This is a genomic window from Stenotrophomonas sp. BIO128-Bstrain, assembly GCF_030128875.1.
Lineage (GTDB): Bacteria > Pseudomonadota > Gammaproteobacteria > Xanthomonadales > Xanthomonadaceae > Stenotrophomonas > Stenotrophomonas bentonitica_A.
This window is the reverse complement of the sequence record NZ_CP124620.1, coordinates 3,545,001-3,602,671: the sequence shown is the minus strand read 5'-3', so window position 1 is coordinate 3,602,671 and position 57,671 is coordinate 3,545,001. Positions and strand designations below refer to the sequence as shown.

Genomic DNA, 57,671 nt, shown 5'->3' with positions numbered 1-57,671 from the left:
GGCAAGAAGGTCGCCACCGCCAAGAAGGCCGTTGCCAAGAAGTCGGCGACCGCCAAGAAGGCCGTGACCCGGAAGACCGCGACCGCCAAGAAGGTGGCCGGCAAGAAGACCGCCGTCGCCCGCAAGTCGGTCGGCAAGAAGGTCGCCACCGCCAAGAAGGCCGTGACCAAGAAGACCGCAGCGGCCAGGAAGACCGTCGGCAAGAAGGTCGCAACCGCCAAGAAGGCGGTGGCCAAGAAGGCCCCGGCCCGCAAGGCCGCCCCGGCCAAGCGTGCTGCGGCCAAGCCGGTTGCCCGCAAGGCACCGGCCAAGCGCGCGCGCAAGTAAGTCGTCGTAACGTGCTGCTCCTGCCTGAGGGCGGGAGCGGCATGGTGGGAGCCATGCACTGGGCTCATCCCCAACCCGGACACGTGGGCGGGGTAATCGTCCCCTCATGGGGAGACAGGGCGCCCCGAAGGGCACCCCGGTAACATCAGCGCGCCGCGATCGCGGCGAACTCGCGCATCAGGTGCTCGCCGTCATAGACCACCTGGATCTGGTTGCTGCCCTTGTCCAACCGCTCGCCATTGACGAATACGTCGGTCTGGATGCTATAGCGCCCCTGCGGCATGTTGGACGGGAAGGTCACGGTGAAGGTGTTCTCGTACGCACCGCTGCCTGCACTCTCGCTGGCGACTTTCTCGGCGGTTTTGAAGGGTTCGGACTGGCCGGGTTCGTAAATCCGGATCTGTTCCTTGACCTCGCGGATCGGCTGCTGGCGGCCGCTGACCGCTTCGATGTTGGAGACGATCTTCAGCGGTTCACCACGCCGTACGCTGTTGCCGGGGAGGCTGGTCTGGTAATGCACGACCTCGGCAGACTCCGGCAGCTGCGAGTATCGCGACCGGTAGTCCGACTCCACCTGGGCCGCGCTACGGGTGCGGCGGCTTTGTGCGTTGATCACGAAGCAGGCGGCGATGCCGGCCGCAGCGCCGACGTAGGCACCTTTCTCACCATTGACCAGCGCGCCGGCGCCGGTGCCCAGCGCGATCGCGCCCAGGCACTTGCCCCAGTCCGATCGGGTCATCTGATTGCCCGTGGTGCAGCCGGTAAGCGTGCCGGCGGTAGCGAGGCCGATCAACAGCACCTTGCCGAGCGAGGCGGGGGCGAAATAGTCCTTTTTCATGGTCAACACCTGGTGTGAAGTGGGGCGGGCATCATTCGATGGTGGTTTCGCGCATGACACGGTCGCGCTCCGCCTTTGCTTGGCGGATGAGCGACCGGGCAGCCGCTGAGTCGGGATTGACCTGCAGGGCCGATTCGCCCAGGGCTACGGCGACGTCGTAGCGGCCTTGCTGCAGTTCAACCCGCGCCTTGCTCAGCAGGCCTGCTTCCGGCGCCGCTGCCGGTGGCAGCGAGATCGTCGGCGCTTTGGGCGGGTAGCTGTTGTCAGGTTGGCGCAGGTCGGCCATGTCTGAGGCGTTGCCCGCGTCTGGGCTGAAGCTCACCTCCAGCTGCATCGTGCTTGCACTCGCCTGTCCGTCCCGGATGGCCGGTAGGTAACGCCAGCGACGCGCTGCTTCCAGCGCAGCACGGTCCAGCGACCGCACCCGACTGGCGCGCATCACCGAAATGGCCGTCGCAGTGCCATCTTCGGCAACATCGATGCTGAGCAGAACGGTTCCGCGTGCCCCGGTACGCACTGCATCCGGCGGATAGCGCACGGGAGCGCGCTCGCGCGATGCGGCATCCACCTGTGCAGACCGGTCCGGGATCGACGCAGGTAGGGGGGGCGCCTGGGCAACCTCAGTGTGGAGGGGTACTTGTGCGGCGGTTGGCGCTGGAGCCGGTGCCGGTGTCGCTGCGCGGGTCGGGCGCGCGGGCTCGGCCTGCTTGGCAAGGTCGGCTTCCAATGCAGTCACCCGGACCTGCAGATCGCGCCAGTTCTCTTCACCCGGCAGATCGCGCTGTATGCCCAGCAAGGCGACGCGTGCACAGGCCAGGTCCGCCCGCGCGAGGCATGACTCCACAGCCGCACGATGCGCTTCGATGCGCCCGGCAGACACCGTTGGCGACGTACCTCGATCGCGCAGGAAGATCGCCCAGAACAGCCCACCCAGAACCAGGCAGACCAGGACCAGCGGCACGCGTGAGCGTGGTCGTGGGCTCGGCCCGGGAGCAATCGGCGCAGGCGCGATCGGCGCGGGAGGCGCAGGTGGCCTGGTCGAGCGCTTGGGTCCCGGCGCGGATGCCGGTTGCACAGCGGAAGGCGGAGGCGCTGCAGGGGCCGGTGGAGGCACGGATTCCACCACTGTCGGCGCCGCTGGCGAGGGTGTCGCAGGAATCGGGGGCGGCGGCATGACCGCCGCCGGGGCTATGACCGGCGGCGCCACAACCGCAGGCGCGGATACCCCACAGAACGGGCAGAAGCGTACCTGCCCGGGCAGGGGCTTCATGCACTGGTCGTTGACACAGATCGAGGCGGTGGCGCTGGCGTCAGTCATTACGGCGATACAGCCTCAGTACCCGGTGGGCGGCGGCGGGGGAGCCGGCGGTTGCGGGGCCGATGGGGCGGTGAACAGATGGCCCAGTTCCGGCAGTGCACCGGCCGCGCTCCACTCGATGCCTTCGCGCCAGAGCAGGCTGTTGCGGTTGATGTTGCCGGTGCCCACGAACTGCTGCAGCTGCTGGACCGTATACGGTCCCAGCGACTGGTTGTTGTAGCCGACGTAGTAGCTGTAATCGACCATCGGCGGCGGTGGCGGGGGTGCCCCGGGCAGGCTGCCCTGCGGTGGAGGCGGTGGTACCGCGCCCGGGGCAAGCCTCGCCGCGCTCGCGCCCGCAATGGACGTAACGCCAAGCATCTGGGCGAAGGCATCATTTACCTGTCGCTTGTCGCCCCGGTCGGTGGCGACCTCGTCAGCATAGACATCGGCCGAAGAGCCGGAAACCGGCTGCGTCCAGGCGTCGAACAATGCACGGGCGCGCTCTTCGATCCGGTCGGCTTCGTCACCGGCGGCCTGCACCAGCTTCTGCCGATAGTCGGTGGCCAACATCTCACTCAGCTTGTAGGGGAAGCGCTTCTTCAAGCTTTCGCGACCCTGCTGGTCCTCCTGCTTGATCGGCTTGTATGCCACGGTGGCGTAATGCCGGAACAGCTGGGCCAGCACAGCCAGCTGCAGCGGGTCGCGCACGTTGGCCGAGCGCTGGCGAAGCTGTTCTTCGATGTTGCGTTTGTCATTCCCGTCCAGGCCACTCTGCCGCACGGAGAATTCATCGCCGATGCTGAACCCGTCGCCTTCCAGCGTGATCTCATACTTGCCATCGGCACGGCGCTTGAGCACCCCCAGGCCGAGGGCATGCAGGTATATCCTGAAATCCTCAGCGAACTGCCGGTACTGGCCCTGAGTGAACTGGATGGGCTGCACGAACTGGCTGACCCGCTTGTGGATGTGCAGCGGAATACGGGCCGCCTCTTTCCGGTAAGCCGCCTGATAGGTCGGCAGTGGCGTGAGTGCCGGAACCGGGAAGCCAGACAACTCGGTGAAGCAGATCAGCTTGCCCGGAATGCCGGATTCGACGAAGTCGATCTGGCTGGCGGTCATGCCGGTGCCCTGCGGTACGGCCTGCTCCAGCATCGCGCCGTACTGGCGGCGGAACAGGCGCGCATCCTTTACGCCGACCAGGCAGGTGTAGCGGTCCTTGGAGATATCAAATCCACCGTTGAGGTTCAGCGGCACCCATGGCATCGCACGCTGAAGCAGCAGGCGGAACGTCTCGCGCAGCTGCTCGGGCGTAAGCGCGGCCAGCGCCTGCATCAGCGGATCGGTCTGGGTACGGGCATCGACCTGGGGCAGCTGTGCCACGGCCTTGTTGCGCAGCTTGCCCAACACTTCCTGCGCGCCGTCGTCGCTGAGCAGCTTCTGGAACAGCGTCTGGGAGCCACCGAAGTCCTTGAATGCTTCCTTGGCCCATTGCCTGAACTCGGCCGGATCGATTGCCGGCTGCTCTTCGTCCTGCGGTGCCTTGAGCGCGATCAGGGTCGCATGCTTCTCGGCGATGGCCGCCTCGATCTTGCCGATGTCACGTTCGACGTGCAGCAGCAGGGACTCAACCGACTGGCGACCGTCCTGCAGGCGCCCGACGAAACCACTCCACAGCGGGCGGCCGTGGGCATCGACAGCTTCCTTGACGCCGAGCCAGCCCGAGACGTCGCGCAGCAGGTTGGCCGCTTCGCGCGAAGCGACCGAGCGCACGTAGAACAGCAGGCTGTCGCGGATCGTTTCCTTGATCTGCGCCAGTACGGTCTCGGCCTGCTTGTCCTTGCCGCTGATCCGCGCAAGCAGACCCTTGCCTGTGGTCTCCTTGAGGCGTTCGAACTCGCGCGCAAGCTCGGCGTTCTGCAGCCTCTCGGAAATCTCGGCGAATCGCTGCGCATTGCGTTCCAGCGCAGGAACGATACCGGTACCTTCGTTCTCGAGCCGGTCCTTGATCATTTCCACCAAGGCCAGCGTGTAGTCCAGGCCACCGCGCTCGTCATCGTCCAGGCGCCGGAAGATCTGCGCCGGCAGTTCAGCCTCATCGGTAATCGACAGCAACACCCGCTGGCGATTCTCCTTGATGCGGACTTCGTGGTTGCGGTCGGCGCTGTCCACCCGGTTGCCCTTGGTATCGCGCTCAAGCTGCTTGATCACATCCTGGACGTGCAGCGGCCATTGGTCGCGGTCAGCGCTGCCGTGCATCAGCTGCTGGAAGGCATTCTCGACTTTCTGTTCGATCTGCGCACCGATGCTGGCGTCGCCGGTCACTTTCAACAGATCATCAGCGACCTGGTAGTGCGTGAACTCACCGTTGAGCGTGGCAAGATCGCCGCGGGAGAGGAACTGCGGAATATCCGTAAAGGTGCGTGGCACGATCGCCAGCTGCTCACGCAGGAAATCATCGCGTTCTTTATCAGTGGGGCGGTTGCCCGGGGCCTGGATATTGGCGATGCCGAAGAACGCCTTGAGCATCGCCTGCACCTGGCGGTTCATGCGTACGTTCTGGCGCGCTTCCACCTGGGTATCAAGCACGGCCTGGCCGACGCCGGAGTAGCTCGCGGTGAAACGCAGTTCCGTATCGTCACCATAGTCCTGCGGCAGCGGAACCGAATAGGCGCGGATCTTGTGCTGGTTCTGGTTGACGGCCACAGAGCGCTTGCGGTTGGCGAAGTCCTGGGAGGTGAAGTCGGTGAAGAAGACATCCGAGAGCATCTCGTAGATGTCTTCCTGTTCACTGGTCTTGGCCATCGCCACGTTGGTGTTGTCGACGATGTACACATCGTCGTACGGGCGACTGTCGATGTGCAGGTTGTCCGAGGCATCCCAATGCTTGACCAGGACATTGCCGCGCAGTGCAGTCTCAAGCTCCATCAACGCGGCGTAACCGTTGGCCTGGATGCGGTCGGGGTTGGTGGTGGTGATGAAGCCGCCGGGAAGGACCATGTACAGGTCGACCTTGCCCTCGACATTCTTCTCCTTGAGGATCGCCTTGGCCAGATAGCCCATGTCCAGGAACGAGCCGGAGCCCGTGCCGCCGGCCGCCGAGCCGGTGATGACCACCCGCACCTTGCCCGGCTCCACTTCCAGTCCCAGCTTCTTGAGCTTGTCCGCACGCGCGCCGATGTTGCTCAGCAGCGTCTCGATCTTGTCGCGCAGCTTGTCCCGGATCACCGGATACTTGTCGAAGAAGTACAGGCGGGACAGCGCACGGATCTGGCCTGCGCCTTTACTTGGATCCACGCCCAGCAGGCGGATGCGCTCGGGCGTGAGCGGGAACCATTCAGCTACTTCCCGATGACGCCGCAGCTCGTCGTCGGACTGGGTGTACTTGTTGAGGTCCAGCCGCTCGATGATCTTCTCTTCTGGAGTGAAGGCGACCTGCTCGGCCAGTACGTCGGTCTTGACCGACTTGCCGTCCTGGGTGACCTCACCGGCATCCAGATCGAAGTTGATGAACTGTGCCACCGGGAAGTCAGCGACGTTCTCGACCTTCGCGTTGCCGCCCCAGATCGCATTGAGAATGCGGCGGCGCAGACGGATGTTGACCTTCATGCCGGTGCCGCCGAGGGCGATGAACAGCGTCGGACGGATCTTCTCGGTTACCTGCGGCGGCTGACCGGGCAGGGAAGTACTTTCGGTGGCATCGTTCATGCGGCGGACCCCTGGATCAACGCTTGGCGGAGAAGGTGGCGAGCCAGGCGATCAACGACACGCCGGCCAAGGCGCTCATCGGCACCAGATACAACGGCGCCAGGAACCGCCCGGCGTTGACGAAGGCCAGCACGGTCACCGTGGCGACCGCCATCAGACCGATGAACAGGAACCAGCCCGACGCATTGGCACGACTCGGCGCGACGCGCTCCTTGACCCGCCAGTTGGCATACGCGTTCTTCACCACGAAGAACACTACGGCCAGCACCAGCAGCACCACACCACCAATCAGCGCATCGCGGCTGCTGGTCTGCTCGCCGACCTGGATGTCCCAGTCGCCGGTGAAGGTCGCAGTCGGCTGCTGCGTCCCCGCGGTCGTCGCCGGTGCGGTCTGTTCGGACGGCGTGGCGGTGGCCGGCTGGTCGGTCACTGGCGCGGGGAGGGAACTCTTCTGGCTCATGCTCTGTCCTTGGCGGTGAATCGTTTAGTTGATGCGGATGGATGTATCAGGTTGGGCCCAGCTCACGCGAGGCTTGAACGCGCCGCGACGGACCGTGGCAACATGCGTGCCGTTGGCATCGCGCACCTCGGTAGTGGTGAACGGTTTGAGCCGCAGGTGCTGGGGTTGATCGTCGATCCAGACCGTTGCTTTGCGCGCGCCGGTCACCAGCACGAGAAACAGCAACGCCCCGATCAGGGCGAGCAGGCCGCCGCCATAGACCACCACGGCAGGCCACACCGGGTACTGCACCCGAAGCAGCAGCGGGACTCGTGTGACCGAGGCATTGGCCGTGACCGGAGGAAGGAAGACCTCCGGCAGCGCATCCCCCGGGAAGAGGTCGGCCATGTGCGCGCGAAACTGCGGCGATACTTCCAGCTGCTGGTTATCAAGGTGGATATCGATCGCCCCGCGCCGTTCATAGCCGCTGCGCAGCAACACCTCACGCGACCACTGCGACGGCAGGGGGGGCAGCGACAGGCGCAGGGTCAGCGGATCACTCTGTTTGCCTGGATCCAGCGCCTGCAGCGAGTGCGTGGACATCTCGCCCTGCAGGCCGATGGCTGGCGGCGTCACCAATGACGTGTCAGCGCTGACGATACGGTAGGGATTGAACAGATTCTCGAACCGGCCCTGCACCTGTGCAGTGCGCACCTGCGTGCTGGCGTCGAACGACAGCACGAGGGTGTGGCCGTCGGGGGCGAGGCCAGCGGCGATGCCCGGCGAATCTTTCACACCTGTCGGGCTGAAGCGCACGGCCGCTTCGTTCAGTGGCTTCAGGCGCACATGTCCCTCGGGAAGCAGTGCGGTCAGGGCTGGTTGCGCGAGTATCGCGTCCAGCGCGGCCGAGGCCGGTTCGCCGTACGCCAACGCGTACAGCATCAAACCGTTGGCGCGGTAATGCTTACCCTGTACCGGCATCTTCAGCGGAAACGCAGCGATCCGGCTGATGACATCCTCACCATGCAGCAGCTCGTAGAACTCGCGATTGCGAGCCACGACCTCGGTACTGTTGTTGGGGCTGTTCTTGTTGTTGGTGACGATCCAGATGATGCCCGGGCGGCCTTCCAGGCCCACCTCGATCGCACCGAGCAGCGCTTCCTTGAAGTCGGTGTCGGCCAGTGCGCCGCTACCTTTGTGCGCCATCTGCAGGCGCGTCATCGCCTGGGCGAGCCCCGGGTGGTTGCCCGGTCCGCGATACACCCACTCCGGCGAGGGGTGGGTGGCATCGGACTGGTTGAACGCGCCCACCACGACCTCTCCGTGGCCAGCAGCAGCCTGCGCCAGCTGCGCGACAAGCGGCTTGAAGGGCGACTCGGCATCAACGTAGAACGGCTCCATCCAGCCAGAGTTCTGCACCAGTACTGCCTGCCGCAGCTCGGCGGCTCCGACGTTCATGCCCATGCTGCTCGCCAGCAGCACCGCGACGCCCAGCAGGCGATTCAGGACGACGCCGTTCATTGCGGCAGGCTCCAACGCAGCAGGGTGCCGCGCGCGTCTACCCAGAGCCACAGTGCCTCATCGTGGACGAACCACTGCGCGTTCCAGGGCGAGGGTGTGTCCATGGCATAGGTGTAGGCATGACCGCCGATCCGCTCCAGGCAGAACGTGGCATGCACGGTCGCCTGACTCTCGAAGAATGACAGCAGGCTGCGCTGCTGCGGCAGCGGCGCGTGGAGCGACAGCATCAACTGAGGCTCGACGACTTCCAGGAACGGATAGACCACATGGGTCACCGAATACAGGTCATGGTCGAACTCGTCCCACGGGCGCTCTAGGCGGACGTTGAACTGAAAGTTGGTTCGGCCGGTGCTGGTGGATCCGCGTGGCGCGGGGCGTTGCTCGGGCAGCACGGTGTCCAACCGGGTGAGCAGCCACTTTTTGTCCCGGGTGTCATACAGCAGCTGCCAGAAGCCTTCGCCGTCGCGATACGGTGGACCCAGAACCGGGTTGGCCTGATAGCCGTCGGGCCAGCTCTGCCACCGGGCGGAAACGTCCCCCTGGCCGTCCAGGCGCACGCTCAGCACGCCCTGCGTGCCGATCCAGAACAGGCTGCGGTGCGCTGGATCGCTGATCGGCGCAGCAAGCAGTTGCAGGGGCGCGTCAAGCGTCAGCAGCACCTGCTGCCATGCCTCACCGGCGCGGCGGATCGCAAGGCACCATTGGCCATCATGTTCCTGTGGCACGAAGGCGGCATCGTCCAGCAGGCCGGGTGCACCCAGGGACCGACCCACCGCGCGATCAATCTGATAGCTCAATGTCATTGCGTCGACGCTGACGCAATCGGCACCTGCATCAGTCGCCATGATCACCTCATGGCCATCGTCGTGCGGCAATGTCAGTGTGGCATTCGCCCATGTTTCAAGATGGCTGCGGCCGAGTGAGGCCCCGCGCGGTGTCAGCGGCACCCAATGGCGGTGACCACGCTGCCAAAGCGACAGCTGGCCAGAGCGGCTCGCCGCGAACAATCCATTGCGATGGCCACCGGCGCGGCTGCTGAAAAAGAACAGGCCACTCGGCTGCGGTGACTTGATCACCTCGGCGGCGTCCTGCATGGACTGGCCACTTCGCTGCCATTGATCGAACAGCGCCTGAAGCGTCGAGGGGATCGGTTCCGCCGCGGCGGCGCTGCAGCTGCGCCCCCCATCATCCCCGCCAAAGGGGGTTCGCCACTGCTCAACCGGGCGCCGCTCAAGCGGCTGGCCGGTAAAGGGAGAAAACCGGAAGCTGCCCGGGAGATACCCCCCCTCGGGCACGCGATACGCGCCAGACAGATAGTCCAGATCGCTCAGTGATGTTGGAGGCACGGCAGCGTCGATGGCGACCAGAGAAAATCCGGTTCCATTCTGCACCCACGACTCATTATCCAGGTGCCAACGGGCACCTCGCTCTGCTCCGGCGGCCACGCCGTCCCCCTGTATCCTTTCGCGGGCAAGGATATCCTAAAGTCAACGGCATGGAACAAACGCATGCGAATGGTGCCTGTAGGGAAACTCCTGACGTGACGCATTTGGCTCCAAGTCGCATTATCGCCCGCGCATGAAGGAATATGTCTGCAGAAAGGCAGCTGTCGCAGGGCATCACGCATTGGACGCATCAGGGGATACGCAGTGAAGAAAATTCTGTGGGGTGTACTGTTTGTCGTGCTTGCCGGCTGCCAGCAGGGTCGGGCGATCCGCCTCGACCTGATGGCGATGGAGTTCCGGTCCGAGTGTTTCGGCGCAGGCGCGACGACAAAGTGCGTTGCCATGCGCGTCAAGTACAACGTCGCTGCAACACAGTTGATGCTTGATCGGCTGGAAGACGAGTTCGCAAAGATTCCCGAACCGGACCCCCAGGCCTATGCTGCTGCCAGGCAGGCACTTCAGCGGGTGATCGATCGCAACGAACAGGATCGTCCCGGGTGGTGGCGGCGTATCCTGATGAACAACATCGAAGTGACCTACGGTCTGGCGGCGGGTCAGTTCCTGGTGACGCCCAACGAGCTTTCGGAACTTGCGGCCGTGGCTGCCGAGAACGAAAAGCGGCGGCGCAAGGTGGCTGCGATCGATAGCCTTCCCGTAGAAGCAGCTGCGCCAGAGGTGAGCGACGTCGCCTTCCATGCCGATGCGGCGGCGACCACAGAGGGGTTTGACCTGGACTCGGAATCCGCCGATCCCCGTGATGCGCCAGCCGAGCCGGAAGCCATTGAGCGAATCGCAGTGCAGGCAGCGCCTGCAGATGAAACCGGCTATGCCGGCATGATGGCGCGCATGGCGCGCGAGGCTGAGCAAGCGACGGCCCGACCGAGTTTCGACTGCGCCCGGGCGAGCCATCCTGCCGAACACCTGCTATGCAGTGACGCCAGCCTGGCAGCCATGGACGTTCGCATGGCTCGGGCCTATGCCGATGCACCTGCATGTGGGACGGACCGGGCTGCATTGCGCGCCGATCAGCGGCAGTGGCTGCAACATCAGCGCAACCAGTGCAGCGACGCCGCCTGTCTGGAAGACGCCTATCAGGCCCGGATCGCACAACTGGAGCAGTACTGCACGGGTTGAGCACGGCGCAGCCTTGACGATTGCGGGCGTATCGTCCTGCTAGTCTGGACGCCGGCTTCTGGAGGCATTCCATGCGCGGTCTCGACTTCACCTCCTGGCAGGCCATGCTCTCCACCCTGGCTGGGCTGGCGATCATCACCCTGATCGGTGTCGGCATACGGCTGCTGGTCATGCAGACCATGCAGCAGCGCCGCGAGCGTGAGAACCGGCAGATCAACGAGCGACTGCGCACGCTGATCGCGGCTTACAAGGTCCTGGGCGGTTCGTTCACCGGCACGCTCGATGTCGATCCTCGCCATCGCCGGGATTTCCGCGCGCTGCCCGACGGCAGCGAAGCCGGCGATGCGCTGCACCTGCCGGCGGAGGCCGAGAACGGTGGCGAGCGTGCGCGCCGGATCCGTGATGCGGTGGAAGCGGCCCTGTCGGACATCGTCCTGCTGGGCACCGACGAGCAGGTGCGCCTGGCCGCCCACGCCGCCAACGAGATGGCCCAGGGTCGCCTTGTTCCCACCGCCGAGCTGGTGGTGTCGCTGCGCGACTTCATTCGTCAGGCGCTGGATCTGGATCCGATCCCGGCCTCGGTCACCATCCCGCGCCAGGGTCCCGCACGGCCCTCGGCCGGTGCGAAGGGCAAGGGCGATGCGGGTGACAAGGGCGGTGGCAAAGGGGGCGGAGGCGGAGGGATGGGCGGTGGAGGCGGGGGTGGCATGGGAGGAATGGGCGGTGCTGGCATGGGGGGCGGAGCGGAGGATGCCGCCGATACCCATCGCTGAGCGAGGCGCGTCACCTCACGGCGAGGCGGCCGCCCCGATCCGGTAGGGCGGCGGCGTCGCGCCCATCAGATGCGTGACGAAGTAATCCCACATCCGGCGCATGTAGTAATCGTCGTTGCGGAACAGTTCGTGGTCCTGGTTGGGCAGGTAGAGCAGGTCGTAGTCCTTGTTGGCCAGCGTGAGGGCGCGCGCCAACTGCAGGGTCAGCGCCGGCATCGCGTTCTCATCCAGGTCGCCGTAGACCAGCATCAGCCGACCCTGCAGGCGATCGGCCAGTGCATCGTTGGCCAGCGGCTGGAACAGCGCTGGCACTGCATCCGGTGCTGGGCGCACGGCGGTGCCGTCTGCATAGACCGGCTGGCCGCCGACCAGGCGGTCCATGCCGTGGATCGCGCCGCCGTACATGCCCTGGAAGCTGTGGCTGCCGGCCGAAGCCACGCCGACTTTGTAGAAGGTCGGATGACGCAGCAGCGCACGCGCCGCACTGTAGCCGCCGAAGGAATGCCCATAGATGCCGACCCGCGTCAGGTCCATGCCCGGATAACGTACGGCAAGCGCGCCGATCGCCGCGACGTGATCGTCCAGCTGCAGATCGGCCGCGCTCAGGAAGCTGGCATCGTGGAAAGCCTTGGAACGTCCGGGTGTGCCACGCGCATCGATGCTCACCACCACGAAGCCGAGCTGGGCCAGGCTGGAGCGCGCGACGGGGTTCATCGTCGCGGTGGCGTCGACGAAGCCCACCGGGGTATTGGTGATGTGCGGTCCGCCGTACATGGCATCGATGACCGGATGCCGTCCGTCCTCGCGGTAACCAGGCGGCAGATAGACCGTGGCCTGCAGTTCGGTGCGTCCATCGGCGGCCAGGACACTCACCCGCTGCGGTGGCGTCCAGCCGGCGGCGCGCACGGCGCGGTCGTCGCCGCGCTCCAGTTCCAGCACAACCCGGCCATCGGCCGTTGAGCGCAGCACGCTGACTGGCGGCTGGTCCACCCGCGAGTAGCCATCGACCACGTACGCCGCCGAGGGCGACAACAGGTGGGAGGGACGCCCGCCCATGAGCACACCGGTTCCGCCATCGATCGCATGATCGGCCGCTTCAGGTGTGAGAAGGACCGGCGCCCCACCATCCAGCGACACGCGGTACAGGCGTCGTTGATACGGATCACCCGGCTCGCGCCCGCCCGCAGTGAACAGCACCTGGCGACGCACCTCATCGACGCCGACCACATCGCGCACCAGCCATGCGCCCTTGGTGAGCTGGCGGACCACACGTCCATCGCGTCGATCGACCAGGTACAGATGGCCCCACCCATCGCGCTGCGAGAACCAGACGATGCCGTCGTCGTGCTGCAGGACATGCACCGCCGGCCGGTTGTAGGGATAGCTGTTGAGCTGCACGCGGGTATCGCTGCGCTCCTCCTGCACGGTGCGCACGCTGCCGGTACTGACATCCACCTCGACCAGACGCAGCCGTGCAGGGTGGTCATAGCGCGCGATCGCCGTATAGACCTTGCCGGCATCGGCCGACCAGCCCAGCACGCCGGCTTCAGTCAATGCATGCCAGCCCTCGGGAACGGGGATGCTGCGTGTGGCGCCATCCATCTCGCTGACGAACCACGCATCGCGGACCTGCTCGACGTCGCCCAGCAGGCCCAGCCGTACTTCGTGGACGACCGGGCGGAAGCCTGTGGCCGGCGCGGTGGCCAGGTAGGGATAGGGCAGGACGCGGCGTTCGTCGTAGCGCACGCCGAACAGGCGCCGGCTGTCCGGAGACCAGGTCACCGCGAACGGTGGTATCTGCATCCGGCCTTCCCGGCGCGGAATGCCGCGCAATGCAAAATCGGGCAGTACCCCATAGCCGTACGAAGGCTCACCATCAAGAGTGAGCGGCCGTCGTTCGCCGTCGGCGCCGCGCCGCAGCCACAGATTGTCCTGCTCGACCCGCACGCTGTGCCGACCGTCAGGCGCAGGCAGGTCGCGCGGATCGGCGGCAGGCGATGACTGCACCTTGCACGGCATCGGCAGCGTGCATGCCGCCACCCGCTGTGCGTCCACGCGCAAGGTAATCCGTAGTCCATCGTCGCCGCTGGCGACGCGGTCCACCTGCTGCATGACGTTGCCCGGATCAGCGACCCCGGCAGCCTGCAGCGCCGTACGCATCACGTCGTCGTCAAACATCGCCGCGCGCGTGGAGCCCACCGGATCGACCAGCACGTAGCCGGTGCGGCCATCGTCCTCTTGGCGGGCATACCAGAAGCGGCCGTCCTGCAGCCAGCGCGGCGCGACGCTGGCATTGCGGACCTTGCCGCGCAGCTGCTGGTCGAGCACGCGCTCGGCGCGCTGGTACTGCACCAGGCCCGGCGCCTCGGCCCCGGCCGGTGGGCTGGTGATCGCGGTGACCGCCACGCCGAGAAAGAGCAGACAGTGAAACATCCCCGAACGTGGTGCGGCCATGCGTATCGCTCCCTGATGACGGTCGCCCGGCAGGCGGCATCGTCATCATGGCGCGCGCTCCTGCCAGCCTGGAGCACCGAGCATGCCGGTGCTCCAGCGCGCACTCAAGCGGCGCTGCGGCAGCGGGTGCGCCCCTCGGGGCCCCCGCTCACTGTGTCAGTTCCACCACCGGCACGAAGCCACCGTAGATCATCCGCTTGCCGTCGAACGGCATCGGATTGTTCTCCGGGTTCATCCGCGGGTCCTCCATCATCTTCTGCATACCGGCATCGCGGGTGGCTTTGTCCGGCCATTCGATCCACGAGAACAGCACGGCTTCATCGTCCTTGGCCGCCACCGCGCGATGGAAGTCGGTCTGCTTGCCATGCGGGACATCGTCGCCCCAGCACTCCACCACGCGCAGCGCGCCATGCTCGATGCAGATCGCATCGCCCATGTGCGCGTGTTCCAGGAATTTCGCTTTGTTCGCGGTCGGCACGGCAAGTACAAAACCATCGATGTAGGCCATGGCAGAGCTCCAGATGACGCGCCGGGATGGGCGTCTTCAAGACATACGACGAACCGGGGGACGGAATCTCGACACTGCGCCCGCTGGCCTTTGCGGCCAGTGAAGTTGTCCAGACGGGTCATGGAGTGAACAAATTCAGCATCCGATACGTCCTTTAGGGCTGCCTTTGGGACAAATGTCAGAAAAGTCTGAGTCATTGAGGGGAACATCCTGATAGTCCAGCTGACGCATTCAGCTCATGATGGCCTTGCCGGGCAGGACGCCCCACGGCGCCCTGCGGTCCAACGCCCCACGGCACGGACCTCGGTGCATCCAGGAGGATGGACGCGTTAGCCGATAACTCCCCAAGAGCGGCTTCCCCAGCGCGTGACGCCCCGAAAGGGCACCGTCGTGACCAGAATCCTTTCCGGCCCCGTCCACCTGCGCGCCGCGCCTTCCCCTTTGCATGACGCCCCCGCGTGATCCCCGCGGCAACGGGCGCTCACGCCGTCCTCGCCTGGAAAAAGTCACGCGCGTATGCCAGAGCGCGTCTGAACGCCGCCCCAAAATTCACTTTTGTGGACGCGGTCAACTTCAGGGCGGGTTGTGTCGAATAACGGAGAATTTACATTCCCGATGCAGTCCGGCCTCCATGCCGGGTGCAAGTAGTCCAAGACATAAAGGTGTACCCCCATGAAGACTTCGTTGATTGCTCTGGCCCTGGCCGCCGCCCTCCCGTTCACCGCTTCGGCGGCTGAAGGCCTGTCCTACAACTATGCTGAAGCCGATTACGTCAAGACCGACGCAGATGGCGGCAAGGCCGATGGTTGGGGCGTGAAGGGTTCCTACGCCTTCCACCCGAACTTCCACGCCTTCGGTGAGTACAACCAGCAGAAGACCGACATCGGCGACTTCAAGATCGACCAGTGGCGCGTGGGCGTTGGCTACAACCAGGAAATCGGCAACAGCACCGACTTCGTGGGCCGCGTCGCCTACAACAAGTTCGACCCGAAGGAAGGCCAGGACTTCAACGGCTACAGCGCTGAAGCCGGTATCCGTACCGCCTTTGGCCAGCATGCCGAAGTCTATGCCATGGCTGGCTACGAGGATTACAGCAAGAAGCACGGCGTCAATCCGGATGGCCAGTTCTACGGCCGCCTGGGTGGCCAGGTGAAGTTGAACCAGAACTGGGGCATCAACGGCGACATCAAGATGGATCGCCATGGTGACAAGGAATGGTCGGTCGGCCCGCGCTTCAGCTGGTAATTCCAGCGTGACCGCATCGCCACGCGCCTGACCGGCGTGGCAGGAAAGGCCCGGCATTGCCGGGCCTTTTTCGTGGGCGCGATCCAGGCACGGGGCCCGAGGGATAATGAAGCACCGCCATGGAGATGCCCGATGCCCCCGTCCTCTGACCTGCAGCACCCACGCCTCGGCTGCGGCGCCGTCATCCAGCGCGATGGCGCGATCCTGCTGGTCCAGCGCGGGCGTCAGCCTGAGCAGGGCCACTGGGGCCTGCCCGGCGGCAAGGTCGATTGGATGGAGACGGTCGAAGATGCCGTGGTGCGCGAGGTGCAGGAGGAAACCGGGCTGCGCGTCGCAGTGACGCGTTTGCTGTGCGTGGTCGACCACTTCGAGCCGACATTGGGGCAGCATTGGGTGGCCCCGGTGTATCTGGTGCGTGCGCTCGACGCGACCGTCGCATCGGTGAAAGAGCCCGAGGCGTTGCTCGGGCTGGGCTGGTTCATGACGGATGCGCTGCCGGCGCCGCTGACGCTTTCTGCGCGGAAGGCCCTGGAACACCTCTCGATCGCGAACTGAGCTGCACCGTGGCGGCGCTCAGCGCCGCGCCGCCGCCCCATCGCCGCGCGCCACGGCCTCCACTTCAGCCAGGCTGGTGACAGCGCAATCGCCCGGCGTGGACATCGCCAGCGCGCCATGCGCGGCGCCCAGGTCCACCGCTGCCTGCTCGCCCTTGCCGCTGAGCAGGGCATGCACCACACCGGCCACGAAGGCGTCGCCACCGCCGACACGGTCGAGCAGGTCTACTTCGCGCGCGTCGGAGACATACAGCTGCGCCCGCGTGCGCAGCGCACCGGCCCACCCATGCCGGGCCGCCGTGGCGGCGTCGCGCAGCGTGAACGCCACCGCCTGCAGCGCCGGGAACTGCGTCATCGCGCGCACGGCGGCTGCCTCGGCTGGACCGACATCCATCGGCGTGTGGCGGCGACCGAGATCGCTCAGGTCCATGCCCAGGCATGCGGCGAACGAATACTCATCGCCGATCAGCAGATCGCATTCGGCGGCGATGGCGCAGTTGGTGTGCCGCGCGGCCTCCGGGTCCGGATGGCTGTTCCAGAGGCTGGCGCGGTAGTTGAGATCGTAGGAGACCGCCACGCCGTGCCGGCGCGCAGCACGCACCGCCGCAATTGCCGTCGCCGCGCTGTGCTCGGACAGGGCGGCGAAGATCCCACCGGTATGCAGCCAGCGCACGCCGTGCTGGCCGAACAGCGCGTCCCAGTCGAAGGCCTCCGGCTGCAGTTGCGAGGCCGCCGAGTACGCGCGGTCGGAAATGCCCAGCGGCGCACGCGCCCCGAAACCACGCTCGGTGAAGTTCAGGCCCATGCGGGTGTTGCGGCCGATGCCATCGTAGTCGCGCCAGAGGATCTGGCTGGCATCCACGCCACCGGCCTGGATCAGCTGCTGGGCGAGCAGGCCAAGCTCGTTGCGCGGCAGGGCGGTGAGCACCCCGGTGCGGTGTTCGAACGTGCTGCACAGGCCACGCGCCACGTTGTACTCGCCGCCGCCTTCCCACACGGTGAACTGGCGCGCGCTGCGGATCCTGCCCTCGCCGGGATCGAAGCGCAGCATCACTTCGCCCAGCGCCAGTGCGTCCCAGCGCTGGCCGTTGTCGGGTGCGACAACGAAGGTCTGGGCCGTCATCGTACCGGGCACCCGAGCAGGGCCAGATCGATGCCGTCGGCCATGCGCCGGTAGCCTTCATCGTTGGGATGCAGGTGATCGCGGGTGATGTCCTCGGGCAGGTTCTCCGGGTTGGCCGGGTCGCGCAGGATCCGGTCGAAGTCGATCAGGCCATCGAAGCCGCTGCGGCCACCGCGCATCCAGGCGTTGAGGGTGGTGCGGGTGGCGGCCGCGATCGGCTCGTAGCGGTCCGAACCACCGAACGGCGTGATCGTGGCGGCGATCGGGCGGATGCCGTTGCTGTGCAGGCGTTCGGCGATCTGCCGGTAGCCCAGCACCATGTCCTCGGCGTTGCGGCCGGGCACGGGTGGGGTGCCGCCGTCGTGGCGGATGTCGTTGATGCCTTCGAACAGGATCACGCGGTCCACGTTCGGCAGCGCGATCACGTCGCGGTCCAGCCGCGCCAGCGCGCTGTGGCTGCGGCCATGGTCCATCACCTTGTTGCCGCTGATGCCGGCGTTGACCACCACCACCTGGTCCGGGCAGGCCTGCTGCAGGCGGGCGGACAGCAGTGCGGGCCAGTCGCCGTTGCTGCCGCGGGTGGCGGTGGCCCCTTCGGTGATGGAGTCGCCCAGGGCCACCACGACGATCGGCTTGCGGGTGCGTTCGGCCAGCACGGCCGAGACCACGTTCTGCCGGTAGGCGAGTTTGACCGCATCGCCGACCGTGGCAGCGCGGCCCTCGGCAATGCGCAGCGCGGTACGCCGGACGGCCGGGCGGGTGGCATCCGGGAAGTACACGGTGAGCGAGACGTCGGCCAGCGCCGGTGCGGTGATCGCGACCGGGTCGCTGAGCAGGGCGGCGCCGACCGGCACCACCACCTCGCCACGTCCATTGAAAGTGACCGGCCTGGCCGCGTTGGCGGTGCCGGTGAGGTGGGCCGAGGCACTGCCGATATGCAGCGGCGCCTGGCCGAGTTCATTGCTGATGCGGAAGCGCAGCGCCCTGGCCGAACTGGCCAGGCGCATGTCCTGGCGCACGGTCTGGTTGGCAAACTGCACCGGGGCTTCGGGGGTGCCATCGAGACGGTCCGGGGCCGGCGAGGCGGTCCAGGCCGGCACCCAGACCTGGGCCTGGGCGGGCAGCGCCGCAGCGCTGGTAGCGAGTGCAAGAGAGAATGCAGTGATCCAGCGCAGCATGGCGGCCCTCCCAGGCGGTCAGCGGGTCAATCAGGAGAAGTAGGTGCCGCCGTTGACGTCGACGTTGGCACCGGTGATGAAACCGGCGGCGTCGGAGGCCAGGTACACCGCGGTATCGGCGGCTTCCTGCGGACGGCCCTGGCGGCGCAGCGGCGTATTGCCGGCCACGGCAGTGCGTACTTCCGGCTTGGTGAATTCATCATGGAAGCGGGTGGCGATCATGCCGCAGCACAGCGCGTTGACGCGGATGCCGCGCGGGCCAAGCTCCTTGGCCATGGCACGAGTGAAGGTCATCACCGCGGCCTTGGCGGTGGCGTAGATCGCCGCGCCGGGGCCACCGCCATCGCGGCCGGCCTGCGAAGCGAAGTTCACGATCGCGCCGCCTTCGGGCATGTGCGGTACCACCGCATGCGTGGTCAGGTAGACCGAGCTCATGTTGAGGTCCATCACCTTGTGGAAGAAGGCCTCATCGATCTCGGCCAGCGGACGGCGCTGGACCATGCCACCGGCGACGTTCACCAGCACGTCGATCTGCGGGCCGAACGCGGCCTGGGTCGCGGCGACCATCGCCGCCACCGCCTTGGCATCGGTGACATCGGCGCGATGCACGATCGCGGTGCCGCCGGCGGCTTCGACCTGCTTGAGGGTCTCCTGCGCGCTGGCTTCGTCGTTGGCGTAGTTGATGCACACCTTGGCACCGGCCGCGGCCAGCTTGAGCGAGATCTCGCGGCCGATGTCACGGCCGCCACCGGTGACGATCGCCACCTTGTCCTTGAATTGGGTCATGAAACACTCCTGTGATGCGTTGGGGGAAAGAGAAGAAGGGAACTCAGCGGCGCTCGACCGGGCCGTGGATTTTTTCCACGCGACCGGTGACCAGCCACAGCGCCAGCAGGGAGGCCGGCACCAGGGCCGCCACCAGGATGAAAATCGGTGCGTAGGAGTCGTGGGTCATCGCCGGCACCAGCCAGGTGGTGATCAGCGTGCCGGCCACCGCGGCCATGCCGCCCAGGCCAGCCACCGAGCCGACCGATTTGCCGCTGAAGATGTCGCCGGGCAGGGTCTGGATGTTGCCGATCGCGATCTGGAAGCCGAGCAGCACGAAAGCGATGGTGATCACCGCCCAGACCGGATCGGTGGCCAGCACCGCACCGATCAGCGCCGGGGCCATGATCGCGCCGCCCAGGGTGATCACCACCTTGCGGGCTTTATCCACGCTCCAGCCGGCACCGATCAGACGGCCGGACAACCAGCCGCCGCCGAGGCTGCCGATCATCGCGCCTACGTAGGGCACCCAGGCGAAGATGCCGATCTGCTTGATGTCGAAACCGAAGGTATCGGCGAGGTAGATCGGCAGCCAGGACACGAACAGCCACCAGATCGGGTCCAGGAAAAACCGCGAGATCAGGATGCCCCAGGTCTGGCGGTGGCCCAGCAGCTGGCGCACGTTCGGTACGTACTCGGCCACCGGCACGGCCGGCTGCTCGGTCGGCGCATCCAGGATCAGTGCACGCTCGGCCGCGCTTACCCACGGGTGTTTGTCCGGGCCGGCGCGGTAGATGATCAGCCACGGCAGCAGCCAGATGAAACCGATCGCACCGATCAGGATGAAGGTCCCGCGCCAACCCAGCCACAGGAACAGCACGGCGATCAGCGGCGCGGAGATGATCGCGCCGATCGAGGCGCCGGCGTTGAACACGCCCTGCGCCAGTGCGCGTTCCCGCGCCGGGAACCACTCGGCATTGGCCTTCACCGCGCCCGGCCATGCACCGGCTTCGCTGATGCCGAGCATGGCGCGCACGATGCTGAAGGACAGGATGGAGTGGGTGACCGAGTGCAGCGCGATCGAAATCGACCACACCGCGATCGAGAGCGCAAAGCCCAGGCGCGTACCGATGATGTCGAACAGGCGCCCGAACACGAACTGGCCGGCGGCGTAGAACAGCATGAACACCGTGACCAGCAGCGCGTAGTCTTCCTTGGTCGCGCCGACATCCTGCGAAATCTGCGGCCACATCACCGCCAGCGCGTTGCGGTCGATGTAGTTGATCACCGTGGCGACGGCGATCAGCGCCACGATCAGCCAACGGACATAGGTGCGGGCCTGCGTGGTGACCTTCATTTGCTGTCCTTGCCGGCGCCGGTGCCGGTATCGAAGCGCTTCCAGCCGCCGTCCCAGCGCCAGCTCTGGCCATCGCCACTCACTTCATGCGATCCGCCCTGGGTGGGGTCGTCGGCGATGCCCAGCGCCAGCCGCTTGCCGCCGGCCAGGTCGAGCACCAGCACATCCGCATCCTTGCCGCGGTAGTGGGTGAGGCGATCGATGCGGCTGTTGGCGCCGCGCACGGTCTCGGCGGTGCCGTCGTACTGGCCGTGCGGTTCGAGCACACCGTAGAACGTGGTGGCGGCCTGGCCATCCACGCGCTGCAGCAGCATCGGCTCACGGCGCAGGTTGAACGAGGGATCATTCGCGCCGCTCTCGCCGATCAGGGCGCGCGAGGGTGCGGTGCTGGCGAACCGGTAGGTGTAGAAGCGACCGTCCAGCAGCCAGGTCAGGCTGCGCGCATCGCGGGTCGGCTCGCTGGCCGCATCGACCCACACATGCTGGTAGCCGTTGGCCTTGCCCAGTACGGGACGGGCGGCGACGGCGGACTGGGTCTTGAAGCCGACGTCCATGATGTGCCCATTGAAATGCAGCGGCAGGTCATAGCGCGCGGCCTTGCTGCCGGTGACGCGCAGCAGGTCCAGCACCACCGGCTCGCCCAGCGATGGGTGCGAGAGCAGCGCCTGGGTGCGGGTGAAGCTGACCCCGTCGTAGGCGCCTTCCATCCGCGCGGAGGCGATCTGGGTATCGCCGCTGACCGCGAACAGCAGCGGCGTCGGCGCCAGCGGCTGGCCCTTCTTCCAGTCGCCACCGAAGTGGCTCTGCTCGTTCACCACCAGCGTGTTGTGCGCGATGGTCTGCCGGGCCCAGCTGTTGTTTTCCGGCAGGTAGATGCCACCGGCCTTGGCCTCGATGTTGAGGAAACGCGCGGCACCGTAATCGGTGACCACGCGCTGGCCGTTGTCGTAGAACAACCAGTTGAGCTTGTCGAAGTGGCCGTGGCCCATGCCCTGCTTGGTGTTCTTCATCACCAGCGCCTGGCCGTTCTCGCCGCCCATGCGCAGGATCGCCAGGCCGCCCTCGGTGCCATCCGGGCCATCGCGCAGCAGGGTGGGCACGAACGCAAACGGCCTGGCCTTGTTCTCCGCCAGCGCCTGGGCCACCTGCAGGCCTTCCGGCGAGAGCAGCACGCGCTTCTGCATCCTGGCCACCGACAGCAGGCGGGCATCGCCGGTCTGCGCGTAGGCGATGTCGATGCCGGCCACCAGTTCCTCGGTGTCCAGGCCTTTGTCGAGGATGGCGTCGTTGATCGGGATGAAGTAGCCGCCGTAGCTGCTCTGCACCAGCGCATCGACCGCCTTGAGCAGCACGCCGTCGCGGCGCTTGAAGATGCCGCGCTGCGGTTCGTTGCGCTCGATCGCGTTGGCGAACAGGATGAACGGCGCCAGCGCATACCGCTGGTAGTACGGGCCTTCTTCGTAATAGCCGTCCGGCGAGAACAACTGGTCGACCTGCTTGAGGAAGCCTGCGCTGCCATCGCGTTTGCTGCCCTGCAACGCCTTGTCGACGTAGCTGGCATCGCGCAGCACGTAGCCGGTCATGCCCACGGCCGCCACGGCCCAGGTGGCGTGGTTATGGATCTTGTCGAAGTTCTCCGGCGTGCCGGACAGGAAATCGGCCATCGCGCGGAACACGTTGTCGTCGATGGTCGTGCGATCCGCGTCACTGAGCGTGTCGCGGATCGCGTCGTAGCCCTGCGCCGCGCTGACCAGCCACACCGAATCGTTGAGGGTCTGCCAGAACAGCCGGCCGGGAATCTGGCCGCGGCCCTGCGGGTGCGCGCCCAGCCCCGGGTAGAGCTTGGCGTAGCCCAGCAGCAGGTCGCGGGCGAAGGTGGCGTAGGCCTTGTCGCCGGTCAGGCGGTACAGCGCGCCGGCGGCCTGGATGGCCTGGTAATTGCGCTTGTGCTGTTCGTGCGTATAACCGCCGCCCTTGTCCTTGGGCACCGGCACGTCGATGCCGGCCTTCATCATCGCGCGCACGCGCTGTTCGGCGCGCTGCTGTTCCTTGGCGAACAGTGGCGAGCGCGCACCCTCGGCACGCATCTGCGTCCACTGCGCAGCGGTGACCAGCACCGGTGCGGTGGCGGACGCCGCGGGCGCCTGCCGGGCGGCGGGTGCGGCCTGTGCGGCGGGCAACGCAGCCCCGCCAAGCGTGGCGGCAAGCAGCAGCATCAGGGGCGGGGCGTGATTCATGGCAGGGCCTCAACAGGGGTATCGGACAGCAACGGCGCGGTGGCCGTCAGCGGGTTGTCGCCCATACGCAGGGTCGGTTCCCCGACGCGATGGCTGAAACGGATGCGGCCGCTGCGGTCGAAGCGGTTGTCGCGGATGCTGGCGAACTGCACGCCATGCAGGCGCAGGCTGGTGTCATCGGCGACGCCCACCTGCTCGAACTGGTTGCCGTGCACCTGCAGGGCCGGGCCGAAGGTGCTCTCGTCGGTGCCACCGCGATACAGGTTCAGGACCGGCCCACCGATGCGGCGGAAGCGGGAGTCCAGCAGATCCACCTGCTCGGCGTTGTAGGTGCCCAGATCATCGGTCTCGGCGGCCGCGGCGATCACGCTGCCGGTGATGTCCTCCACCGTGACGTTCGAGAGCGCGATCCGCGCGGCCAGGCTGCCCTTGCCGGTGGCGATCACATCGAAGGCCTTGTTGGCGGTCAGCCCGTGCACGTGGCTGTCTTCCAGCAGGAGCGTGTAGTTGAACGCCTGGCTGCCCGGCGGCACGCGGATCACCGCATTGCCGGCCGCATCCGGTGCGAGCGCACCGTCGATGTCCAGTCGCGCCAGTCGCAGCGAACCGCCCGCACTGATCTCGAACAGGCTGGGCCGCGAGAACTGCACGCTGGCCTGGCCACGCGCGGGACCTGCCACGCTCAAGGGATGGTCCACCGCGAGCACCTGGCTCACGGTGTAGCGGCCACGCTGCAACTGCAGCCGGTCGCCTGGGGCGCTGGCAGCCACGGCGGCGGTGAGGGTGTCCTCGCCCGGCGCGACCGTGCGTACCGCGCCGCTGTCCAGGGCGGTGGTGGTCAGGGTCTTGGGGTACCAGTCCACGCCGACCTGGTCGCGGGCGATCGGGGCCAGATCGCGCGGGGCCCCGGCATCGATCGCCGCGGTGGGGTAGAGCAGGCCGTTGGGCGCGCGCTGCAGGGTCAGGGACTGGCCGCTGACACCGCCGGGGAAGCCGGGCGATACGGCCGGGCTCTGCACGTTGCCGGCGAAGGTGATGCCGGAGAGGTCACCCTGCGCGCGCAGCAGCTCGCGTTTGCCATCGCCGATGAACAGGTTGCCGGCGATGCGGCTGTTCACCGGCATCGCATTGCGCTCCTCATCCAGCCCCGCGCCCAGCAGCACGGTGCCGACCTGGATGAAGCTGTTGCGTTCGATCACCGCGTGATCGATCTGCTCGTAGCGGTTCAACGGCGCGTCGTGCGTACCCGCCATCACGCTCAAGGCGGCGGCGAAGTTGTCGCCGGCGATGCCTTCGAAGTAGTTGTCGCGCACGGTCTGGTGGCGGTTGATCACACGCACCCCGCCGGTATGCGCCTTGCCATGGCCGAGGAACACATTGCGTTCGACCCGATTGCCGTGGCCGTGACGCAGCACCAGCGAGCCGCGCGAGTCCTGGAAGACGTTGCCCCGGTAGATGTTGCCGCCGGACTTGTTGGAGACGATCTCCACCTCGCCATCGCACTGCTCGAACCAGTTCTTCTCCACCACGGTGCGCGAATCGGACTGCGAATCGTGGCTGGTGCCGATGCGCATCGTCTCGCCGCCGTTGGAACCGAGGTTGGGGCGCGGGCCGAACCAGTTGTGGTCGATGCGGTGCTGGTTGTCCAGGCCGCTGGTGGCGTTGCGCACCACCACCAGGGTGGTGCCTGCATTGGTCTTGCCGACCAGCTGGTTGTGGTCGAAGCGGTTGTGATGGCCGTACAGCGCCACCCAGTGATCGGACTGCTGGCGGTCCGGTTTGTTGTAGCGGTCGATCACGATCCCGGTGACCCGGCTGTGGTTGGCCCACTCACTGGCCGACCGCCGGAACGAGACCACTTCGCCACCGGGCGCCCAGCCATCGCGGAAGACCAGGTTGGACACCTCCAGATGCTCCCCGGCCAGACGCAGCTGGGATTGGCCGCTGAGAATCACCTTGCCGGGGGTCTGGGCCGTCAGTCTAATTGGTTGACCAATTTTCCCGGTTCCCTGGAAAAGCAGGTCCATGTCACGCCAAACGCCATCGGCCAGAATCACCGTATCGCCGGGGGCAAGCGCGCGGGTGGCGTTGGCATAGGCAGCGGCGTCGCGCACCAGGTAATCGGCGGCCGTGGCCGGGAATACGGCCAACGACAGGCTCAACAGCAGGGCGTTGGCCAGGGGACGCAGCACCATCGGTGCAAGCGAGTGTTGCAAAGTCACGGGGTTACCCTCCCAGATGAACCGTGGCGACTGACGCGAACCACGATCCTAACAGGTTGCCGGGCGCGAGCGTCAACCACAAGCACATACCACTTTAGGCGCATGTGGTCTGCGGTTTGCGCATTTTTCTGCTGCGTCCGCACATTAATTCAGTGCAAAGTGGTCTGGACGGTGGTGCGGGGTAGACTTTAGTACCAATTCATTGACATTGGTTCATCAGTCGTGAATCTTCCGGATCGAATCCGTGTAATCGGACGATCCATCCTGGGAGGGAGATCACGATGTTGCATGACCGCCGTACGGCCTCGCCACGAGGCCTCCGCCACACCGCGCTGCACAGCGCGCTGTTCTATGCCCTGTGCGCCACCGCGGCCCTGCCGCTGGCCCACGCACAGGACGCCGATGCCCCGGCCTCGCCGCCGGGGCAAGCCACCACGCTGGATCAGGTCCAGGTGACCGGCATCCGCGGCACCATCCAGACCTCGATCGACAAGAAGCGCGAGGAGACCGTGGTCTCCGACGTGCTGGCGGCCGAGGACATCGGCGACCTGCCGGCGCTGTCCATCGGTGAAGCGATCGAAACCATCACCGGCGCCTCCACCCACCGCGAAAAAGGCGGTGCGTCGGAAATTTCCATCCGCGGCCTGGGCCCGTTCCTGGGTTCGTCCACCTTCAATGGCCGCGAGGCCACCAACGGCAGCGGCGACCGCTCGGTGAACTTCAACCAGTTCCCGTCCGAGCTGATCAACACCGTGGCGATCTACAAGACCCAGCGTGCCGACTTCGTCGAAGGCGGTGTGGCCGGCACGATCAACATGGAGACGGTCAAACCGCTGGAGTACGGCAAACGCACGTTCCAGCTCGATGGCCGTGGCACTTGGCAGGACTACGACGACCGCCTCAAGGACAAGGACGGCGTCGGCTGGCGCGGTACCGCCAGTTACATCGATCAGTTCGATATGGGCAACGCCGGCAAGCTCGGAGTCTCCATCGGCGTACAGGCGCTGGAAGGCAGCAACCCGGAAGAGATGTTCTCCAGCAGCTCCACCTGGGTGGCCTGCGATGGCCGTGAAGTGGTCGGCGCGACCCGCAACTGCACCCAGGTCAACGGCAACCAGGTCGCCAATGGCGTGCCGTACTACCTGGTGCCCAGCAGCCGCATCTATCGCCAGTTCATCGAACACGACAAGCGCGATTCGCAGTTCGCCGCGCTGCAGTGGCGCCCCAGCGACCTGGTGGAAGTGAACCTGGACTACCAGCACTCCAAGCGCGATTACACCGAAGACCGCTCGGATCTGTCGCTGTCTTCGATGATGCGCAACCTCAACAACCGCGTGGTCACCGATGATGGCGCGCTGCTGCACCACACCGGCAGCACCACGGTCGATTCCACCGGCAATTTCCTGGAGCGCCAGGAGGAATACACCGGCGGCGGGCTCAACGTGATCTTCCGGCCGAGCCCGGCGTGGACGCTGTCCACCGATCTGTCCTATTCCAACACCGAGCGCGATCAGATCGAACGCAGCACCCGCCTGCGCGCCGGCCGCACCGACGTCAACGGCAGGCCGGTCGGCGGCATCAAGAACACCCGCTATGTTGATTACACCTACGATTACAGCGGCGATGTGCCGAGCATCACCCTGGATCCGGCGTTCGATGTGAACAATCCGGACAACTTCACCGACTCGGCCCTGGTGCGTCGTCGCCAGCAGCACCGCGAGCACACCATCCGTGCTGGCCGCTTCGATGCCACCTTTACCCCGGAAAGCGGCTTCTTCACCGCCATCAAGGGCGGCCTGCGCCGCTCCGAGGCGACCTACACCGATTACACCGATACCGTGGATGTGACCACCACGAACGTCGCGGCGATCCGCGCCGCCAACCTCGCCTGCCGCCAGGCGTTCCCGCAGGACGATTTCCTGGCCAATGCCAGCGGCAACACCATCGACCAGTGGGCCAGCTTCGACAGCCGCTGTCTGTTCAAGGCGTTCACCGGCGTGGACGATACCGGCCTGAGCGCGGACCTGCGCAACCCAGCCAACAACGATGTCACCGAGAAAACCAGCGCGCTGTACCTGATGGGCGACTACAGCGCCGAATGGTTCGGCCTGCCGGTGACCGGCAATATCGGCGTGCGTGGTGTGCGCACCGAAGTGCGCTCGGTCGGCCTGCGCAGCGGTCTGGATGTGATCAACAATCCCGACGGTACCGTGACCCTGGAACCCACCGGCGATTTCACCTCGCAGGTGCTCAAGTCCAGCAATACCGAATGGCTGCCCAGTTTCAATGCTGCCTTCGAGCTGCGCCCGGACCTGCTGCTGCGCGTCGGTGCCTATCGGGCGATGTCGCGGCCGGACCTGGCCGCCGAAGGCTTCGGCCGCACCTTCAACCTGGGTGAGGTGGATACCGAGTTCAACAGCGTGGGCGATGCGCTGCGCAGCATCACGGCCACCGGCAACCCGCGCGCCAAGCCCTTGATGTCGTGGAACGGCGACCTCTCGCTGGAGTGGTATGCCAACGAAGACACCATGTTGTCCGGTGCGCTGTACTACAAGCAGTTCAACGGTGGTTCGATGCCGGTGATCGTCAACGAAACGTTCGATATCGATGGCCAGAGCGTGACCGTGCCGGTGGAGCAGCTGGCCACCAGCGACCAGAAGAGCGATCTGTTCGGCGTGGAGTTCACCGCCTCGCACAGCTTCTCCTACCTGCCGGGGATCTTCTCCGGGCTGGGCGTGAAGGCCAGCTACAACTACGCCGATTCCAACTTCAAGACCGAAGACCTGCGCCTGGGCGAGTCCACTGACCCGGCCACTGGCGTAGTGACCCCGGGCATCGTCGAGCCGGCCAACATCTTCGGCCTGTCCAAGCATGTCGCCTCGGCGCAGGTGTACTGGGGCCTGGGCAAGCTCGACCTGCAGGCGATCTACAAGTACCGCTCCGACTATTACCAGCAGTTCGTCGGCGACCCGTCGCAGAACCGCTATGTGCGGGACAATGGCTCGCTGGACTTCCGCGCCACCTACAAGGTGAACAAGCACCTGTCGCTGTCGCTGTCGGCCAGCAACCTCACCGATGAGCCGCGGGTATCGGATATGCCCATCCTCGGCAGCTTCCGCGAGTACACCACGTACGGGCGGCGGTATTATCTGGGGGTGCGCTACCGCTTCTGAGGTCAGTGGCGCGGTTTTTCCGACCGCGCCGCTCTCTGAAGGCGCGGTCGCGTGTCGGTCCCCAGCCACCTGTCAGCAGGCCTTTGATGATGTCCGAACCCCGTCTGTACCAGTCCATTGCCGCCGAAATCGTCGCGCTGATCGAGAAGGGCGAATTCCCGCCGGGCTCGCGCCTGCCGGGCGAACGCGACCTGGCCGAACGCCTGGGCGTGAGCCGGGTGACGGTGCGGGAGGCGGAAATCGCCCTGGAAGCGCAGGGCCTGATCACCATCAAGACCGGCTCGGGCGTTTACGTGAAGGCCAAACCGTCACAGGCGCCGGGCGCACTGCCCGATGTCTCGGCGTTCGACCTGACCGCCGCCCGCGCGGTGATCGAGGCCGAGGCCGCAGCGATGGCGGCCAGCCGCATCACCGATGCCGAACTGGAGGACCTGGCCGGCCTGATCGCGGCCATGGTCGACCCCAATTCGGGCGAAGCGGCGGCCAGCGAGGCCGACCGCCAGTTCCACCTCTCGATCGCGCGGATCGCCGGCAACCCGGTGGTGGAGCACTGCGTGCAGCTGATCTGGCGGATGCGCAACGAACTGCCGCGGGTCAAGCAGGTGTATGCCAACGTCTGCCACAACGACGATGACACCCGCGACGAGGAACACACCCGGATTCTGGACGCCTTGCGCCAGCGCGACCCGGCAGCGGCACGGTTGGCCATGCGCAACCACTTCCAGCGTCTGTTCGAATCGATGCTGGAAGCCACCGAGAACGAAGCGCTGGCCGAAATCCGCCGGCGGACCCAGCAGGACCGCGAACGCTTCAGGGCCGCGACCGGGCACTGAGCCCGGCGCGCGCCGGCGCGATTATTCGCCCTGGTACTGCTTTTCTTCGACCAGCTGCGAGCCGGCGATCCGGTTGATCTCGTTCTTCACCTTGACCCGCTCGCCATTGGTGCCATAGACGCCGCGCGCCAGCTGGATGAAGGCATCGTCGAAGACCTGCGCTGCTTCCTTGTCGCGCAGCTGGTCCTGGATCTCCCACATGCGCTCGTTGATCGCCTTGAGCTGCGTCTTCAGTGCTTCCAGCCCCGGCTGAGCGCTTACCTGCTGCTGCCACAGCGGCCACAGGCCCTCGAGTTCCTTGCGGACGTTGGCGTTCTTGCCGGCATCGGTGATGCGTTCGGCCTTGATTTCCAGGATGGTGATCTTGTCGATCAGCTCGCCAATCGATACCGGGGTCAGGATCGCGTCCACGCCATTACTCGCAACAGGTCAGAGTGGGCATGATACCGCGCACCTCCCGGCGCCACCCTGACGCAGGATTTACAGAAACGTTGCGCCGATCGGGTGGCCACGCCATGGCGGCTTTACGCCGGTCCTGAGGACACTGTCGCTCTCGACGGCGCGGCCGTCATCTGGAGCGGGACACGTGGTGGGTAACTATTCGAAACAGCGCCTGCGCTGCGGCGTGGTGCTGGTGGGGCTGGTCATGAGCGGTGCGGCCGCGGCCGCTGTGGAAGGCAATGCGACGCTGACCTCGGACTACGTCTGGCGCGGCAGCTCGCAGAGCGACGGCGATCCGGCCGTGCAGGCGGGCGTGAAACTCAGTGCGTCCAACGGCTGGTATGCCTCGGCGTGGGGCTCGGGTGTCTCGTTCCGGCCGGACAACGGCGCGCGCAGCGAGTTTGATCTTGTCGCCGGCTGGAGCGGGGCGGTGACGCCGGACTGGAGCGTGGACGTCAATCTGACCCGCTACGTCTATCCGTCCGCCACGGTCGATCTGGACTGGACCGAGCTCAATGGCACCGTCACCTGGCGGGAGCGCGCCTGGCTGCAGGTCGGCGTCTCCGACAACGCGTTGGCCGGTGGCCATGGCGGCACCTACGCCCAGCTCGGTGCGCGCCTGCCGCTGGGGGAGCAGTGGCGTATCGAAGGGGCGGTGGGCCGCTACTGGCTGGACAGCGCGCAGGCCGACGACTACCTGCACGGCCAGCTCAGCGCCATCTGGAAGGTGCACGGCCCGTGGGAGCTGCGCCTCACCGCGCACGACACCGATGGTGCGGCCAAACGCCTGTTCCCCGGCAACGCAGGCTCGCGCATCGAGTTCGCGGTACAAACCGCCTTCTGACGGAGCGCCCACCCACCCCGCGCGGTAGATCCGACCGTTGGTCGGCTGCTCGAGCCAACCTCACCCGATATTCCAGACGTCGGGTGCGAACCCCACCGGGTAGAGCCGACCGTTGGTCGGCTGCCCCAGGCGGCGCGCAATGCCGCCGATCAACGGTCGGCTCTACCGGCGTACTACCGCCACCGTCCACACCGCGATCGCAACCATCGCGACGCCGGCACCGGTCACGCACACGCCGGTCCAGCCGAAGCGATCAAAGACCTGCGCCGAGACCAGTGAGCCCAGCGAGCCGCCGATGAAATAGCCGGTCATGTAGCCGGCATTGAGCCGGTTGCGGGCGTCCGGACGCAGCGCATAGACCACGTTCTGGTTGCTCACGTGCAGCAGCTGCGCGGCCAGGTCGAGCACGATCACGCCCAGCACCAGTGCGATCAGCGAGTGCGTGGAAAAGCCCAGCGGCAGCCACGATGCGGCCAGCAGCACCAGCGCCACGGTCGTCGCCAGCGCCGCCTTGCCCCGGTCGGCCATGCGCCCGGCCACGCCCGCGGCCAGCGTGCCGGCCGCACCGACCAGCCCGAACAGGCCGATCGTCGCATCGCTGTAGCCATACGGTTCGGCGGCCAGCAGGAACGCCAGTGGCGTCCAGAAGATCGCGAACATCGCAAAGCTCAGCGCACCCAGCACGGTGCGCAGGCGGAACACCGGCTCCTGCGCGAACAGCGTACCGATCGAGCGCAGCAGCTGCAGGTAGCCCAGCCCGGCGGTCTGATGGAAGCGCGGCAGATGCCGATAGAGCATGCCCGTGGTCAGCACCAGCGCGGCCGCGGCGATCCAGTACACGGTGCGCCAGTCGCCCAGCGAGGACAGTGCCCCGGCCACGGTGCGTGCCAGCAGGATGCCGAGCAGCAGCCCGCTCATCACCGTGCCCACGACCTGGCCGCGTTCTTCTGGCCGCGCCAGCGTGGCCGCGAACGGCACCAGCACCTGCGCCACCACCGAGAACAGGCCGGTCAGCGCGGTGCCCACCAGCAGCCACACGAACTGATGGCTGAGCGCGCTCAGCACCAGCCCCGCCGCGGACAGCAGCGACATCACCACGATCAACCGGCGGCGCTCGAACAGATCGCCCAGCGGCACCAGCAGGATCAGGCCCGCCGCATAGCTCAGCTGGGCGACGGTCACCACCGTGCCGGCCCGCGCGAAGGACACGCCGAACTGGCCGGCGATGGTATGCAGCAGCGGCTGCGCGTAGTAGTTGCTGGCCACGGCCACGCCGGTGGCGAAGGCCATCAACAGGACCTGCCAACGGCTGAGTGGCGAGGGCGCGTCGTTGCTCATGACGGGCTCCGGGAAAGAAGGGGCGCCAGTGTCCGCCTGATGGGCGAAAGGGGGAAATGAAACGTCTTCATCCCATGCATCTGAAATCCAGATGGCTCACCCACGCCAAGCAGTTGAGGCGCGTGGCCCCTGCATCGGAGCCACGCATCAACGACGTCTTCAGGCGCCGCGCACGCGCAGGGTCAGGCCCTTGAGGAAATTGCGCAGCATCTGGTCACCGCAGGCGCGGTAGTTCTTGTGGTCCGGCTGACGGAACAGCGCGGACAGTTCCGGCTTGGAGACCGAGAAACCGGCGGCGTCGAACACTTCGTGCATGTCCACGTCCTTCAGCTGGAAGGCGACGCGCAGCTTCTTCAGCACCAGGTTGTTGGTGATGCGCTTTTCCACCGGGCGCGCCGGCTGGCTCTCGTCGCGGCCGCGGAAATGCACGATCAGGCCATCCAGGAAATGTGCCAGGGTGCGATCGTCGCAGGGCACGAAGCCTTCCTCGTCTTCCTTGCGCAGCCAGCCGGCCACATCGGCCTTGTCGACCACGAAGGCTGGATCGGCCAGGGCACAGGTGTCGGCGATCATGCCGTCGCTGAGGTCGAGCATGTAGCGGATGCTGCGCAGTACATCGTTGTTGATCATGGGACGTCCAATACCGCCGGCGCGGCTGCGCGGCTGGCGGTCATTTTACCCCGTGCCGGGCGCGCGGCCGGCTGCGACCGGTGGTCGCTGTCATCTGGCTGCCACGAAAGTGACGCACAGTGCCGCGATCAGGCATCGACAGGCAATGGAGCAGGCAATGCGCAGGTGGCAGGTTCTCGGGTGTGTGGGCATGTTGCTGGCGGCCCCGGCGTGGGCGCAGGCCCCCTATGTGGCGCTGGAGCAGCGGCTGGATCCGCAGGCGCTGGCCGACGTCGGGCTGACCCCGGCCCAGCTGCAGGCCCTGAACCGCCTGCTGCGCCAGGCCCAGGCCGATGCCCCCGCCCCGGTGGCCGTCGCGGCGGCACCTGCCGCAGGCCCGGGTGTGCCGACGCCGGCCCCGATGTTCCCCGGGCTGGACGACGGCCCCATCAACGCCAAGGTCACCGGCCAGGTGGACGGCTGGGCCCCCGGCACGGTGTTCACCCTGGACAACGGCCAGCAGTGGCAGGTACTCAAGGGCGAGATGAAGCTCAAGACCGCCCGCAGCAACCCCGGGATCGTCGTGGTGCCCGGCATCGCCGGGCGCTGGTTCCTGCAGGTGGATGAAGACCTGCCCAAGGCGCGGGTGTTCCGCATCCGCTGACGGGACGACCCGTGGCGCCGGTCAGCCGGGTGGCGCCCGGCGCCACACCGGGCGCGCATCGGTGCGAAAATGGTCGGGATCTTCACGGAGTACCTCGATGACCCGTACCGCTCTGATTACTGGCGCCACGTCCGGCTTTGGCGCCGCCGCTGTCCACCGTTTCGCCCAGGCCGGCTGGCGCGTGATCGCCACCGGGCGCCGTGCCGAGCGCCTGCAGCCGCTGGTCGACGCCTACGGTCCCGAGCGCGTGCATGCCGCGGTGTTCGACGTGCGCGACAGCGTGGCGATGGAAGCGGCTCTGGCCGCCCTGCCGGCCGGTTTCGCCGACATCGACCTGCTGGTCAACAACGCCGGCCTGGCCCAGGGCACCGCCCCGGCGCAGAGCGCCTCGCTGGAAGACTGGCGCACCATGATCGACACCAACGTCACCGCCCTGGTGACGCTGACCCATCGCCTGTTGCCGCAGCTGGTCGCGCGCAAGGGTGCGATCATCAACATCAGCTCCGTTGCCGGCGTCTACCCGTACCCGGGCGGCAATGCCTACGGCGGCACCAAGGCCTTCGTCAGCCAGTTCTCGCTGGGCCTGCGCTCGGACCTGCACGGCAGCGGCGTGCGCGTGACCACGATCGAGCCGGGCATGGCCGAAACCGAGTTCACCGTGGTCCGCACCCATGGTGACCAGGCCGCCTCGGACAAGCTCTACACCGGTGCCAACCCGATGACCGCCGACGACATCGCCGAGCAGATCTTCTGGGTCGCCTCGCTGCCGGCGCACCTGAACATCAATCGCCTCGAAGTGATGCCGGTCAGCCAGTCGTTCGCCGGCTTCCAGGTCGCGCGCGACTGATCCAAGGGCACCGCTGGCCAACACCTCGGCCACACACCCGAACGGGCCAACACCTCGGCCGCACGCCCGAACCGGCGAACGCTTCGGCTGCACGCCCGAAACTGGTAGAGCCGACCGTTGGTCGGCTGCCCTTGGCGCATACCCACCGCTGACGGCAGCCGACCAACGGTCGGCTCTACCTGCATCCTGGCAGCCGACCAACGGTCGGCTCTACCTCAGGCGGCCGTCCACACCGCCAACTCATACCCATCCGGATCGCGGAAATGAAACCGCCGCCCACCCGGAAAATCGAACGCCGCCTGGCAGATGTCCGCGCCGGCCGCTTCCAGCCGCTGCTGCGTGGCTACCAGGTCATCGGCATACAGAATCACCAACGGCCCACCGGCGCGCACCGGCGCGTCGGTGGTGAACCCACCGCGCAGGCGGCCATCGTAGAACTCGGTATAGCCCGGGCCGTAATCGGTGAACGACCAGCCGAACACGCTGCCGTAGAACGCCTTGCTGCGCGCGATGTCAGCCACGTTGAATTCAATGTTGTCGATCCGGCGATCGTTGCCGGGTGCGGTGCTCATGGAGGCGTCTCGTTGAAAGGTAGCCCCGTAGAGCCGACCGTTGGTCGGCTGCCCTGGGCGGTAAAAAAAACGCCAGGCAATACCCGGCGTTCCTGTAATTGTCGCGGCGCGCGGCTACTGCGCCTTGATCGCCATCGCCTGAAGCCCCGTCCCATCCAGCTTCTGCTTCGCCTCGGCCAGCTCCCCGGCGCTGCCATACGGCCCCATGCGCACGCGGTATACCGTCTTGCCGTTGATCTGTGCAGATTCCACCCGCGCGGCCAGGCCGATCATGGCCAGCTTGGCCTTGGTGGCCTCGGCATCGCCAGACGCGCCGAATGCACCGGCCTGCAGGATGTAGCGCACGTTGCTGGCTGCCGGCTCAGCCGCCCCGGCAGCCGGCGTCGCCGCCGCCGCCGCCGGCGTCGGTGCAGCCGGAGCCGCCGCCGCGGTCTGCGCCGGCGTCGTCGCCGGGCGCTCCGCCACCGGAGCCGGCAGCGGGGCGGCGCTCACTGCCGCAGGCGAGGTGGTCGCGGCGGTGCTGGTCGGCGCCGGTGCGGGCGGCAACGGGCGGCCTTCCAGCGCGGCCTGCGCGCGCTGTGCTTCGGCCTTGGCACGGCGCTGGTCTTCGGCGCGTGCGCTTGCGGCCAGCTCCGCATCGGACATTTCCACTTCCTTGCCGGGCAGCAGGGTGTAGAAGTCGTACTGCGTCGCCGCCGGCTTGGCCGGCTCGGCCGGCTTGGCGGCACCCGGCTTGGGCAGCTCGGTGCCGACGTCGGTGTCGGCATCGCTCACCGGTGCCGGCTGGGCGTTCGGGTCCGGCTGCGGGCCGACCCGCAGGAAACCGTCACCGTCGTTCTTGAACAGGTTGGGTGCCGCCAGGAACACCACGGCCGCAATCGCCACACCCGCGACCAGCCACACCCATCCCGGGGTGCCCTGGTTGCTGTTGCGCCGTGCCTGGCTCTTGCCGCGTCGTGCTGCCATTTACTGCTTCTCCACTGCTTACATTTTTTCCGGGGCGGATACGCCCAGGATGTTCAGACCATTGGCCAGGACCTGGCGCGCGGCGCAGGCCAGCGTCAGCTTGGCGTTGCGTTCGCTTTCGTCGGCCACCAGTACCTGCGTGCCGTGATACCACGTGTGGAAGGCATGCGCCAATTCACGCAGGTACTGCGCGATCAGGTGCGGTTCCAGCGCCAGGCCGGCCGCCTCGACGACTTCCGGGAAGCGCGACATTTCCACCATCAACCACAGCGAGGCCTCATCGCCCAGCGAGGACAGCCCGGCCAGCCCTTCGGCCGGCGTGTAGCCCAGGCCCTTCTCCTGCGCCTGGCGCAGCAGGCTGCAGACGCGGGCATGCGCGTACTGCACGTAGAACACCGGGTTGTCGTTGCTCTGCTGGCGGGCCAGATCGATATCGAAGGTCAGCTGCGAATCGGGCTTGCGCGCGATCAGGAACCAGCGGGTCGCATCGCGGCCGGCTTCTTCGATCAGGTCGCGCAGGGTCAGGTAGCTGCCGGCACGCTTGGAGAGCTTCACTTCCTCGCCGCCGCGCATCACCGTCACCATCTGGTGCAGCACGTATTCCGGCCAGCCCTTCGGGATGCCGACGTCCAGCGCCTGCAGGCCGGCGCGCACGCGCGCCAGCGAACCGTGGTGGTCCGCGCCCAGCTCGGTGATCGCGCGCTCGTAGCCGCGCTGCCACTTGCTCAGGTGGTAGGCCACGTCGGGCAGGAAGTAGGTGTAGGTGCCGTCGGACTTGCGCATCACGCGGTCCTTGTCGTCACCGAAGTCGGTCGAGCGCAGCCACAGCGCGCCGCCTTCCTCATAGGTGTGGCCGGCCGCATTGAGCTGGGCAACGGTCTCTTCGACCTTGCCGTCCTTGTACAGCGAGCTTTCCAGGAAGTAGATGTCGAAATCCACGCCGAACGCGGCCAGGTCCTGGTTCTGCTCGTTGCGCAGGTAGGCCACGGCGAAGCGACGGATCGCATCGAGGTTGTCCGGGTCGCGCTCGCCAACCACCGAATGGCCTTCCAGCTCTACGGTGGCGCCGGCCAGGTAAGCCTTGGCCACATCCTCGATGTAATCGCCGCGGTAGCCCGCTTCCGGCCAGCCGGCGTCGTCGGGCTTGAGGCCCTTAGCACGTGCCTGGGTGGACAGCGCCAGGTTCTCGATCTGCACGCCGGCGTCGTTGTAATAGAACTCGCGCTTGGCGTTCCAGCCGTTCACTTCCAGCAGGCGCGCCAAGCAGTCACCGATCGCCGCCGCGCGGCCGTGGCCGACATGCAGCGGACCGGTCGGGTTGGCCGACACGTATTCCACGCCCACGGTGCGGCCGTTGCCGCTCAGGTTGTGGCCGTAATCGGCGCCTTCCTTGAGCACACTGGCCGCTTCGCGCTGGTAGGCGCTCGGGGCAAGGTGGAAATTGATGAAGCCCGGGCCGGCGATCTCGACGCGGGCCACGTCATCGCTCTTGGGCAGCGCATCAAGCAGCGCCTGGGCCAGGGCGCGCGGATTGCTGCGCGCCGGCTTGGCCAGCAGCATCGCGGCGTTGGTGGCGAAATCGCCGTGCTCACGGGTCTTCGGGCGTTCGACCACGAATTCCGGGGTCAGGGTATCGGCCGGCAGAGTGCCGTTGGCGCGCAAGGCTTCGATGCCTTGGCTGATCAGGGCGCGGAGGAGATTTTTCACAAGGCCTGCTTTGGGACTGGAGCGGCGGAATCGGCAATTTTAGCCCAGAAGCCACCCCGATCCATTGAACCGGGGCCGAGCGGCGGCGTTTCCCGCCCGGATCAGGCCGCTGCGATGCCCATCCACCCGCGCGCGGCCATCGATACCGGGGCCCCGTCGCCGATCACGACGTGGTCGAGCAGGCGGATGTCCACCAGGGCCAAGGCCTGCTGCAGCAGCGTGGTGATCCGGCGGTCTTCCAGCGAGGGTTCGGCACTGCCGGAAGGGTGGTTGTGGCTGACGATCACCGCCGCCGCGTTGTGCAGCAGGGCGCGCCGGACCACCTCGCGCGGGTAGACCGCCGCCGCGTCCACCGTGCCGCTGAACAGCTCCTCGCAGGCCAGCGTGCGGTGCTGGTTGTCCAGGAACAGCGCGGCGAACACCTCGTTGGGACGCGACCGAAGCCGCTGCTTGAAGTAGCGCCCGGCGGCGGCGGGGTCGCGCAGGCTGTCGCCCCGGGCCAGCTCGGCGGCCAGATGCCGGTGCGCCAGTTCCAGCCCGGCCACCAGCTTGCAGCTGCGGGCCGGGCCCAGGCCGGGCAGGGCGGCCAGCGCGGTGGCCGGCAGATCAAGCAGGTTGCGCAGGGGGCCGTGGGACTGCAGCAGGTCGCGCGCGGTCTCCACCGCATCGCGCCCGCGCAGCCCCGAGCCCAGGAAGATCGCCAGCAGCTCGGCATCGGACAGGGCGCCGGCGCCCTGGGCAAGCAGCTTTTCGCGGGGACGCTCGGCAGTGGGCCAGTCTCGGATCGACATGGCCTCAGTCTCCACTCCCTGCCGGCCCCGCCACCATCGGTGAACCGGGCGCCATCGTGTCGGTAAATGCAGGAAATCGTGCCCAGTCCGGTGGTTGCTTATGACGAAAACCTGCCTCCTTATGCCGCTGGCGCATCAGGCGGCGTACAGACCATCGGGTAAGCTAATCGCCTCGGTTCGACAGGAACACCCAAGGTGGCTGACTCCCCCCAGGCTTCTCCGGCGGCCGCGCGCCCGTTGGAAGGCCAGAAGCTGTTGTTGTGCGTTGGTGGCGGGATCGCTGCCTACAAGTCGCTGGAACTGGTGCGCCGCCTGCGCGATGCCGGGGCCCAGGTGCAGGTCGCGATGACCGCCGGGGCCCAGCAGTTCGTCACCCCGCTCAGTTTCCAGGCACTGTCCGGTCAGCCGACCCGCACCACCCTGTGGGACAGCGCGGCCGAGCAGGCCATGGGCCACATCGAGCTGGCGCGCTGGGCCGACCGCATCGTGGTCGCGCCCGCGACCGCCGATCTGCTCGCGCGGCTGGCCAATGGCCACGCCGATGACCTGGTCACCACCCTGTGCCTGGCCACCACCGCGCCGCTGACCGTGTGCCCGGCGATGAACCATCGCATGTGGCTGCACCCGGCCACCCAGGCCAACATCGGCCTGCTGCGCGAGCGCGGTGCCCAGGTGATCGGGCCGGAAGACGGCCCGCTGGCCGAAGGCGAATCCGGCCCCGGCCGGCTCACCGAACCGCACGCGATCGTGGCCGCGCTGGCCACGCTGCAGGCACCGGCCCCGGCCGAGCCGCCGGCCGCCAGTGAACTGAAGGGCCTGCGCGTGCTGATCAGCGCCGGTCCCACCTATGAAGACATCGACCCGGTGCGTTACGTCGGCAACCGCAGCAGCGGCAAGATGGGCTATGCCCTGGCCGCCGCCGCCGCCCGCCTCGGCGCGCAGGTGGTGCTGGTCAGTGGCCCGGTCCAGCTGGCCACGCCCGCGGGCGTGCAGCGTGTCGATGTGCGCTCGGCCGCACAGATGCGCGAAGCGGTGCTCGCTGCACTGCCGGCCGACATCTATATCGGTGCGGCCGCCGTCTCCGATTACACCCCACGCCAGGTCGCCCCGCAGAAACTCAAGAAGACCGCCGGCACCCAGAGCCTGACCCTGGAGCTGGTGCGCACCCCGGACATCCTGGCCGAGGTCGCCGCGCAGACCAACGCGCTCAAGCTGGTGGTCGGCTTCGCTGCCGAAACCCACGACGTGGAGAAGTACGCGCGCGGCAAGCTGGTGGACAAGCGACTGGACCTGGTGATCGCCAACCAGGTCGGGATCAGCACCGGCGGTTTCGAAAGCGATGAAAACGCGGCCACGGCCTACTGGCAGGGCGGCGAACAGGCGTTCCCCGGCACCTCCAAGGCCGTGCTGGCCGAACAACTGTTGTCCCTGATTGCCCAGAGGTTGCACGCATGACCATCGATTCCTCCCTCCAGCCCCTGCAGGTCAAGCTGCTGGACCCGCGTTTCGGCGACGAATGGCCGCTGCCGGCCTATGCCACCGAACACAGCGCCGGGCTGGACCTGCGCGCGGCGCTGGAAACCGAGCTCACCCTGCAGCCGGGCGATACGGCGCTGATTCCCAGCGGTATCGCGATCCATATCGCCGATCCGAACCTGGCCGCGGTGGTGTTGCCGCGCTCGGGCCTGGGCCATCGCCACGGCATCGTGCTGGGCAACGGCACCGGCCTGATCGATGCTGATTACCAGGGGCCGCTGCTGATCAGCGCCTGGAACCGCGGGCGCGAGCCGTTCACTCTGCAGCCCGGCGATCGCATCGCCCAGCTGGTGGTGCTGCCGATTGCACGCGTGGCGCTTCAGGTAGTGGATACTTTCACCGACAGCGCCAGGGGAACGGGTGGATTCGGCCATACCGGGGTGCGCTGACAGGGGAGCTTGATGAGCAAGGCGAAGGCGGAAGGACGGCCGCGGTTCACGACAGGGCGCTCGGTGCCGCTGTTGGCCGTGCTGCTGGTGCTGTTGGCGGGCTGGTTCGGGTGGAGCGGTGTGCGCCAATGGCGCCAGGCGGCCGTTGGCGCCGACCTTGAACAGTCGCGTGACCGCGTGGTCGAGGGGCTGCAGACGGCGGTGACGGGTCAGCTGGGCAGGTTCGGCAAGGTGCTCAAGACCGGGCCCGTTGCCAGTGCACTGGCCAGCGGCAATGCACAGGGGGCGGCCGTGGCCATCCGCGAAGGCTGGCCGGGCGTGGAAGACGTCCAGGTCCTGACCGCCGATCTCGATGCGGCGTACGCCGATCCGAAGGCCTTCGGTTACTCGCGCCTGGCGCTGCTCGAAGCCGCCATCGCAGATGACAAGCCGGTGGCCCGCGTCGTACGCGATGCCGGTGGGCAGCGTCTCGGCCTGGCGGCCGCCGTCGATCTGGGCCCGCAGGGTGCCGCGGTCATCTACGTGCGCCAGCCATTGCTGCGTTTGACCGGCGTGTTCGATCAGGTTGCCGTGCCCGCCGACGGTTACCTCGCACTGCGCCAAGGCAACCACAACGTAGTCGAACAGGGCAGCCGCGCGCTGTCCGGCGGCGCTGAAGCGTTGGCGCGCCCGATCGGCACCAGTGGGCTGCGCCTGTCTGCGGCGGTGCCGGACATCGAACCGGGCCCGTTGGGACTGGGGGCGATCTCCAGTGCGATCGTGGCGCTGTTGCTGCTGCTGATCGCGGTGCTGCTGGTGCTCGGCAAAGGCAAAGTGCCCTTGCCGCGCCGCCGCGGTGCGGATGACGGTGCCGCCGACGCCGGCCCGACTCTGAGCGAAAGCCTCGCCCAGGCACCGCTTGCGGTGGAGGCCGTCGACACCAGCGACGAGGCAGCACCGCCGCCGCCCTCCGTGCCGGGCGAATCCGTTGCCCCCGATATCTTCCGCGCTTACGACATCCGCGGCGTGGTCGGCCGCGAGCTGACCCCCAAGGTCGCCGCCCTGATCGGGCAGGCGATCGGTTCGGTCCTGCAGGTGCAGGGCCTGCGCGACATCGTGGTGGGTCGCGATGGCCGCCTGTCCGGCCCCGAACTCACCGCCGGTCTGATCGAAGGCCTGCGCCGCGCCGGCTGCAACGTCACCGACATCGGCCTCGCACCGACCCCGGTGGTGTACTTCGCCAGCTACCACCTGCGCGCCGGCAGCTGCGTGGCGGTGACCGGCAGCCACAACCCGCCCGACTACAACGGCTTCAAGATCGTGGTCGGCGGCGAGACGCTGTCCGGTGATGCGATCACCGAGCTGTACCACCGCATCCGCGATGGGCAGCTGCACGTGGCATCAGAACCGGGCAGCTTCCAGACCCGCGAGGTCAATGCCGATTACATCCAGCGCATTGCCGATGACGTGCAGCTGGACCGCCCGCTCAAGGTGGTCGCCGATGCGGGCAACGGCGTGGCCGGCGAACTCGCCCAGCCGCTGCTGGAGGCGATTGGTGCCGAGGTCATTCCGCTGTACTGCGATGTGGACGGCAGCTTCCCGAACCACCATCCGGACCCGAGCGACCCGCGCAACCTGGAAGACCTGATCCAGACCGTGAAGCGCTTCGACGCGGATATCGGCCTGGCCTTCGATGGCGATGGCGACCGGCTTGGCGTGGTCACCCGCGAAGGAAAGATCATCTATGCCGATCGGCTGTTGATGCTGTTCGCGGCCGACGTGCTGATGCGCAACCCGGGCGCGCTGGTGATCTACGACGTGAAGTGCACCGGCAAGCTCTCCGACTACGTGCTGCGCAACGGTGGCAGCCCGCTGATGTGGAAGACCGGCCACTCGCTGATGAAGGCCAAGATGCGCGAGACCGACGCCGAGCTGGCGGGCGAGATGAGCGGCCACTTCTTCTTCAAGGAACGCTGGTTCGGCTTCGACGACGGTCTGTACGCCGCCTCGCGCCTGCTGGAGATCCTGGCCCAGCGCGATGAGACGCCGTCGGAGGTGCTCGACGAGCTGCCCGACAGCGTCTCCACCCCGGAGTTGAAGGTGCCGGTCGATGCGGGTACCCCGCACGCGCTGGTGTCCTTGTTCGTCTCCTCGGTGCAGGTGGAGGACTCGCCGTTCGCGGGCGCGCGCCTGTCCACCATCGATGGCCTGCGTGCCGATTTCCCCGATGGCTGGGGCCTGGTGCGCGCATCCAATACGACGCCGGTGCTGGTGCTGCGTTTCGAAGCTGACGACGAGGCGGCACTGGAGCGCATCAAGGCATTGTTCCGCGCGCAGCTGCAACCGCTGCTGCCGGGTGTTGAACTGGGCTTCTGATCTGTGGGTACCGACCGTGGCGATCAGCGGTAGTGCCGGCCGCTGGCCGGCGCTTCGCATTCCTTGAACGTGACGTGGAGCCGGCCAGCGGCCGGCACTACCGTGCATCTGCGCCACGCGCATGTACATCCATGCCATGCCCATGCAGATCCACGCCATGCGTGGATGCCGTCGATCACCCCTTGAAGCGCAGCCCCACGCCCGGCTCGGTGAACAGATAGCGCGAATCCAGCGCCGAATCGCCCAGCTTGTGGCGCAGCTTGCCGACCAGGATCCGCAGGTAGTGGGTGTCGTGCTGGTGGGTCGGTCCCCAGATCTCCTGCAGGATCTGCGGCTGGGTCACCACCCGCCCGGCGTTGCGCAGCAGCAGCGACAACAGTGCGTACTCCTTGCGGGTCAACGCCACCGGCGCGCCGTCCAGGTGCACTTCGCGCCGGACCAGATCGATATGCAGGTGGCCATCATCGAACTGCGGCAGCACGCCTTCGCTGGAGACCGTGCGCGAGCGCAGCAGTGCCCGCACACGCGCCATCAGCTCCTGCGTACCGAACGGCTTGGTCACGTAGTCGTTCGCACCGGCATCCAGCGCCCGCACCTTCTCGGTCTCGCTGGCGCGCACGGTCAACATGATCACCGGCACCTGGCTCCACTGGCGCAGCTCGCCAAGTACCTCATGGCCTTCCATGTCGGGCAGGCCGATATCCAGGATCACCAGATCCGCCCCTTCGCCGACCAGTGCTTCCAGCCCGGCTTGGCCGGTCGCGGCCTGGGACACGCGGTAGCCCTGCGCGCGCAGGCTGATCTCCAGGAAGCGCCGGATCTGCGCTTCATCGTCGATCACCAGCACGCGCGCCGGGGGCACGCCGTGGGAAGCCTCAGGAATCGTCGTTGTCATCGGCGGGGTGGGGATGCAGCAAGGGCAGGGTGATGCGGATCAGGGTACCGCGTCCGTCGCGGCCCGGCAGCGCCTGTACGCTGCCGCCATGCGCGCCGATCATGCCCTGGCAGATGGTCAGGCCCAGCCCGGTGCCATGCCGGCCACGGTCGCCGCGTTCCACGCTGTAGAACATGTCGAAGATGCGCGCGCGCTCCTCGTCCGGGATGCCCGGTCCGGCATCGAGCACGTCGATGCGCAATTCGCCCTCGACCAACCGTGCCTGCACCTCCACCGCCGCGCCGGGCGGGGAGAACTTGGCGGCGTTCTCCATCACGTTGAACACGGCCTGTTCAACCAGCGCCGGATGCACCCAGATCGGCGCCAGCTCAGCGGGTATGTCCAGCTTCAACAGCACATCGGGCTGATAGCGCTGCAGGCGGCGCGCGGCCGAGCCGACCAGCTCGTCCACGCCGATCCAGTCGCGGTTGATCTGCAGCCCGTCATGGCCCAGCCGGGTCATGTCCAGCAGGTTCTGGATGTAGCGGTCCAGGCGCTCGCCTTCCACCAGGATGGTGTCCAGCAGGGCGCGCCGGTCGCTGGCGTCCATCGCATCGGCATAGCTGGAGAGGCTGTCGGCCGAGCCGATCATCGCTGCCAGCGGCGAGCGCAGGTCATGCGACACAGACGACAGCAGCGCCGAACGCAGCCGCTCGGTCTCGTTGCTCACATGCGCCTTTTCCAGGTCGGCCACCAGCTGGGTGCGCAGCGCGGCCTGCGCGATGTCGTCCACCATCGCTTCGGCCAGCTGCCGTTGTTCCGGTGTCAGCCGCGGTGCCTCGCGCGGGAAGCGCATGCCGGCCACGCCGATCGCGCGGTCGTCGCCGTCCAGCAGCGGCAGGAACCACCAGCCAGCACCGGCCAGGGTATCGGTGAAGCGTCCGCTGGGTTGGCCATGCCGGTGCGCCCAGTCGGCCGCGGCCAGATCGGTGTCGCCCGGTGCGGCGCTGCCGCTGGCACTGGTGTACTGCCCGATGCGCAGCCACGCCGGGGCGTCCATCGCCTGTTCCAGTGCCTCGCGGCCGGCCTGCGCGACCTGCTCGTTGCTCGCCGCACTGGCCAGTTGCCGGCCCAGTGCCTGGCGCGCATGCGCGTGCCGGTTGGCCGCGCGCAACGCGACCACCTGCATGCGCAGGCGCGAGGCCAACCGCCCTGCCACCAAGGCAGCGGCCAGGAACAGGAAGACCGTGATCACGCCCTGGCGCGCACTGATCGCGAAGGTGAAGCGCGGCGCGATGAAGAAGAAGTTGTAGGCCAGGAAACACAGCGCGGCGGCGATCACCGCCGCACTGGTGCGGCTGCGCGCGGCGACCATCACCACCGCCACGATGAACACCATCGACAGGTCGTACAGCCCGATCCAGCGCTCGGCGACCAGCGCCACCAGGCAGGCCGCCGCCGTGGCGCCGAGCGCCAGCAGCGCGTCCTTGCCGGCGCTGCGGCTGGGAATGGACAGCCCCGACCGCCGCGCCCGCGCCCGCGCCTGTGGTGTGCCGATGATGGTGATCTCGAAATGCGCGCCACGACGGATCAGCTGCTGGGTCAGCGTGCGGTTGAGCATGCGCGCCAGCGGCCGCTCGCGCGTGCGGCCCAGCACCAGCGTGGAGACCCCGTTGTGTGCGGCGTGATCGAGCAGCGCATCGGCGATGCTGGAGCCATGCAGCAGTTCGGCCTCACCCCCGAGGCGGCGGGCGAGGGCGAAGGCGGCATCGATCTCGCGCCGGGTCTGCTCGTCGTGCGCGCGCGCCTGCACCGTCACCACCGTCCACGGCGCATCGCGCCGCTCGGCGATGCGCCGGCCGACCCGCACCAGGTACTCGCTCTGGCCGCCGCCATCGATCGCCACCAGCACGCGGCGGCGCAGCGGCAGGTTGCCTTCGCCGCGCGCGGCACGGGTCTCGCGCAGGCTGCTGTCCACGCGGTCGGCGGCTTCCTGCATCGCCAATTCGCGCAGTGCGGTCAGGTTGGCCGGCGAGAAAAATGCCTGCAGCGCCTGCGCCGCCTGCTCCGGCACATAGACCTTGCCCTGCTGCAGGCGCTCGATCAGTTCGCGCGGCGGCAGGTCCACCAGCACGATGTCGTGCAGGCGGTCGAGTACCGCATCCGGCACGGTCTCGCTGACGCGCACCCCGGTGATGCGCATGACCACGTCGTTGAGGCTTTCCAGGTGCTGGATGTTGACCGTGGTCCACACGTCGATGCCGGCATCGAGCAGTTCCATCACATCCTGCCAGCGCCGTTCATGGCGACTGCCGGGCACATTGCGATGCGCCAGTTCGTCGACCAGCACCAGGGCCGGGCGACGCGCCAGCACCGCATCCAGATCCATTTCTTCCAGCGCGTGCTGTTGGTACTCGCGTTGCAGCAGCGGTACCTGCGGCAGGCCCGCCAGCAGCGCCGAGGTCTCGGCGCGGCCGTGGGTTTCCACCAGCCCGATCACCACGTCCACGCCACGGCGCAGCTGCTCATGCGCGCGGGTCAGCATGCTGAAGGTCTTGCCTACCCCCGGGGCCGCGCCCAGGAACACAGTGAGCTTGCCGCCGGCTTCGCGCTGCAGGGTGTCGACCAGGGCATCGGCCTGGCGGGTACGGGAGTCGCTCATGGGCGGGGATTGTGCGCCGGTTCGCGCGATCCCGGCATCACGGTCGGGCCTTGAGATCCTCCAGCGCCAGGTTCAACGTCATCACGTTGACCCGGGCCTGGCCGAACACGCCCCACTGCGGGCCCAGCGTGCTGGCCTGCACCAACGCGGCGACGCGCTCGGCCGGCAGGCCACGGCTGCGTGCCACGCGGGCCACCTGCACCTGCGCGGCGGCCGGGGAGATCTCCGGGTCCATGCCGGCGCCGGACTGGGTTACCAGATCGCCGGGCACCTGCGCGGCAGGCACGCCTTCGCGTGCGGCCACCGCCGTGATCGCCGCCTGCACCCGTTCCTGCAGCGCCGGGTTGCTGCGCGCCATGTTGCTGCCGGCCGCGGCCATCGGGTCATAGTTGGCCGCCGAGGGCCGCGCCTGGAAGTAGCCATCGCCGACGAACGGCTGGGCGATAAGCTGCGAGGCACGCACCTGCCCGTCGCGGATCAGCAGGCTGCCATCGGCCTGCGCCGGGAACAGCAGCCGGCTCACGCTGGTCGTGGCCACTGCATAGGCCAGGCCGAGCAGCAACAGGCTGCTCACGCCGAGCACGAGGGCCGGGCGCCAGGCGCTGTCCTGCTGCAGGTGGAGGGAGGCGGCCGCGCGACTGCGCGCCGGACGGGGGACGGACGTAGCAAGCGAGCGGTTCATGCGCCGAATACCGAGACGAGGAAGAGGTCGATCAATTTGATGGCCGCAAACGGCAGCAGCACGCCGCCCAGGCCGTACACCAGCATGTTCCGGCGCAGCAGCGCGGTGGCCGTGGCCGGGCGGAAGCGCACCCCGCGCAAGGCCAGCGGGATCAGCGCCGGGATCACCAGGGCGTTGAAGATCAGCGCCGCCAGCACCGCATTGCGCGGGCTGGACAGGTGCATCACGTTCAGCGCCGCCATCGCCGGCAGGGTGGAGGCGAACAGCGCCGGTAGGATCGCGAAATACTTGGAGACATCGTTGGCCAGCGAGAAGGTGGTCAGCGCACCGCGGGTGATCAGCTGCTGCTTGCCCACTTCCACCACCGCCAGCAGCTTGGCCGGGTCCGAATCCAGATCGACCATGTTGCCGGCCTCCTTGGCGGCCTGCGTGCCGGAGTTCATCGCCAGCCCGATGTCGGCCTGGGCCAGCGCCGGGGCGTCGTTGGTACCGTCGCCGACCATCGCCACCAGCCGCCCACCGGCCTGCTCGGCGCGGATGCGGGCCAGCTTGTCTTCGGGGCGGGCCTCGGCGATGTAGTCGTCCACACCGGCTTCGGCGGCGATCGCCGCAGCGGTCAGCGGGTTGTCGCCGGTGATCATCACCGTGCGGATGCCCATCGCGCGCAGCTGCGCGAACTTCTCGCGCATGCCGTGCTTGACCACGTCCGACAGCTCGATCACGCCCAGCACATGGCGGCCTTCGCACACCACCAGCGGGGTGGCACCGTTGCGCGCCACCTGCTCCACGCGGCCCGGCAGCTCCGACGGCACGGTGCCGCCCAGCTCACGCACATACGCGGTGATCGCATCGGAAGCGCCCTTGCGGATGCGGCGGCCGCCGTCCAGATCCACACCGGACATGCGGGTCTGCGCAGAGAACGCAAGATAGTCCGCACGGTCCGGCTCGGCGGTGGTGCAGCCCTGCTCACGCGCGAGACGCACGACCGATTTGCCTTCCGGCGTCGGGTCGGCCAGCGAGGACAGCAGCGCTGCTTCGCGCAGCTGCGTGGCATCAATCCCCGCCAGTGCATGGAAGTGCGTGGCCTGGCGGTCGCCATGGGTGATCGTGCCGGTCTTGTCGAGCAGCAGCACGTCCACGTCGCCGGCCACTTCCACCGCCTTGCCGGACTTGGCCAGCACGTTGGCGGCCAGCGCCCGGTTCATGCCGGCGATACCGATGGCCGGCAGCAAGCCGCCGATGGTGGTCGGAATCAAACACACCAGCAGCGCGATCAACAGCAGCGGATCGACCTGCACACCAACGAACGCACCGATCGCCGGCAGCGTCGCCACCACCACCAGGAAGGTCAGCGTCATCGCCGCCAGCAGCAGGGTCAGGGCGACCTCGTTCGGGGTCTTCTGGCGGTTCGCGCCTTCCACCAGGGCGATCATCCGGTCCAGGAAGCTGTGACCCGGCTCGGCGGTGATGCGCACGATGATCTGGTCGGAGAGCACCTTGGTGCCGCCGATCACGCCACTGCGGTCGGTACCCGCTTCGCGCAGCACGGGGGCCGATTCGCCGGTCACCGCCGCTTCGTTGATGGTGGCCAGGCCCTGCACGATCTCGCCATCGGCCGGGATCAGTTCCCCGGCACTGACGATCACATGGTCGCCCGGGCGCAGTTCGGCGGCCGGGACCTGGGTCTCGCTGGCCCCGGCATGCGCGGCCGCCAACCGGCGCGCGCTGAGGTCCTGCCGGGCGCGTCTAAGCGAGGCGGCCTGGCCCCGGCCGCGCGCTTCGGCCACCGCCTCGGCGAAGTTGCCGAACAGCACCGTCAGCAGCAGGATCGCGGTGACCGCCAGGCCGAAGCCCAGCGGCGCATTGCCGGTCAGCGTGACCAGGGCGCTGACCACTGTGCCGACCATCACCACGGCCATCACCGGGCTGTGCAGCAGGTGCCGGGGCGAGAGCTTGATGACGGCGTCGCGCAGGGCACGGCGCCAGCCGGCGCCGTCGAGCAGGCGCTGGCGGCGATGGGAAGAAACGTTCAACGGATACGTACTCATGGAAGGCGGTCTCAGTGCAGCGTCAGCGACAGGTGATCGGCGACCGGGCCCAGCACCAGCGCCGGCATGAACTGCAATACGGTGAGGATGACGATCAGCGCGATCAGGGTCAGCGCGAAGGTCGGGGTTTCAATCTGCAGCGTGCCGGCCGATTCCGGCGCCCGCCGCTTGGCCGCCAGCTGCGCGGCCACGATCAACGGGATCACCAGCACCGGATAGCGGCCCAGCAGCAGCACCAGGGTGCAGCTCAGGTTCCACCACACCGTCGCATCGCCGAGGCCTTCAAAGCCCGAGCCGTTGTTGGCGAACGCCGAGGTGTACTCGTAGAACACCTGGCTGATGCCGTGGAAGCCGGGATTGGAAGTGCCGGTGATCGACGGGATCGCCAGGGTCAACGCGGTGAAGCCCAGGATGGTGATCGGCTGCAGCAGCACCAGCAGCGCGAGCAGGCGCACCTGCGGCGTTTCCAGTTTGCGGCCGAACAGTTCCGGGGTGCGGCCGGTCATCAGGCCGGCCAGGAACACGCCCAGCAGCAGGTACACGATGAACTGCTGCAGCCCACAGCCGATGCCGCCCCAGATCGCATTGACCAGCATGTTGACCATCGGCACGGCGCCGGCCAGCGGGCTGAGCGAGTCATGCATGCCGTTGACCGAACCGTTGGATACCTGGGTGGTGATCGCGGCCCACAAGCCCGTGCCATCGGCACCGAAGCGCACTTCCTTGCCCTCCATCAGCAGCGGGCTGGCCGCAGTGGCCGAGTGGCCTTCCAGCCACACCGTGGCGGCGATCGACACACTGGACATCGCCAGCATGCAGCCGAACACCAGCCCGGCCAGGCGCTTGCGTCCGGTGAAGGCGCCGAGCATGAAGATCACCGCGATCGGGACCAGCAGGATGCCGATCAGTTCCAGCGCGTTGGACAGTGGGGTTGGGTTCTCCAGCGGCATCGCGCTGTTGGGGCCGTACCAGCCACCGCCATTGGTGCCCAGCTGCTTGGCCGCGACCATCGCCGCGACCGGCCCGAGCGGCAGCTTCTGCGTGCCCATGCCGGCCGAGGCGTCGATCGGCGTGGCCTGCGGACCGCCGGCGAGGGTGGCGGGCACGCCCTGGCTGGTCAGCAGCACCGCCCACAGCAGGCACAGCGGCAGCATGAAGCGCACGCTCGAGCGCACCACATCGGCGTAGTAATTGCCCACATCGACGCGGCGGTCCGCACTCAGCAGCGCAGCCTGGTCGGCCGGCACATCCTCGGGGCGCGCGCCGAACAGCGCACGCAACGTGGCCACCACCAGCGCCAGGCCCATCATCGGCGTCACCACCTGCAGCCCGGTGATCGCGGTCATCTGCGAGAAGTACGACAGCTGCGCCTGCCCGGAATAATGCTGCTGGTTGGTGTTGGTCAGGAACGACACCATCGTATGCAGCGCCGTATCCCAGCGCATGTTGGGGATCTGGTCCGGATTGAGCGGCAGCCAGGCCTGGGTCATGAAGACGGCCTGCACCAGCACCGCGATCACCACGTTGCTGAGCAGGAAGGCGCCCACGTAGCCACGCCAGGACATGCCGCGCGCCGGGTTCACTCCCAGCAGCCGGTAAAGGGGTTTTTCAACCAGCCCGAACAGCGCATCGCCACGCATCGGGCCACCGCGCATCACCCGGGCCAGGTACAGCCCAAGCGGAAAGGCCAGCACGATGCTGGCCAGCAGGATCAACAGGATCTCGGTCATGGTCGGCTCCGGTCAGAAGGTTTCGGGCCGAAGCACGACGTACAGCAGATAGGCGGCGGCAACGAGCACCAGCACGCCGCACAGCAGGGAAAGCCAGGCAGACATGGTCGTGGCCTCAAACGCGGGAAAGGGAGCGCACGGTGCGCGGGGCACCGGCAGGAAAGACAGACAGATACGGGCTCATGGGACGTCCAGGTGGAACCACTCCACGTCAGGCGCCCATGGTCTGCCTGCACGGCATAAACGCTCCACGCCCGAAACCGGCGCCCCGCGTAAAAAGTGCATAAAAAGGTGCTTCCCTGCCGCGAGCGTTACGCCCCGCAGCGACCGGCAGGCCCCTCGGCAAATGTCCCCCGGCCGCCGCCTGGCGGCGACGGCCTCCTCCTTGATTTTGCCCAGGGACCTGCCGGCCGCTACGGAGCTCAGCGTGCGATACGCGTGCGAGACAGCGAACTTGCTGTTGGCCGCCAGTGGTCTGTACACGTGGGGCGCGATGCCCTTGTGGGCGAAATCAAGGAGGAGGGGGCGGCCGCAGGCCGACGCCGGGGGACATTCGCCGGCAAGGGCGTCGCGTCCCAGCGCCCGACCAACTCACCGCTCCTGCTTGCGGAAAAGTTCAGAGCGCGCTCCGGGCCTGCCGCGAGGACGAAAACAGAGAAGGCGGCCCAAAAGGCCGCCTTCGTTTCAACGCGATCGCACATCCACCTTACCCGCGCGGATCGCTCCCCACCCCTTTCAGCAACCGATAGCGCTGCAGCGTGCTCTCGATCTCCACGTCCAGCGCCCTGCGCTGCTGCTCGAACGAGGCCTGCATGCGCCGCTGCGTCACCAGCTCGGCATGCCGCTGGCGGATGCGCTCGGCCTGCTTGTCCGGCACCGGCTGCCCGTCCAGCTCGCGGTTGCCCGCACTGGCCAGCAGGGTGACCAGCGCATCACGCACGCTGGCCACGTTGTAGCTGGCGGTATGGATGTTGTTGTCCAGGATGCCGCTGCGCTCGGCGAACACCCGGCGCAGGTCGTCCTCGCTCTCGTACGTGGCCAGCATCGCCTGCTCGGTACGCTGGCGGGTCTGCTCGGCGGCCAGGTCCAGGCGCTGCTGCGCGGCCTGCGCCGCAGCATCGGCGCGTTCCTCGTCAGTCAACGCGCGCTGCACTTCGCCACTGCGCATGCCGCTGCGCAGGTTGAACTCCTCGCGCGCACTGTTCACCGCCTCCTGGGGCAGGGCATCACTGCAGATCCGCTCGCTGCCCTTGTTCCAGCAGTACAGCTTCTTCGGCGCTGCGTCGGCCGCGCGCTTCTGTGCCTGGGCAGGCAACAGCGGCACGGCCAGCAACAGGCCGACAACGGTGAACGAGGCAAACCTGGACATGGTGAAAGCCCCCTGCTCTCAACGTGTAGGACGGCTGCCGTAGCGGGAACGATAGTCCTCCAGCGGCTGCCGGTAGCCCACAAGTTCCGGATTTCCGGAGGCAAAATCAAGCAGGTCGGCCAGCGTGGCCACGGCGACCACCGGAATGCCGGCTTCTTCGGCCACGGCCTGCGCGGCCGAACGGCGGTCGGTTTCCGAGGCGATCTCCTGGCGGTCCAGGGCCACCACGATGCCGGCCGGGGTGCCACCGGCGCCCTTGATGATCGCCAGTGCTTCGCGGATCGCGGTGCCGGCGGTGATCACGTCATCGACGATCAGCACGCGCTTGCCATTCATGTCCGCGCCGATCAGGTTGCCGCCTTCGCCGTGGTCCTTGGCTTCCTTGCGGTTGAACGACAGCGGCAGGTCGCGGCCGCGCTGGGCGAATTCACAGGCGGTCGCGGTGGCCAGCGGGATGCCCTTGTAGGCCGGGCCGAACACGACGTCGAACTTCAGCCCGGTCGCTTCCACGGCATCGGCGTAGCAGGCCGCCAGCTGGGACATGCGCGCGCCGGAATCGAACCGGCCGGCGTTGAAGAAATAGGGGCTCAGACGGCCGGACTTCAGGGTGAACTGGCCGAAACGCAGGGCATCGGCGGTCAGGGCCAGTTGCAGGAAACGGTGGCGATGGTCGCTCATCAAGACTCGATTCAATTCATTTGGAGCGCAAATCCTAATGCATGCCCGCACTTTTCCGCTCGTCGGGCCCTGCGGCCCGGTGTCGCACGGGCTGGCGAGACGGCCTCGCCAGATGGCCGCGGGCGGTAATGCCGTCCGTTTCCAGCCAGCCCCTGCAAGGGCCGAAACGGTATGCTCTTGCGGGTATCGTTCCAGACTCGGGTCAGCATGCGCATCATCAGTTTCAACGCCAACGGCATCCGTTCCGCCGCCACCAAGGGCTTTCTCGAGTGGTTCCGCGCCCAGGACGCCGATGTCCTGTGCATCCAGGAAACCAAGGCCCAGGAAGACCAGCTGACCGACCCGATGTTCCGCCCGGACGGGCACCACTGCTTCTACCGCGACGCCATCACCAAGAAGGGCTACAGCGGCGTGGCGATCTACAGCAAGCGCGAGCCGGACCAGGTGATCACCTCGCTGGGCTGGGCCCCGTTCGACGATGAAGGCCGCTACATCGAAGCCCGCTACGGCAACCTCAGCGTGGTCTCCTTCTATATCCCCTCGGGCAGCTCGGGCGATCTGCGCCAGGGCTTCAAGTACGAAGTGATGGAGTGGCTGCGCCCGATCCTGGCCGGCTGGCTGGCCAGTGGCCGCGACTACGTGCTGTGCGGCGACTGGAACATCGTGCGTTCCGCGCTGGACATCAAGAACTGGAAATCCAACCAGAAGAACTCCGGCTGCCTGCCGCCCGAACGCGACTGGCTCAACGGCCAGTGCGTGGATGCCGACCAGGCACTGGACATCGCCGCCGGCCAGGGCTGGACCGATGCCTACCGCCTGCTGCACCCGCAGGGCGAGGACTACACCTGGTGGAGCAACCGCGGCCAGGCGCGCGCCAACAATGTCGGCTGGCGCATCGATTACCAGTTCGTCAGCCCGGGCCTGCGTGACCGGCTGCGCAGCTGCTCGGTGTACCGCGATGAACGCTTCTCCGACCATGCGCCGTTCACGGTGGACTACGCCCCATGACCGAAGCGGTCGAGCCGGTGTCCTACAAGGGGTGGGCGGGGATCAAGCGCGCCTTCGGCACGCCCTCGGCGCTGACGATGGCCTTCCTGGGCTTCGGCAGCGGCCTGCCGTTCCTGCTGATCGCCTCGCAGACGCTGTCCACCCGCCTGCGGGATGTCGGCCTGGACCTGGGCAGCATCGGGCTGATCAGCCTGGCCAGCTTCTTCTATCTGATGAAGTTCGTCTGGGCGCCGCTGATCGACCGCTACGCGTTCCCGCTGATCGGCTTCCTGGGCCGGCGCCGCTCGTGGCTGCTGGCCTCGCAGATCGGCGTCACCGGCGGGTTGTTCGCGCTGGCCTTCGTCCGGCCCGAACTCGGCGTCACCCCGCTGGTGCTGTGGGTGCTGGTGGCTTCGTTCGCCGGTGCGACCCAGGATTCGGTGGTGGACGCCTACCGCATCGAGATCGCACCGGAGAGTGCCCAGGCGGCACTCGCCGCGACCTATACACTGGGCTATCGCATCGGCCTGATCCTGGCCGGCGCGGGCGCGCTGTACCTGGCCCAGTTCGAGAGCTGGATCGTGGCCTACCTGGCCATGGCTGCGTTGATGATCCTGCCGATCATCACCACGCTGCTGTGCCGCGAGCCGGAGCAGCCCGAGGTGCGCATCCAGCGCCGGATCGATTTCTTCGGCGCGTTCTGGCAGCCGATCGCCAGCTTCTTCAGCACCAATGGCGTGGTGCTGGCGCTGGTGCTGCTGGCCTTCGTCGGGCTCTACAAATTCCCGGACCAGGTGATCGGGGTGATGGCCGGTCCGTTCTATCTGGATTCGGGCTTCACCAAGGCCGACATCGCTACCGTCTCCAAGCTGTTCGGCGTGTGGATGGGCATCGGCGGTGCATTCCTCGGCGGCATCGCGGTGGCCGCGTTCGGCTTCCGCCGCATGTTGCTGGTTGCCGCGCTGGGCGTGGCGCTGTCCAACCTGGCGTTCCTGCTGATGGCGCACAATCCGGGTCAGCTGTGGGCGTTCTATGCGGCGCTGAGCGCGGACAACCTGTTCCAGGGCTTCGCCGGCACGGTGCTGGTCGCCTTCATGTCCTCGCTGACCGACCGCAACTTCACCGCCACCCAGTACGCGCTGCTGGTCTCGCTGGCCAACCTGCCGGGCAAGTTCGTCGGCGGCGTCTCCGGTTACATCGTGGAGGCGAGCTCGTACAGCACCTTCTTCATCCTCAGCGCCACCACGGTCATCCCGACCCTGCTGCTGCTGATCTGGCTGTGGCCACGGATCCGGGACCGCAGCTCGGCCTGAGTGGTTTGCGTGCCGGCAGAGCCTGATGGATCATGCCGGCACAGTCGCCGCGGGGATGGCGGCGCGCCAACGGGGAGAACGATGGCTGATCTACTACTGCGGGATATGGACCCGCTGTTGCTGGAACGTATCCGCCGCATCGCAGTGGCGCGTGGCTGGTCCCGCGAGGACACCTGCGTGGCATTGCTGGAACAAGGCCTGTTCGCCAGCGAACTGGAGGTCCGCAGCGGCTTCCACGATCCCGAAGTCGATGCGCTTGCCGATGCCATCGCGGCACTGCAGGCGCTGCCGGACGCGCAGGGGCTGTAACGGCGGCACGCGCCGAGCCGCGCATCGGCGATCGCCGCCGCACGCAGCGCCCGCCGCCGTGGCGCCTCAGGCCGGGTGGATCGCCCCGAGAATCCGCGGCCCCCGCGCACCACTCACGCTCGGCAGATTGCCCGGCAACCCGGCCAGGGTGCGCTGCGCCAACCACGCAAACCCCATCGCTTCCAGATAATCCGGATCCAGCCCGTGCACCGCGCTGGACTCGATCACCACGCCCGGCAGGCGTGCGCCCAGGCGCCGCAGCAGCTGCGGGTTGCGCACGCCACCGCCGCAGACCAGCACACGCTGCGCACCCGGCAGGTGCGCCAACAGCGCATCGGCCACCGTCGCGGCGGTCAGCTCCAGCAGGGTCGCCTGCACATCAGCGCCGGAGACCTGTCCCTCGCCCAGTTGCGCCTGCGCCCAGTCCAGGTGGAACTGCTCGCGCCCGGTGCTCTTGGGCGGCGGCAGCGCAAACCACGGATCGGCCAGCCACCGCGCCAGCAGCGCCGTATCGACCTGCCCGCTGGCCGCGAATGCCCCGTCGGCGTCGAACGGTTCGCCGCGGTGGCGCTGGCACCAGGCATCCATCAGCGCATTGGCCGGGCCGGTATCGAAGCCGCGCGGGGTGCCCTGGCGCGGGATCAAGGTGAGATTGCCGATGCCGCCCAGGTTGAGCACGGCGCGGTCTTCGTCGCTGTCACCCAGCATCGCCAAGTGGAACGCCGGCATCAGCGGCGCGCCATGGCCGCCGGCGGCCACATCGCGGCGGCGGAAATCGGCCACGGTGGTGATGCCGGTCAATTCGGCGATGCGGTTGGCGTCGCCGATCTGCATCGTGAAGGCAGGATCGGCCAGCGGCCGATGGCGTACGGTCTGCCCGTGCGAACCGATGGCGTGCACCTGGGTGCGGTCGATGCGCGCGCTGTCCAGCAGCCGGTTGGCAGCCGCGGCGAACGTGATCCCGACCTGGGCATCGAGCCGGCCCAGCGCGTCCAGCGAGGCGATCGTGCCGCCTTCGCCCAGGGCAATCAGTTCGGCGCGGATCGCCGGATCCCACGCGTGGGTCAGGCCATCGACAAAGCGGCAGCCGCCCTCGGCGGGGAACTGCACCAGCGCGGCATCGATGCCGTCGGCGCTGGTGCCGGACATCAGGCCCAGGTAGAGCGGGGTGGTGGGATCAACAGCAGAGGTCATGGCCAGGCGGTCCAACGGGTTGCATGCAGCTTCCGCGCAACCCGTTGCCGCCGTCAATCGATGCGATCAGCCGCGGTTGGATTTGACCGGCTTGCCGGCCTTCGCGGTGGCCGTATCGGCCGACGTGGCAGCCGGGGCCGGGCTGGCGTCGGCGTAGATCAGCTTCTCCATGCCCTGGATGCGCGCCAGTGCCGGCGCGGTCTGCGCACGGAAGGCGGCCAGCTCGGCACCCTGCAGCGGCTCCGGCGGCGGCATCGTCACCGACAGCGGGTTGCGGTGCACGCCGTTGACGCGGAATTCGTAATGCAGGTGCGGGCCGGTGGCCATGCCGGTCGAGCCGACGTAGCCGATCACGGTGCCCTGGGCCACGCGCTGGCCGGTCTTGATGCTGCCAAAGCGCGACATGTGCCCGTACAGCGTGGTGTGGCCACGGCCGTGGTCGAGGATCACCACGTTGCCGTAGCCGCGCTGCACGCCGGCGAACTGCACGCGGGCATCGCCGGCGGCCATGATCGGGGTGCCGGTGCGCGCGGCGTAGTCCACGCCCTTGTGCATGCGCATCTTGCCCAGCACCGGGTGCTTGCGCGCGCCGAAGCTCGAACTCAAGCGCGCGAACTGGATCGGCATGCGGATGAAGCTCTTCTTCAGGGGGCGGCCGCTGGCATCGAAGTATTCGGACTTGCCGTTGCGGTCGAAGCGGAAGCCGCTGTAGGTCTTGCCACCCGAGCTGAAGGTCGCCGCGAGGATCTTGCTCGTGTCCACCTTCTCGCCTTCGCGCCAGGTTTCGTCCATCACCACGCTGAAACGGTCGCCGGGCTGCAGATCCTTGGAGAAGTCGATGTCGTACTTGAAGATCTCGTCGGTCATCGTCGCGATCGCCGAGGGCGAGAGCCCGGCCTTGCGCGCGGCGGCGTACAGCGAACTGGTGATCTCGCCACTGGCGACCACCCGGCGGGTCGAGGTTTCGCGCTTGCTCACCGTCTCGGTGATCTTGTCGCCGGCCAGGGACAGCTCGACGCGGTTGTCGGCATCGCGGTCGAAGCGGATCGTGCGCAACTCACCGGACAGCGGCAGGTCGAAGGCGATCTCCGCGCCGGGGCGCAGCTTGGTCAGCGAGTCGCGCACACCCGGGTGCTCCAGTACCTGGTGCATCACCGTGGCCGGGATGCCGGCCTGGTCGAACAGGTTGCTCAGGGTCTGGCCGCGCTGCACGCGCAGCACCTGCCAGCTGTCGCCGGGGGTCTGCTGCTGGCGTTCCAGCGACAGCGGCGGCAACGGCAGCGCAAGCGTCGAATGGCTGACCGAGTAGGGCGAGTCGATGGTGTGCGAGAAGCCGGGGACGATCGTGGCCACCAGGGCGCCGATGGTGGCGAACAGGCTGGCGTGCATCCAGTGGCGGCGGGTCCAGCGTTGGTTGAAGGCCGCGGGAAGATGCTGTTTGAGCTTCCGATGGAGGGCGGTGTCGTGGAGGACGTGGAGACGTTCCTTGAAGCGCTGCTTGCGCGCGCGGCCTTGATCGGAATTGAGCATCGTCGGTCTGTTCCTGGCTGGCCCGGGAGCGCGGGCCCAAACGTCGGTAACATAGACAGGTATAAATACCGCGTCAAACCCTTGTGCCTATTGGCTTTTGTGAAG

General features: G+C 67.4%; 47 protein-coding genes (1 of these 47 only partly in view). 16 read left to right on the top strand and 31 right to left on the bottom strand.

Translation table 11 applies throughout. The annotated features are described in order from the left end of the window. Positions 1-327, top strand: the end of a protein-coding gene (locus POS15_RS16450) for a histone (RefSeq protein ID WP_284128520.1). 678 nt of this gene lie to the left of the window's left edge; only the last 327 of its 1,005 coding nucleotides appear in the window; the start codon falls outside the window, past its left edge; the stop codon is at positions 325-327. 145 nt (positions 328-472) lie between these two features. Here the strand turns inward: POS15_RS16450 and POS15_RS16445 are convergent, their stop codons facing one another. The 6 genes from POS15_RS16445 to POS15_RS16420 all read right to left on the bottom strand — a co-directional run bounded on the left by POS15_RS16445 (position 473) and on the right by POS15_RS16420 (position 9,521). Further along, complete coding sequence (locus tag POS15_RS16445) at positions 473-1,165, bottom strand: hypothetical protein (protein WP_019185552.1); 693 nt, start codon at positions 1,163-1,165, stop codon at positions 473-475. A gap of 31 nt (positions 1,166-1,196) precedes the next feature. After that, positions 1,197-2,126 (bottom strand): energy transducer TonB, encoded by a 930-nt coding sequence (locus POS15_RS16440; protein WP_284128519.1) that lies wholly within the window; start codon positions 2,124-2,126, stop codon positions 1,197-1,199. Positions 2,127-2,498: 372 nt separating this feature from the next. Continuing rightward, a complete protein-coding gene (locus POS15_RS16435; RefSeq protein WP_284128518.1) occupies positions 2,499-6,170 on the bottom strand; it encodes a tubulin-like doman-containing protein in 3,672 nt (1,223 codons plus the stop codon). A 16-nt stretch (positions 6,171-6,186) separates the two neighbouring features. Continuing rightward, positions 6,187-6,630, bottom strand: coding sequence for a hypothetical protein (locus tag POS15_RS16430; protein WP_026070152.1), 444 nt, complete (start codon positions 6,628-6,630; stop codon positions 6,187-6,189). 24 nt (positions 6,631-6,654) lie between these two features. Then, complete coding sequence (locus tag POS15_RS16425) at positions 6,655-8,130, bottom strand: hypothetical protein (protein ID WP_284128517.1); 1,476 nt, start codon at positions 8,128-8,130, stop codon at positions 6,655-6,657. Further along, positions 8,127-9,521, bottom strand: coding sequence for a hypothetical protein (locus POS15_RS16420; protein WP_284128516.1), 1,395 nt, complete (start codon positions 9,519-9,521; stop codon positions 8,127-8,129). The genes POS15_RS16425 and POS15_RS16420 overlap by 4 nt, the downstream gene beginning before the upstream one ends. A gap of 258 nt (positions 9,522-9,779) precedes the next feature. Here POS15_RS16420 and POS15_RS16415 point away from each other — a divergent pair, with 258 nt between their 5' ends. Continuing rightward, complete coding sequence (locus POS15_RS16415) at positions 9,780-10,709, top strand: lysozyme inhibitor LprI family protein (RefSeq protein ID WP_284128515.1); 930 nt, start codon at positions 9,780-9,782, stop codon at positions 10,707-10,709. A gap of 71 nt (positions 10,710-10,780) precedes the next feature. Next, entirely contained in the window at positions 10,781-11,482 is a 702-nt protein-coding gene (locus POS15_RS16410) for a hypothetical protein (RefSeq protein WP_019185560.1), read from the top strand. A 15-nt stretch (positions 11,483-11,497) separates the two neighbouring features. Here the strand turns inward: POS15_RS16410 and POS15_RS16405 are convergent, their stop codons facing one another. Beyond that, entirely contained in the window at positions 11,498-13,936 is a 2,439-nt protein-coding gene (locus tag POS15_RS16405) for a DPP IV N-terminal domain-containing protein (RefSeq protein ID WP_284128514.1), read from the bottom strand. A 148-nt stretch (positions 13,937-14,084) separates the two neighbouring features. Then, positions 14,085-14,444 (bottom strand): DUF1428 domain-containing protein, encoded by a 360-nt coding sequence (locus POS15_RS16400; RefSeq protein WP_019185562.1) that lies wholly within the window; start codon positions 14,442-14,444, stop codon positions 14,085-14,087. Between the two features lie 672 nt (positions 14,445-15,116). Between POS15_RS16400 and POS15_RS16395 the strand changes: the two genes are divergently transcribed. Beyond that, complete coding sequence (locus POS15_RS16395; protein ID WP_019185563.1) at positions 15,117-15,689, top strand: Ax21 family protein; 573 nt, start codon at positions 15,117-15,119, stop codon at positions 15,687-15,689. Between the two features lie 132 nt (positions 15,690-15,821). Then, complete coding sequence (locus POS15_RS16390; RefSeq protein ID WP_019185564.1) at positions 15,822-16,244, top strand: NUDIX domain-containing protein; 423 nt, start codon at positions 15,822-15,824, stop codon at positions 16,242-16,244. An 18-nt stretch (positions 16,245-16,262) separates the two neighbouring features. On the opposite strand, the gene POS15_RS16385 is transcribed toward POS15_RS16390, so the two are convergent. The 6 genes from POS15_RS16385 to POS15_RS16360 are packed head-to-tail and all read right to left on the bottom strand — an operon-like array spanning position 16,263 to position 25,125. Next, a complete protein-coding gene (locus tag POS15_RS16385) occupies positions 16,263-17,366 on the bottom strand; it encodes a sugar kinase (protein WP_046274109.1) in 1,104 nt (367 codons plus the stop codon). Next, complete coding sequence (locus tag POS15_RS16380) at positions 17,363-18,544, bottom strand: GDSL-type esterase/lipase family protein (RefSeq protein WP_046274110.1); 1,182 nt, start codon at positions 18,542-18,544, stop codon at positions 17,363-17,365. The genes POS15_RS16385 and POS15_RS16380 overlap by 4 nt, the downstream gene beginning before the upstream one ends. Positions 18,545-18,574: 30 nt before the next feature. Further along, the gene (locus POS15_RS16375; protein WP_019185567.1) at positions 18,575-19,330 is read right to left on the bottom strand and encodes a glucose 1-dehydrogenase; all 756 of its coding nucleotides are present in this window, start codon (positions 19,328-19,330) and stop codon (positions 18,575-18,577) included. 43 nt (positions 19,331-19,373) lie between these two features. Next, on the bottom strand, positions 19,374-20,666 hold the full coding sequence (locus POS15_RS16370; protein WP_019185568.1) for an MFS transporter: 1,293 nt from the start codon (positions 20,664-20,666) through the stop codon (positions 19,374-19,376). Next, positions 20,663-22,903, bottom strand: a complete 2,241-nt coding sequence (locus POS15_RS16365) for an oligoalginate lyase (protein ID WP_284128513.1) — start codon at positions 22,901-22,903, stop codon at positions 20,663-20,665. Before POS15_RS16365 ends, POS15_RS16370 begins: the two co-directional genes overlap by 4 nt. After that, entirely contained in the window at positions 22,900-25,125 is a 2,226-nt protein-coding gene (locus POS15_RS16360) for a polysaccharide lyase 6 family protein (RefSeq protein WP_284128512.1), read from the bottom strand. Before POS15_RS16360 ends, POS15_RS16365 begins: the two co-directional genes overlap by 4 nt. A gap of 281 nt (positions 25,126-25,406) precedes the next feature. Here POS15_RS16360 and POS15_RS16355 point away from each other — a divergent pair, with 281 nt between their 5' ends. Further along, entirely contained in the window at positions 25,407-28,298 is a 2,892-nt protein-coding gene (locus POS15_RS16355) for a TonB-dependent receptor (protein ID WP_284128511.1), read from the top strand. Between the two features lie 89 nt (positions 28,299-28,387). Then, complete coding sequence (locus tag POS15_RS16350) at positions 28,388-29,131, top strand: FadR/GntR family transcriptional regulator (protein ID WP_179460437.1); 744 nt, start codon at positions 28,388-28,390, stop codon at positions 29,129-29,131. Positions 29,132-29,152: 21 nt separating this feature from the next. Here POS15_RS16350 and POS15_RS16345 read toward each other — a convergent pair whose 3' ends face one another. Further along, the gene (locus POS15_RS16345; protein WP_266085941.1) at positions 29,153-29,542 is read right to left on the bottom strand and encodes a DUF6165 family protein; all 390 of its coding nucleotides are present in this window, start codon (positions 29,540-29,542) and stop codon (positions 29,153-29,155) included. A gap of 235 nt (positions 29,543-29,777) precedes the next feature. On the opposite strand from POS15_RS16345, the gene POS15_RS16340 reads away from it, so the two are divergent. Then, on the top strand, positions 29,778-30,416 hold the full coding sequence (locus tag POS15_RS16340; protein ID WP_284129660.1) for a TorF family putative porin: 639 nt from the start codon (positions 29,778-29,780) through the stop codon (positions 30,414-30,416). Positions 30,417-30,578: 162 nt separating this feature from the next. Here POS15_RS16340 and POS15_RS16335 read toward each other — a convergent pair whose 3' ends face one another. Further along, positions 30,579-31,754, bottom strand: a complete 1,176-nt coding sequence (locus POS15_RS16335; RefSeq protein WP_019185575.1) for an MFS transporter — start codon at positions 31,752-31,754, stop codon at positions 30,579-30,581. Positions 31,755-31,913: 159 nt separating this feature from the next. Next, positions 31,914-32,384, bottom strand: coding sequence for a DUF1456 family protein (locus POS15_RS16330; protein WP_046274114.1), 471 nt, complete (start codon positions 32,382-32,384; stop codon positions 31,914-31,916). A 190-nt stretch (positions 32,385-32,574) separates the two neighbouring features. Here POS15_RS16330 and POS15_RS16325 point away from each other — a divergent pair, with 190 nt between their 5' ends. Both POS15_RS16325 and POS15_RS16320 read left to right on the top strand, forming a co-directional pair. Then, complete coding sequence (locus tag POS15_RS16325) at positions 32,575-33,027, top strand: hypothetical protein (RefSeq protein WP_152663802.1); 453 nt, start codon at positions 32,575-32,577, stop codon at positions 33,025-33,027. A gap of 97 nt (positions 33,028-33,124) precedes the next feature. Next, positions 33,125-33,874, top strand: a complete 750-nt coding sequence (locus tag POS15_RS16320; RefSeq protein WP_019185578.1) for an SDR family NAD(P)-dependent oxidoreductase — start codon at positions 33,125-33,127, stop codon at positions 33,872-33,874. 215 nt (positions 33,875-34,089) lie between these two features. Here POS15_RS16320 and POS15_RS16315 read toward each other — a convergent pair whose 3' ends face one another. The 4 genes from POS15_RS16315 to radC form a co-directional block, all read right to left on the bottom strand. After that, entirely contained in the window at positions 34,090-34,446 is a 357-nt protein-coding gene (locus POS15_RS16315; RefSeq protein WP_284128510.1) for a VOC family protein, read from the bottom strand. 114 nt (positions 34,447-34,560) lie between these two features. Next, positions 34,561-35,412 (bottom strand): SPOR domain-containing protein, encoded by an 852-nt coding sequence (locus POS15_RS16310; protein WP_284128509.1) that lies wholly within the window; start codon positions 35,410-35,412, stop codon positions 34,561-34,563. 18 nt (positions 35,413-35,430) lie between these two features. Further along, a complete protein-coding gene (gene argS / locus POS15_RS16305) occupies positions 35,431-37,119 on the bottom strand; it encodes an arginine--tRNA ligase (protein WP_019183971.1) in 1,689 nt (562 codons plus the stop codon). Positions 37,120-37,220: 101 nt separating this feature from the next. Beyond that, positions 37,221-37,910, bottom strand: a complete 690-nt coding sequence (radC, locus tag POS15_RS16300) for a DNA repair protein RadC (RefSeq protein WP_019183970.1) — start codon at positions 37,908-37,910, stop codon at positions 37,221-37,223. A gap of 195 nt (positions 37,911-38,105) precedes the next feature. Here radC and coaBC point away from each other — a divergent pair, with 195 nt between their 5' ends. Genes coaBC through POS15_RS16285 form a run of 3 tightly spaced genes read left to right on the top strand, consistent with a single transcriptional unit; the run spans position 38,106 to position 42,190 of the window. Further along, complete coding sequence (gene coaBC, locus POS15_RS16295; protein ID WP_284128508.1) at positions 38,106-39,365, top strand: bifunctional phosphopantothenoylcysteine decarboxylase/phosphopantothenate--cysteine ligase CoaBC; 1,260 nt, start codon at positions 38,106-38,108, stop codon at positions 39,363-39,365. Then, complete coding sequence (gene dut, locus POS15_RS16290; protein ID WP_046272982.1) at positions 39,362-39,835, top strand: dUTP diphosphatase; 474 nt, start codon at positions 39,362-39,364, stop codon at positions 39,833-39,835. Before coaBC ends, dut begins: the two co-directional genes overlap by 4 nt. Before the next feature lie 12 nt (positions 39,836-39,847). After that, complete coding sequence (locus tag POS15_RS16285) at positions 39,848-42,190, top strand: phosphomannomutase/phosphoglucomutase (RefSeq protein WP_284128507.1); 2,343 nt, start codon at positions 39,848-39,850, stop codon at positions 42,188-42,190. Between the two features lie 175 nt (positions 42,191-42,365). On the opposite strand, the gene POS15_RS16280 is transcribed toward POS15_RS16285, so the two are convergent. From POS15_RS16280 to pyrE, 8 genes are all read right to left on the bottom strand, one after another. Then, positions 42,366-43,085 carry a response regulator transcription factor gene (locus POS15_RS16280; RefSeq protein WP_019183966.1) on the bottom strand — a complete coding sequence of 240 codons (720 nt, stop codon included), beginning with the start codon at positions 43,083-43,085 and terminating at the stop codon, positions 42,366-42,368. Continuing rightward, complete coding sequence (locus POS15_RS16275; RefSeq protein ID WP_019183965.1) at positions 43,066-45,726, bottom strand: sensor histidine kinase KdpD; 2,661 nt, start codon at positions 45,724-45,726, stop codon at positions 43,066-43,068. Before POS15_RS16275 ends, POS15_RS16280 begins: the two co-directional genes overlap by 20 nt. A gap of 37 nt (positions 45,727-45,763) precedes the next feature. Then, positions 45,764-46,408, bottom strand: coding sequence for a potassium-transporting ATPase subunit KdpC (gene kdpC / locus POS15_RS16270; protein ID WP_019183964.1), 645 nt, complete (start codon positions 46,406-46,408; stop codon positions 45,764-45,766). Next, positions 46,405-48,456 (bottom strand): potassium-transporting ATPase subunit KdpB, encoded by a 2,052-nt coding sequence (kdpB, locus tag POS15_RS16265; RefSeq protein ID WP_088432343.1) that lies wholly within the window; start codon positions 48,454-48,456, stop codon positions 46,405-46,407. Before kdpB ends, kdpC begins: the two co-directional genes overlap by 4 nt. A gap of 11 nt (positions 48,457-48,467) precedes the next feature. Then, a complete protein-coding gene (kdpA, locus tag POS15_RS16260; protein ID WP_284128506.1) occupies positions 48,468-50,186 on the bottom strand; it encodes a potassium-transporting ATPase subunit KdpA in 1,719 nt (572 codons plus the stop codon). A gap of 12 nt (positions 50,187-50,198) precedes the next feature. Continuing rightward, complete coding sequence (locus tag POS15_RS16255) at positions 50,199-50,291, bottom strand: potassium-transporting ATPase subunit F (protein WP_019183961.1); 93 nt, start codon at positions 50,289-50,291, stop codon at positions 50,199-50,201. A 601-nt stretch (positions 50,292-50,892) separates the two neighbouring features. Next, positions 50,893-51,555, bottom strand: a complete 663-nt coding sequence (locus POS15_RS16250; protein ID WP_284128505.1) for a hypothetical protein — start codon at positions 51,553-51,555, stop codon at positions 50,893-50,895. An 18-nt stretch (positions 51,556-51,573) separates the two neighbouring features. Then, the gene (pyrE, locus tag POS15_RS16245; protein ID WP_046272987.1) at positions 51,574-52,233 is read right to left on the bottom strand and encodes an orotate phosphoribosyltransferase; all 660 of its coding nucleotides are present in this window, start codon (positions 52,231-52,233) and stop codon (positions 51,574-51,576) included. A 207-nt stretch (positions 52,234-52,440) separates the two neighbouring features. On the opposite strand from pyrE, the gene POS15_RS16240 reads away from it, so the two are divergent. The 3 genes from POS15_RS16240 to POS15_RS16230 all read left to right on the top strand — a co-directional run bounded on the left by POS15_RS16240 (position 52,441) and on the right by POS15_RS16230 (position 54,842). Next, positions 52,441-53,241: an exodeoxyribonuclease III gene (locus POS15_RS16240; protein ID WP_019183958.1), complete on the top strand. Its 801-nt coding sequence runs from the start codon at positions 52,441-52,443 to the stop codon at positions 53,239-53,241. After that, positions 53,238-54,533, top strand: a complete 1,296-nt coding sequence (locus POS15_RS16235; RefSeq protein ID WP_019183957.1) for an MFS transporter — start codon at positions 53,238-53,240, stop codon at positions 54,531-54,533. Before POS15_RS16240 ends, POS15_RS16235 begins: the two co-directional genes overlap by 4 nt. A gap of 81 nt (positions 54,534-54,614) precedes the next feature. Then, complete coding sequence (locus tag POS15_RS16230) at positions 54,615-54,842, top strand: hypothetical protein (protein ID WP_019183956.1); 228 nt, start codon at positions 54,615-54,617, stop codon at positions 54,840-54,842. 66 nt (positions 54,843-54,908) lie between these two features. Here POS15_RS16230 and POS15_RS16225 read toward each other — a convergent pair whose 3' ends face one another. Beyond that, entirely contained in the window at positions 54,909-56,036 is a 1,128-nt protein-coding gene (locus tag POS15_RS16225; RefSeq protein ID WP_284128504.1) for an anhydro-N-acetylmuramic acid kinase, read from the bottom strand. Between the two features lie 66 nt (positions 56,037-56,102). Next, positions 56,103-57,566, bottom strand: coding sequence for a peptidoglycan DD-metalloendopeptidase family protein (locus POS15_RS16220; RefSeq protein WP_261997834.1), 1,464 nt, complete (start codon positions 57,564-57,566; stop codon positions 56,103-56,105). Positions 57,567-57,671 lie beyond the last annotated feature (105 nt).

Coding starts and splice junctions, on each gene's coding strand:
- POS15_RS16445 (WP_019185552.1), bottom strand. CDS start 1,165: ATGAAAAAGGACTATTTCGCCCCCGCCTCGCTCGGCAAGGTGCTGTTG.
- POS15_RS16435 (WP_284128518.1), bottom strand. CDS start 6,170: ATGAACGATGCCACCGAAAGTACTTCCCTGCCCGGTCAGCCGCCGCAG.
- POS15_RS16430 (WP_026070152.1), bottom strand. CDS start 6,630: ATGAGCCAGAAGAGTTCCCTCCCCGCGCCAGTGACCGACCAGCCGGCC.
- POS15_RS16425 (WP_284128517.1), bottom strand. CDS start 8,130: ATGAACGGCGTCGTCCTGAATCGCCTGCTGGGCGTCGCGGTGCTGCTG.
- POS15_RS16410 (WP_019185560.1), top strand. CDS start 10,781: ATGCGCGGTCTCGACTTCACCTCCTGGCAGGCCATGCTCTCCACCCTG.
- POS15_RS16405 (WP_284128514.1), bottom strand. CDS start 13,936: ATGGCCGCACCACGTTCGGGGATGTTTCACTGTCTGCTCTTTCTCGGC.
- POS15_RS16400 (WP_019185562.1), bottom strand. CDS start 14,444: ATGGCCTACATCGATGGTTTTGTACTTGCCGTGCCGACCGCGAACAAA.
- POS15_RS16395 (WP_019185563.1), top strand. CDS start 15,117: ATGAAGACTTCGTTGATTGCTCTGGCCCTGGCCGCCGCCCTCCCGTTC.
- POS15_RS16390 (WP_019185564.1), top strand. CDS start 15,822: ATGCCCCCGTCCTCTGACCTGCAGCACCCACGCCTCGGCTGCGGCGCC.
- POS15_RS16385 (WP_046274109.1), bottom strand. CDS start 17,366: ATGACGGCCCAGACCTTCGTTGTCGCACCCGACAACGGCCAGCGCTGG.
- POS15_RS16380 (WP_046274110.1), bottom strand. CDS start 18,544: ATGCTGCGCTGGATCACTGCATTCTCTCTTGCACTCGCTACCAGCGCT.
- POS15_RS16375 (WP_019185567.1), bottom strand. CDS start 19,330: ATGACCCAATTCAAGGACAAGGTGGCGATCGTCACCGGTGGCGGCCGT.
- POS15_RS16370 (WP_019185568.1), bottom strand. CDS start 20,666: ATGAAGGTCACCACGCAGGCCCGCACCTATGTCCGTTGGCTGATCGTG.
- POS15_RS16365 (WP_284128513.1), bottom strand. CDS start 22,903: ATGAATCACGCCCCGCCCCTGATGCTGCTGCTTGCCGCCACGCTTGGC.
- POS15_RS16355 (WP_284128511.1), top strand. CDS start 25,407: ATGTTGCATGACCGCCGTACGGCCTCGCCACGAGGCCTCCGCCACACC.
- POS15_RS16350 (WP_179460437.1), top strand. CDS start 28,388: ATGTCCGAACCCCGTCTGTACCAGTCCATTGCCGCCGAAATCGTCGCG.
- POS15_RS16340 (WP_284129660.1), top strand. CDS start 29,778: ATGAGCGGTGCGGCCGCGGCCGCTGTGGAAGGCAATGCGACGCTGACC.
- POS15_RS16335 (WP_019185575.1), bottom strand. CDS start 31,754: ATGAGCAACGACGCGCCCTCGCCACTCAGCCGTTGGCAGGTCCTGTTG.
- POS15_RS16330 (WP_046274114.1), bottom strand. CDS start 32,384: ATGATCAACAACGATGTACTGCGCAGCATCCGCTACATGCTCGACCTC.
- POS15_RS16325 (WP_152663802.1), top strand. CDS start 32,575: ATGTTGCTGGCGGCCCCGGCGTGGGCGCAGGCCCCCTATGTGGCGCTG.
- POS15_RS16320 (WP_019185578.1), top strand. CDS start 33,125: ATGACCCGTACCGCTCTGATTACTGGCGCCACGTCCGGCTTTGGCGCC.
- POS15_RS16315 (WP_284128510.1), bottom strand. CDS start 34,446: ATGAGCACCGCACCCGGCAACGATCGCCGGATCGACAACATTGAATTC.
- POS15_RS16310 (WP_284128509.1), bottom strand. CDS start 35,412: ATGGCAGCACGACGCGGCAAGAGCCAGGCACGGCGCAACAGCAACCAG.
- radC (WP_019183970.1), bottom strand. CDS start 37,910: ATGTCGATCCGAGACTGGCCCACTGCCGAGCGTCCCCGCGAAAAGCTG.
- dut (WP_046272982.1), top strand. CDS start 39,362: ATGACCATCGATTCCTCCCTCCAGCCCCTGCAGGTCAAGCTGCTGGAC.
- POS15_RS16285 (WP_284128507.1), top strand. CDS start 39,848: ATGAGCAAGGCGAAGGCGGAAGGACGGCCGCGGTTCACGACAGGGCGC.
- POS15_RS16280 (WP_019183966.1), bottom strand. CDS start 43,085: ATGACAACGACGATTCCTGAGGCTTCCCACGGCGTGCCCCCGGCGCGC.
- POS15_RS16275 (WP_019183965.1), bottom strand. CDS start 45,726: ATGAGCGACTCCCGTACCCGCCAGGCCGATGCCCTGGTCGACACCCTG.
- kdpC (WP_019183964.1), bottom strand. CDS start 46,408: ATGAACCGCTCGCTTGCTACGTCCGTCCCCCGTCCGGCGCGCAGTCGC.
- kdpB (WP_088432343.1), bottom strand. CDS start 48,456: ATGAGTACGTATCCGTTGAACGTTTCTTCCCATCGCCGCCAGCGCCTG.
- kdpA (WP_284128506.1), bottom strand. CDS start 50,186: ATGACCGAGATCCTGTTGATCCTGCTGGCCAGCATCGTGCTGGCCTTT.
- POS15_RS16255 (WP_019183961.1), bottom strand. CDS start 50,291: ATGTCTGCCTGGCTTTCCCTGCTGTGCGGCGTGCTGGTGCTCGTTGCC.
- POS15_RS16250 (WP_284128505.1), bottom strand. CDS start 51,555: ATGTCCAGGTTTGCCTCGTTCACCGTTGTCGGCCTGTTGCTGGCCGTG.
- pyrE (WP_046272987.1), bottom strand. CDS start 52,233: ATGAGCGACCATCGCCACCGTTTCCTGCAACTGGCCCTGACCGCCGAT.
- POS15_RS16240 (WP_019183958.1), top strand. CDS start 52,441: ATGCGCATCATCAGTTTCAACGCCAACGGCATCCGTTCCGCCGCCACC.
- POS15_RS16235 (WP_019183957.1), top strand. CDS start 53,238: ATGACCGAAGCGGTCGAGCCGGTGTCCTACAAGGGGTGGGCGGGGATC.
- POS15_RS16230 (WP_019183956.1), top strand. CDS start 54,615: ATGGCTGATCTACTACTGCGGGATATGGACCCGCTGTTGCTGGAACGT.
- POS15_RS16225 (WP_284128504.1), bottom strand. CDS start 56,036: ATGACCTCTGCTGTTGATCCCACCACCCCGCTCTACCTGGGCCTGATG.
- POS15_RS16220 (WP_261997834.1), bottom strand. CDS start 57,566: ATGCTCAATTCCGATCAAGGCCGCGCGCGCAAGCAGCGCTTCAAGGAA.